General features: G+C 60.7%; 40 protein-coding genes and 4 pseudogenes. 22 read left to right on the top strand and 22 right to left on the bottom strand.

The genetic code is table 11. From position 1 onward, the window contains the following. Positions 1 to 85: 85 nt before the first annotated feature. Positions 86 to 1792, bottom strand: coding sequence for a Na/Pi cotransporter family protein (locus OZ411_RS36490; protein ID WP_282531829.1), 1707 nt, complete (start codon positions 1790 to 1792; stop codon positions 86 to 88). Positions 1793 to 1982: 190 nt separating this feature from the next. Between OZ411_RS36490 and OZ411_RS36485 the strand changes: the two genes are divergently transcribed. Further along, positions 1983 to 2363, top strand: coding sequence for an NUDIX hydrolase (locus OZ411_RS36485; RefSeq protein ID WP_282531828.1), 381 nt, complete (start codon positions 1983 to 1985; stop codon positions 2361 to 2363). 262 nt (positions 2364 to 2625) lie between these two features. Here the strand turns inward: OZ411_RS36485 and OZ411_RS36480 are convergent. Continuing rightward, positions 2626 to 3123 (bottom strand): annotated as a pseudogene (locus OZ411_RS36480) (DNA polymerase IV); the annotation flags it as partial. Between the two features lie 581 nt (positions 3124 to 3704). On the opposite strand from OZ411_RS36480, the gene OZ411_RS36475 reads away from it, so the two are divergent. The 5 genes from OZ411_RS36475 (at position 3705) to OZ411_RS36455 (ending at position 8817) form a co-directional block, all read left to right on the top strand. Next, complete coding sequence (locus OZ411_RS36475; RefSeq protein ID WP_282531827.1) at positions 3705 to 4577, top strand: hypothetical protein; 873 nt, start codon at positions 3705 to 3707, stop codon at positions 4575 to 4577. A 65-nt stretch (positions 4578 to 4642) separates the two neighbouring features. Further along, positions 4643 to 5668, top strand: a complete 1026-nt coding sequence (locus OZ411_RS36470; RefSeq protein WP_282531826.1) for a PhnD/SsuA/transferrin family substrate-binding protein — start codon at positions 4643 to 4645, stop codon at positions 5666 to 5668. Continuing rightward, entirely contained in the window at positions 5668 to 6501 is an 834-nt protein-coding gene (locus OZ411_RS36465; protein ID WP_282531825.1) for an ABC transporter permease subunit, read from the top strand. Before OZ411_RS36470 ends, OZ411_RS36465 begins: the two co-directional genes overlap by 1 nt. Then, a complete protein-coding gene (locus OZ411_RS36460) occupies positions 6498 to 7229 on the top strand; it encodes an ABC transporter ATP-binding protein (protein ID WP_282531824.1) in 732 nt (243 codons plus the stop codon). Before OZ411_RS36465 ends, OZ411_RS36460 begins: the two co-directional genes overlap by 4 nt. 37 nt (positions 7230 to 7266) lie before the next feature. Further along, a complete protein-coding gene (locus OZ411_RS36455; RefSeq protein WP_282531823.1) occupies positions 7267 to 8817 on the top strand; it encodes an AMP-binding protein in 1551 nt (516 codons plus the stop codon). Between the two features lie 60 nt (positions 8818 to 8877). Here the strand turns inward: OZ411_RS36455 and OZ411_RS36450 are convergent, their stop codons facing one another. From OZ411_RS36450 to OZ411_RS36430, 5 genes are read right to left on the bottom strand one after another with little or no spacing between them, the layout of a single operon-like run. After that, positions 8878 to 9591, bottom strand: coding sequence for an ABC transporter ATP-binding protein (locus tag OZ411_RS36450; RefSeq protein ID WP_282531822.1), 714 nt, complete (start codon positions 9589 to 9591; stop codon positions 8878 to 8880). After that, positions 9591 to 10358, bottom strand: coding sequence for an ABC transporter ATP-binding protein (locus OZ411_RS36445; RefSeq protein ID WP_282531821.1), 768 nt, complete (start codon positions 10356 to 10358; stop codon positions 9591 to 9593). The genes OZ411_RS36450 and OZ411_RS36445 overlap by 1 nt, the downstream gene beginning before the upstream one ends. After that, entirely contained in the window at positions 10355 to 11368 is a 1014-nt protein-coding gene (locus OZ411_RS36440; RefSeq protein ID WP_282531820.1) for a branched-chain amino acid ABC transporter permease, read from the bottom strand. The genes OZ411_RS36445 and OZ411_RS36440 overlap by 4 nt, the downstream gene beginning before the upstream one ends. Then, positions 11361 to 12227 (bottom strand): branched-chain amino acid ABC transporter permease, encoded by an 867-nt coding sequence (locus tag OZ411_RS36435; RefSeq protein WP_282531819.1) that lies wholly within the window; start codon positions 12225 to 12227, stop codon positions 11361 to 11363. Before OZ411_RS36435 ends, OZ411_RS36440 begins: the two co-directional genes overlap by 8 nt. A gap of 24 nt (positions 12228 to 12251) precedes the next feature. Next, positions 12252 to 13460, bottom strand: coding sequence for an ABC transporter substrate-binding protein (locus OZ411_RS36430; RefSeq protein WP_282531818.1), 1209 nt, complete (start codon positions 13458 to 13460; stop codon positions 12252 to 12254). Positions 13461 to 13604: 144 nt separating this feature from the next. Between OZ411_RS36430 and OZ411_RS36425 the strand changes: the two genes are divergently transcribed. Then, positions 13605 to 13805 carry a hypothetical protein gene (locus OZ411_RS36425; RefSeq protein WP_282531817.1) on the top strand — a complete coding sequence of 67 codons (201 nt, stop codon included), beginning with the start codon at positions 13605 to 13607 and terminating at the stop codon, positions 13803 to 13805. Here the strand turns inward: OZ411_RS36425 and OZ411_RS36420 are convergent. The 3 genes from OZ411_RS36420 to OZ411_RS36410 all read right to left on the bottom strand — a co-directional run bounded on the left by OZ411_RS36420 (position 13787) and on the right by OZ411_RS36410 (position 16487). Then, positions 13787 to 15103, bottom strand: a complete 1317-nt coding sequence (locus OZ411_RS36420; RefSeq protein WP_282531816.1) for an LLM class flavin-dependent oxidoreductase — start codon at positions 15101 to 15103, stop codon at positions 13787 to 13789. The two genes, OZ411_RS36425 and OZ411_RS36420, sit on opposite strands and share 19 nt — an antisense overlap. Before the next feature lie 37 nt (positions 15104 to 15140). Continuing rightward, the gene (locus OZ411_RS36415; RefSeq protein WP_282531831.1) at positions 15141 to 16076 is read right to left on the bottom strand and encodes an ABC transporter substrate-binding protein; all 936 of its coding nucleotides are present in this window, start codon (positions 16074 to 16076) and stop codon (positions 15141 to 15143) included. A 183-nt stretch (positions 16077 to 16259) separates the two neighbouring features. Further along, entirely contained in the window at positions 16260 to 16487 is a 228-nt protein-coding gene (locus OZ411_RS36410; protein WP_282531815.1) for a hypothetical protein, read from the bottom strand. A gap of 35 nt (positions 16488 to 16522) precedes the next feature. On the opposite strand from OZ411_RS36410, the gene OZ411_RS36405 reads away from it, so the two are divergent. Continuing rightward, positions 16523 to 16711 carry a hypothetical protein gene (locus OZ411_RS36405; protein ID WP_282531814.1) on the top strand — a complete coding sequence of 63 codons (189 nt, stop codon included), beginning with the start codon at positions 16523 to 16525 and terminating at the stop codon, positions 16709 to 16711. Positions 16712 to 17368: 657 nt separating this feature from the next. On the opposite strand, the pseudogene OZ411_RS36400 reads toward OZ411_RS36405, so the two are convergent. Next, positions 17369 to 17932, bottom strand: a pseudogene (locus OZ411_RS36400) (SDR family oxidoreductase); the annotation flags it as partial. A gap of 417 nt (positions 17933 to 18349) precedes the next feature. Between OZ411_RS36400 and OZ411_RS36395 the strand changes: the two are divergent. Next, entirely contained in the window at positions 18350 to 18889 is a 540-nt protein-coding gene (locus OZ411_RS36395; protein ID WP_282531813.1) for an integrase core domain-containing protein, read from the top strand. Between the two features lie 495 nt (positions 18890 to 19384). Here the strand turns inward: OZ411_RS36395 and OZ411_RS36390 are convergent, their stop codons facing one another. Together OZ411_RS36390 and OZ411_RS36385 are read right to left on the bottom strand one after the other, a co-directional pair. Further along, entirely contained in the window at positions 19385 to 20755 is a 1371-nt protein-coding gene (locus OZ411_RS36390) for a HAMP domain-containing sensor histidine kinase (RefSeq protein WP_282531812.1), read from the bottom strand. Then, positions 20752 to 21432 carry a response regulator transcription factor gene (locus OZ411_RS36385; RefSeq protein WP_282531811.1) on the bottom strand — a complete coding sequence of 227 codons (681 nt, stop codon included), beginning with the start codon at positions 21430 to 21432 and terminating at the stop codon, positions 20752 to 20754. Before OZ411_RS36385 ends, OZ411_RS36390 begins: the two co-directional genes overlap by 4 nt. A gap of 636 nt (positions 21433 to 22068) precedes the next feature. Here OZ411_RS36385 and OZ411_RS36380 point away from each other — a divergent pair. The 8 genes from OZ411_RS36380 to OZ411_RS36345 all read left to right on the top strand — a co-directional run bounded on the left by OZ411_RS36380 (position 22069) and on the right by OZ411_RS36345 (position 33384). After that, the gene (locus OZ411_RS36380; protein WP_282531810.1) at positions 22069 to 23184 is read left to right on the top strand and encodes a patatin-like phospholipase family protein; all 1116 of its coding nucleotides are present in this window, start codon (positions 22069 to 22071) and stop codon (positions 23182 to 23184) included. A 214-nt stretch (positions 23185 to 23398) separates the two neighbouring features. Then, positions 23399 to 24286: a MipA/OmpV family protein gene (locus OZ411_RS36375; protein ID WP_282531809.1), complete on the top strand. Its 888-nt coding sequence runs from the start codon at positions 23399 to 23401 to the stop codon at positions 24284 to 24286. 147 nt (positions 24287 to 24433) lie between these two features. Further along, positions 24434 to 25054 carry a hypothetical protein gene (locus OZ411_RS36370; RefSeq protein WP_282531808.1) on the top strand — a complete coding sequence of 207 codons (621 nt, stop codon included), beginning with the start codon at positions 24434 to 24436 and terminating at the stop codon, positions 25052 to 25054. Positions 25055 to 25729: 675 nt separating this feature from the next. Next, on the top strand, positions 25730 to 26350 hold the full coding sequence (locus OZ411_RS36365; protein WP_282531807.1) for a class I SAM-dependent methyltransferase: 621 nt from the start codon (positions 25730 to 25732) through the stop codon (positions 26348 to 26350). A 174-nt stretch (positions 26351 to 26524) separates the two neighbouring features. After that, complete coding sequence (locus OZ411_RS36360) at positions 26525 to 27259, top strand: VacJ family lipoprotein (protein WP_282531806.1); 735 nt, start codon at positions 26525 to 26527, stop codon at positions 27257 to 27259. Between the two features lie 186 nt (positions 27260 to 27445). Then, positions 27446 to 28717, top strand: coding sequence for an efflux RND transporter periplasmic adaptor subunit (locus OZ411_RS36355; protein WP_282531805.1), 1272 nt, complete (start codon positions 27446 to 27448; stop codon positions 28715 to 28717). A gap of 3 nt (positions 28718 to 28720) precedes the next feature. Further along, the gene (locus OZ411_RS36350) at positions 28721 to 31873 is read left to right on the top strand and encodes an efflux RND transporter permease subunit (protein ID WP_282531804.1); all 3153 of its coding nucleotides are present in this window, start codon (positions 28721 to 28723) and stop codon (positions 31871 to 31873) included. A 41-nt stretch (positions 31874 to 31914) separates the two neighbouring features. After that, positions 31915 to 33384: an efflux transporter outer membrane subunit gene (locus OZ411_RS36345; protein ID WP_282531803.1), complete on the top strand. Its 1470-nt coding sequence runs from the start codon at positions 31915 to 31917 to the stop codon at positions 33382 to 33384. Here OZ411_RS36345 and OZ411_RS36340 read toward each other — a convergent pair. Next, on the bottom strand, positions 33381 to 33653 hold the full coding sequence (locus OZ411_RS36340; protein WP_282531802.1) for a hypothetical protein: 273 nt from the start codon (positions 33651 to 33653) through the stop codon (positions 33381 to 33383). The genes OZ411_RS36345 and OZ411_RS36340 overlap by 4 nt on opposite strands. Positions 33654 to 33686: 33 nt before the next feature. Between OZ411_RS36340 and OZ411_RS36335 the strand changes: the two are divergent. Further along, a pseudogene (locus OZ411_RS36335) lies at positions 33687 to 34017 on the top strand (nitronate monooxygenase); the annotation flags it as partial. Between the two features lie 339 nt (positions 34018 to 34356). Here OZ411_RS36335 and OZ411_RS36330 read toward each other — a convergent pair. After that, on the bottom strand, positions 34357 to 34599 hold the full coding sequence (locus OZ411_RS36330) for a hypothetical protein (protein WP_282531801.1): 243 nt from the start codon (positions 34597 to 34599) through the stop codon (positions 34357 to 34359). Positions 34600 to 34931: 332 nt separating this feature from the next. On the opposite strand from OZ411_RS36330, the gene OZ411_RS36325 reads away from it, so the two are divergent. The 3 genes from OZ411_RS36325 to OZ411_RS36315 all read left to right on the top strand — a co-directional run bounded on the left by OZ411_RS36325 (position 34932) and on the right by OZ411_RS36315 (position 36367). Then, positions 34932 to 35255 carry a hypothetical protein gene (locus OZ411_RS36325; protein WP_282531800.1) on the top strand — a complete coding sequence of 108 codons (324 nt, stop codon included), beginning with the start codon at positions 34932 to 34934 and terminating at the stop codon, positions 35253 to 35255. Positions 35256 to 35263: 8 nt separating this feature from the next. Beyond that, positions 35264 to 35947: an integrase core domain-containing protein gene (locus tag OZ411_RS36320; protein ID WP_282531799.1), complete on the top strand. Its 684-nt coding sequence runs from the start codon at positions 35264 to 35266 to the stop codon at positions 35945 to 35947. Positions 35948 to 36085: 138 nt separating this feature from the next. Beyond that, positions 36086 to 36367, top strand: coding sequence for a hypothetical protein (locus OZ411_RS36315; protein ID WP_282531798.1), 282 nt, complete (start codon positions 36086 to 36088; stop codon positions 36365 to 36367). A gap of 310 nt (positions 36368 to 36677) precedes the next feature. Here OZ411_RS36315 and OZ411_RS36310 read toward each other — a convergent pair whose 3' ends face one another. From OZ411_RS36310 to OZ411_RS36290, 5 genes are read right to left on the bottom strand one after another with little or no spacing between them, the layout of a single operon-like run. Then, positions 36678 to 38111: an FAD-dependent oxidoreductase gene (locus OZ411_RS36310; protein WP_282531797.1), complete on the bottom strand. Its 1434-nt coding sequence runs from the start codon at positions 38109 to 38111 to the stop codon at positions 36678 to 36680. A 49-nt stretch (positions 38112 to 38160) separates the two neighbouring features. Beyond that, entirely contained in the window at positions 38161 to 39132 is a 972-nt protein-coding gene (locus OZ411_RS36305) for an ABC transporter substrate-binding protein (RefSeq protein WP_282531796.1), read from the bottom strand. A 37-nt stretch (positions 39133 to 39169) separates the two neighbouring features. After that, on the bottom strand, positions 39170 to 40171 hold the full coding sequence (locus OZ411_RS36300; protein WP_282531795.1) for a twin-arginine translocation pathway signal protein: 1002 nt from the start codon (positions 40169 to 40171) through the stop codon (positions 39170 to 39172). Beyond that, on the bottom strand, positions 40155 to 40949 hold the full coding sequence (locus tag OZ411_RS36295; protein ID WP_282531794.1) for an ABC transporter ATP-binding protein: 795 nt from the start codon (positions 40947 to 40949) through the stop codon (positions 40155 to 40157). Before OZ411_RS36295 ends, OZ411_RS36300 begins: the two co-directional genes overlap by 17 nt. Next, positions 40946 to 41788, bottom strand: a complete 843-nt coding sequence (locus OZ411_RS36290; protein ID WP_282531793.1) for an ABC transporter permease subunit — start codon at positions 41786 to 41788, stop codon at positions 40946 to 40948. Before OZ411_RS36290 ends, OZ411_RS36295 begins: the two co-directional genes overlap by 4 nt. A gap of 211 nt (positions 41789 to 41999) precedes the next feature. Between OZ411_RS36290 and OZ411_RS36285 the strand changes: the two genes are divergently transcribed. Next, the gene (locus OZ411_RS36285; RefSeq protein ID WP_282531792.1) at positions 42000 to 42449 is read left to right on the top strand and encodes a MarR family transcriptional regulator; all 450 of its coding nucleotides are present in this window, start codon (positions 42000 to 42002) and stop codon (positions 42447 to 42449) included. A 48-nt stretch (positions 42450 to 42497) separates the two neighbouring features. Here OZ411_RS36285 and OZ411_RS36280 read toward each other — a convergent pair whose 3' ends face one another. Continuing rightward, positions 42498 to 42974: a zinc-binding dehydrogenase gene (locus OZ411_RS36280; protein WP_282531791.1), complete on the bottom strand. Its 477-nt coding sequence runs from the start codon at positions 42972 to 42974 to the stop codon at positions 42498 to 42500. A 203-nt stretch (positions 42975 to 43177) separates the two neighbouring features. Continuing rightward, positions 43178 to 43385: pseudogene (locus OZ411_RS36275) on the bottom strand (hypothetical protein); the annotation flags it as partial.

Below are 43385 nucleotides of genomic sequence, written 5' to 3'. Positions count from 1 at the left end.
GAACAGGTCGATGTCTGAACTGGCTGGGCAGAGCGGACGCGCTCTGCCCGCCCTTTCCGGGCGGCTGCGGGCCAGAAGCGGCCGTTCAGGAGGGCCCTACATTGGAAACACCCGGGTGAGTGCTCGTACCCAAGCGCTCAATCGGTTCAAGTTCAGCGAACCGTCCTGCTACTGGTTCGCCAGCCGCGTCGAGGATGGGATAGGCAACCGAGCAGATGTGCGAGTGAATCCGCCGGAGGTCACGCAAGACGTCGAGATGAAGCGATGTGGTTTCTATTGTCTCGGGACGGCCCTCGCGCAAGCGGTCAAGGTGTCGTTCAGTGGCAGCGAGTTCTACGTTGCGCAACGCGGCCTTCTCGACCAAAAGCTTGCGCGCCTCGTTTGGGTCTCCGGACATGAAGACGCTGAACGCAATCCGCAAGGAATCCATCGTGCGCTTGTGGAAAGCCAAAAGTTCTTCGGCGCCTTCCGGAGAGAATTGGAACCGGCGCTTGACCTTCTTGGTCGCCAGTTCACTCAAATTCTTGTCGATGATATCACCGATATGCTCGAGATTGATGGTAAAGGAGACTATCTCCATCGCCCGCCGTCCCTCGCGATCGTCGAGACTACCGCGGGTAAGCTTGATGACATACAGCTTGATTGCTTCATCGAGTCTGTCGACACTGTTGTCCATCCGTGAGACCTGATCGACTAGCTCGCGGTCGTTTGTCATTATCGCCGTCATCACTTTGCGCAGCATGATCTCGACGTGGTCGCCCATGTGCAACGCCTCGCGCGCTGCATCAACCAGTGCCAACGACGGGGTCTCCAGCGCGCTCTCGTCGAGATGCCGCGGCCGGGACGGGTCGGTTTCCGGAGCACGTTGAGGCAACAGCGTCTTGAGTAACCGCGCCAGGCTGTCGAGTAAGCCGATGAACAGAGCCGCGGTCGCGACGTTGAATGCAATGTGGAACAGTGCGATCGCCTTGGCGAGGTCAGGCTGCCACGATTGCAGATGGTCCGCGATCGGGTGCAGGAATGGTCCCACCAGCACCACACCGACCAGCCGATTGACGAGATTGCCTAATGGAAGGCGATAGCTGGCGGGATTGTCGCGGCGCGCTCCCTCGAAAATCGGATTGATCGCACTGCCGAGATTGGCACCGAGCACCAGCGCCAACGCCGCATAGGGCGAAACGAAATGCGCGTAGGCAAGCGACATTACCAATAGCACGCTGGCGACGCTCGAATGAACCACCCAGGTGACAAGCGCGCCGAAGACAATGCAGAGCACGGGATCGCCAGTGATAGCGTCCATGAACACACGCACGCCCGGAGCATTCTCGGCCGGCGCCAGCGTGTCCATCAGGATATGCAGCGCAAGCAGCATCAAGCCGAGTCCGATCGAGACGCGGCCGATGTCCTTGATGCGCGAACGCGGACCGCTGCGGAACGCAATCAGGCCGATAATGAAAAGGATGGGAGCGAGGGCGGCGATATTGAACGACAGGATTTGCACGATCAGCGTGGTGCCGACATTGGCGCCGAGCATGATCGCAAGTGCTGGCACCAAGCTGACCAGACCCTCTGATGTAAACGAACTCGTAATCAGGGCGGTGGCGGTGCTGCTCTGAAGCAGAGCGGTCAAACCAAGGCCGGCTGCAAAAGCGGTGAAGCGGTTCAGCGCTTTTGCCAGCAGCAGACGCAGGTCAGGACCGAACGCACGCAGGATTCCGCTGTGCACCATGTGCAAGCCCCACAGCAGCAATGCAACTCCACCCATCAAGTCGAGAAGAACAATGCTGCCCATCGTCGCTCGGTTCTGAATTTCAGTCGAATTGTTAGGCTATCGCTAAACCTTGACAGATCAACCATTTATTGACGGCTTTTAGCAGCGAGAGGCACTAAAATACCGCGGCGTTAACTAATTTCATCTTTAGATTTAAGCTACTATAATCATTGACGAATCTGATTCTAACGAACGGCAATTAGTTGGCAGAATGGCGAAGTCCTCAAAGCTGGTCGCGGTGAAGCGCGGCAAAGTTCTTTTGGTCAGACGCAGGCGCGACCGGCTGTGGATGTTCCCCGGTGGCCGGAAGCTCGCACGCGAAAGCGAAAAGGACTGCCTGCGCAGGGAGATCAAAGAAGAGCTGCCAAAGCTTAGAGTTGGGCGCGTCCAGCTTTGGAAAGAGGTGAAGTCCAAGAATCGTCGTTCAGGCAGAAAAATGAGCGATGCAATTTTTGTCGCCAGAAAGGCCTCCGGCAGCCTGATAATTGGCGATAGGAACGAGATCGACAGAGCGGTCTGGCGCAAGCCACGCGGCGTTCGGCTCACACCCACTTCGCGCTACATAAGGGACAAGTTGTTTCCCGCATCATAAACTTCACCCAGCGAAACAGGCCAACGTCAAAATTAAAATGGGCCGGAGGTGCATTTCCGTTTTGGGTCAAAATGGAAGAACTCCCGTCGAGCAAAGTGAGTCCGCTCTTACCGTGATCGCCGACATGCGAGCGGACATGGCTTTCTGTCGCTAAGGGTGAGGCCGAAGAAGCCCGTTGGGAGAAGGACAGGCCCGGCTGGAAGCCGCATTGCGACGGGCGCGAGGGTAAGGCTCTCGGAAGAAATGCCGGCGAGTGTCTACGTCAGATCGGCAGATCCAATTGAGGTTCAAGCTCCGTCTCGCTCTGCAGTGACGATAGCGAGACGCCCAATAGCCTCACCAACTTCGGAAGCGGCATCTCCTTCTCGAGCAAACCAACGGCCAAGCGCCCCAGGTCTTCGCGGCTCGACATGGTGGCGGGGATGGACCGGCTGCGGGTGATGATCTCGAAATCGGAGAACTTCACCTTCAACGTTACCGTGCGGCCGCGGTTGCCGGTGCTCTCACAATGATGCCAGACCTTGTCGATCAAAGGCTCGAGCTCAGCGACCAATGAGTTCAACTCAGAGAGATCGCCCGAGAACGTGGTTTCGACACAGACCGACTTCCGGATCCGGTTCGCACGGACCGGACGTTCGTCGACGCCGCGCGAGATCCAGTAATAGTGGGCGCCCGCCTTGCCGAAATTGGCGTTCATGAATTCGAGCGTCCGATTGCGCATGTCCAGGCCGGTAAAGATGCCAAGCCTGTTCATCTTCGCGGTCATGGGCGGCTCCCGGATATGCGTCGGACGATGGCGACATTGACCGAACAGTGAACGACAAACGGGGAGCTCCCCGCGAGTTCCGGCTGACGCACAGGCGGGGTCGCGTCCTCGCACGGCCTATCGACGGCGACGAACCACTACTCAAATAGAAATCGCTCTGCTCGGCTGCGCAACCCAGCCCGGCGCGCCGAAACTCGCCCCCTCACTCCCGCGCGCCCCCGGAAGTCATGCCGAGGGGCATCCCATCGGCAGTGCAAGTTCGTTCCGACTCCGGCCTGAAGCAGGCGAGGAGCTGAGCGGTCACCGTCGCCGTGGCGCCACTGAAGGGGCGGGACGTTTGCGAATTCGTGACATGAGCGATGAGGTGCTGTCGGAGATTCACCAGTATGAAAGCGTGCTGGGAACGACATTTCTCGGGAGCGGCGATTTGATGGATTCTGTGCCACCGCGGCACAAATATTCGAAAACACTGACTTGCTGCCATGCCTTACACCTGAGGTCACGCTACCGCGTCGCAGGCGCCTTCGCATCGATACCTGGGCCGGTCCGCTCGTCGCCAACCTGAGGCAGAAGACATGACGTCCATCAGCGCATACCCCACCAAAATCCGCATCTCGCCGAATCCACCAGTATTCGACCTTCCAATCCTGGTCGCCCTTGAGCACGGGCTTTTCGCCAAAGCCGGTCTCGATGTCGATTACTCCGTGAAATACGCGGATCACGACAAACTGGAAAAGAATGTGCTCAAGCGCCAGAAGGAAGCGCTGTTCGAAGCCGGCTCGGCCGATAACTTCAATGTCTGCGAATGGGGCGGCATAGACCGCATCGAACGCGGCACCGGCCGCGGCAAGATCGCTGCCCTGCGGCCCGCGATCGCGGCCCAGGCGATCGTTTCGTTCGACGCACAACTGCAGTCGCCGCGCGACCTCGCAGGCGTGGCCATCGGAATCAACGATTTCACCGGATCGCACTATACCACGATCGGGCTGCTCGAAGGCGCGATTGCCAAGGACCAGATCGTTACGACGCATATCGGCGCGCCCGAGGTGCGGTTGCAGGCGATGAAGGAAGGCCGCGTCCGTGCCGTAACGGTGATGGAGCCATTCATCAGCCTGGCGCTCAAGCAGGGCGCGCACCTGATCGCGCTGACATTCTATCGCGGCGCCGAGGTGGTGTCTCCGGATCTGCAGGCGCTCGACATCGAAAAATATTTTAAGGTGCTCGATGAGGCCGTCGACCTGATCAACGCGAACTTCGGGCGGTATGCGCACTACATCGTGGCGATCGCCAAGGAAGACATCCGTCCCGACGAGCTTGACGGCCGTTTCGTGCGCTACACGCATGCGCAGCGCTACTCGCCGGAGCTGTTCGATCCGGCTTATCACTGGATGAAGGACCGCGGCTTCACCGACGGACGCAACAGCCACGATACGCTCGTCGTTTCCTGACCATCGACACCGCCGGGCGGCAACCGCCCGGCGGCTCCTTCAATCGTTGGGATCGTTACGGAGTCATGAGCTCAAATAGTAGCACCACTGCCGCAGCGGATCTGCCGACGCGGCGAACGATGCTTGCGGGTGTCGCGGGCCTCGCAGTCGCCCCTCTTGTCTTCGGCCCGGCGGTCGCGGCATCCAAACCTGTAGTCAACATCACGCTGCCGACGCCGGGAAGTGCCGGCTCGATCTGGCGCGGCGCGATCACCGCGGTGCCCGCTGCGCTCCGTGCGGACTTCGACGTCAACTGGGTTGCCGGCGATCCCGGACAGATGCAGGTGCAGCTCGCGGCCGGATCGCTCGACATCGGCGTGTTCGGCGCCATCGGCCTTGCCAACCTGGCGCGCAAGGGCAGCGATATCACCCTGTTCGGACCCGCGCTCGACAATCACGGCCGCATCATCGTGAAAGCCGACAGCCCGTTCCGCAAGCCCGCGGATCTCGTTGGCAAGCGGATCGCCACTCAGCCGAAGACCACCGAAACCTATCAGCAGGCGCGCGTCGCGCTGTCGCTGATCGGCATCGACGTGGAGCGCGACGTCGAGGTCATCTTCGGACCGCCGACCGCCAGCCTGGCGCTGTTCGACCGCGGCGATGTTGACGCGGTGATCATCGTCGAACCGACGGCGACCCGCGCGATCGGCGGCGGAGCGCGCGAGCTCGCCAGGATCGGCGATATCTGGAAGGAAGCGTCCGGCGCGGCTGCCGCGCCGTTCCTCGTCGGCCTGGCCGCCAAGAATAGCTGGCTCACCGCGAACCGCAGCCTCGCCACATCGGTTGCCCGGCTGTTCGCGGCGGCCAATGGCGCGCTGCGCGACAATCCGAAGCTGTTCATCGAACATGCCGGGGAGATGGGGTTGAGGCCAAAGGAGACCGCCGCCATCGATCTGCTGCCGGCCAGGCTACCGGACGTCTATCCGACCGAGTGGAATCAGAGCGTGTGGAGCGCGATCGACCGGCAGATCGACGTTGCCGTGAAGCTGCGCTTGCTCGACGCCGCACCGGGTCGCAAGCTTTACGATGGCGTTGCGCTTGAGAAGGCATGATGGCTGATATCCTGCAGGAGCAAGTGACTGCGACACGGGCGGTGCGGCGAGGCGCTGCCGCGCTGCAATTGCGGCGGCTGGCGGCGATCACGCTGCCGTCGATCGTGTTCTACATCTGCCTGATCGCGTTGTGGGAGACCATGGCGCGCGTCATTGCCAGCCCGCTTGTCCCCAATGTCGCTGAGATCGCAGAAGAGGTGCGGCGACTTGTGGTCGGTGGTTTCGCCGCGCGTCAGATCGGCATCACGCTGGGACGCATCCTTGCCGGCTTCGGCGTCGCCTTCGTCATCTCGCTGATCGTCGGCATTGCGGCCTCGAGAAGCGCGGTCTTTCGGCGGTTCTGCGATCCGGCCATCATTCTCGGCCTCACCGTGCCGGGCCTCGTCTGGGCGCTCCTCTGCGTGATCTGGTTCGGCGTCAGCCTGACGACGCCGGTGGTGTCGATCGCGCTCGGCATCACGCCGGTGATGATCCTGCATGTCCGCCAGGGCATGAATGCCGTGGATGCGGAGATCGTCGAGATGGCTCACGTGTTCAAGCTCTCGACCCGCGACAAGCTGCAGCATATCTGGATCCCCAGTCTCACGCCGCACCTGATCGGTGGCGGGCGTGTCGGGCTGTCATTGGCATGGAAGGTCATCGTTCTGGTGGAGCTGTTCGGCCTGTCGAACGGCGTCGGCTATCAGCTCAATTCGGAGTTCAGTTCGCAGAACGTCGCCGGCGTGCTCGCCTGGACGATCGTGTTCTGGGCGGTGATGGTCGCGCTCGAATATGGTGTGCTGCAATCGCTGGAGCGCCGCCTGTCGCGCTGGCGCCGGGTGTCCGAGCTATGAGCGTCGCGGTCCGCTTCTCCGACATCGGCAAGAGTTTCAGCCGCCCCAATTCCGGCAAGGTGGAGGAAGTGCTTCACCGCTTCGATCTCGATATCAGGGCGGGCGAACTCGTCGCCCTTGTCGGCCCCTCCGGCGTCGGCAAGACCACGCTGCTGCATATCGCGGCCGGGCTGGAAACGCCCGATCACGGGCGGATGGATACCGAGCCGCAGCAGGCGGTTAATCGGCTGGGCATGGTGTTCCAGCAGCCGCGCCTGCTGGAATGGCGGACCGTGAGGGCCAATATCGATCTGGTCGCCAAGGCGGCGGGCCGGGGAACGGCGCGAACCGCGTCGCTGCTGGCGCAGGTCGGATTGTTGGACTATGCCGATGCCTATCCCGGCGCGCTGTCCGGCGGGCAGAGGCAACGCGTCGCCATCGCGCGCGCCTTCGCCATCGAGCCCGAGATCCTCTTGCTCGACGAGCCGTTCAGCGCCCTCGACGAACTCACGGCGCGCCGGCTCAGGATCCTGATGCAGGAGATGTGGCTGCAGGCTCCGCCGACGGGGCTGCTGGTAACCCACAACATGCTGGAAGCGGCGTTCCTGGCGGACAAGATCGTCGTGCTGGGTGGCAAGCCGGCGCGAACGATTGCGACCATCGCCGTCGATCTGCCGAGACCGCGCGATCCCGAAGATCCGGAGCTGTTCGCGGCCTACCGCTGCATCATGGGCCTTCTTGCGCAATAGATTCATTGTCGAACCATGGAAGACAGGCGAGCCGCTCATGAGACTCGAGGCATTTCTTAGAACGCACGCGCAGCGCACGCCTGAAAAGACCGTTATCGTTCATGGATCGCGGCGGGTCTCGTATCGCGAACTGTCCACGACGGTGACGGTCCTGGCCGAGGCGCTGAAGAAGCTCGGATTGAAGGCCAATGACCGACTGATTCTCTATCTCGGCAACGAGGTGGAATTTGGCGAGCTGCTCTATGCGGCATTCAGCATCGGCGCGATCGTCGTGCCGCTCACGACCCGCCTGACCGCAGCCGAGCTCGCGCATATCGTCTCCGACAGCAAGCCGTGGGGGCTTGCGTTTCATGTCAATCAAAGCGCCGTCATCGACAGCCTGCCCGGCGATGCCGTGCGCCACCGGATCGCCATCGGCGGGCACGCCGAAGCCGCGCATGCCTACGGCGCCCTGCTTGCCCCGGCACAGAACGAGCCGATAGGCGATGTCGCGCTGGATCAGGACGACGCGCTTATCCTTTACACGTCCGGCACCACGGGGCGGCCGAAAGGCGCACTGACGACGCACCGCAATCTCGTCACACAGAGCTATTTTCTGAATTCGGTGCACTGGGGACTGACGTCCGACGATGTGTTTCTTGCTACCACGCCGCTGGCCCACCGGTTCGGATTCAGCCGGCTGTCGAGTGCGATCTGTTTCGGCGCGACGCTTGTCATCACGCCGAAATTCGAGCCCGAGGCAGCCATTGCTGCTGCCGAAGCGAACCGGGTGACGGTGATCGCGGCGGTGCCGACGGTATGCCGGATGCTGCTTCCCATCATCCAGCGCGAACCGTCGCGGCTGTCCGCGCTCCGGACCATCCTCACCACCGGCGAGGCATTTCCCGTTCCGCTCAAGGAAGCATTGAGAGACAACCTGCCACATGTCGGGTTGATCTCGTTCTTCGGCCAAACCGAGGCCGGCGGCGTGACGACCCTGGCGCCGGACGAACAAATCAGCCATGCGGCTTCGGTGGGGCGGCCGACGCCGGGCGTCGAAGTCAAGCTGGTCAATGAGGCGGGCGCGCGTGTCGGCGTGGACCAGGTCGGCGAGTTGCTGGTGCGATCCGGCACGCCGGGAAGCTGGACGACGATGCGGGGCTATTTCGATCGCCCGGAGGCGACGGCGGAAACGATCGTCGACGGCTGGATCAAGACGGGCGATCTCGCCCGTCAGGATGCCGACGGCTATCTGTATATCGTCGACCGCAAGAAGGACATGATCATCAGCGGCGGCTACAACATCTACAGCAAGGAAGTCGAAGTCGCCCTGCTCACCGATCCCGGTGTCGCCGACGCTGCGGTTATCGGTGTTCCGGATGCCGTCTATGGCGAGGCCGTGCTGGCCTTCATCGAGCCCCGGCCCGGCGCGAAGGTGACGCCGGAGTCCGTCATCGCGCGATGCCGCGATCTTCTGGCGGGATACAAGAAGCCGAGGCACGTCATTCTGCGCAGCGAGCTGCCACGCAACTCGATGGGCAAGATCCTGAAGAACGAATTGCGCCGGCAGGCGCTGGCAGAACTCGAAGCTGCCAAAGCGCCGGCCTGACCCGCCCGTGCGTGTGGGTCGCAGCGCAGCGCGGCCCACGCGCACAAGCAAAACGTCCGGTCAGTGCCCAACGCCGAGAAAACGCTCCAGCCGCGTGCCCTCGGCTTCCAGTTCGGCGGAGGTGCCGCTCGCCACAATGGCGCCCTTGCTCATGATGTAGACGCGGTCAGCGACGGATAGTCCGAAGCCGACATTCTGCTCGATCAACAGGATCGATGCGCCGGACCGGCGCAATTCGCCGAGCAATTGCGCGATCTGCTCGATGATGATGGGGGCCAATCCCTCGGACGGTTCATCCAGCAGCAGCACTTTCGGCCAGGTGACCATCGCGCGCGACAGCGACAACATCTGCTGCTCGCCTCCGCTGAGGGCGGCCGCGACGATGTCGGCCCGCCGCGCCAGCGATGGAAAGCGGTCGAACACCTCGGTCACCGTCCAGCCATGGCCGTCCTTCCGCGGGCTTCTGGCCGCCACTTCGAGATTCTGGCGGACCGACAACTCCTTGAAGAGCCGGCGGCCCTGAGGCACCAGCGCCAGGCCTGCGGTACTTCTGCGATAGGGCGGGACCGAGGTCAGGTCGGAGGCGCCGAGGTGAATCGACCCCGACATCGACGGAAGCAGCCCCATGATGGCATTCACCATCGTGGTCTTGCCGACGCCATTGCGGCCGAGCACGCAGACGATCTCGCCGCGTCGGATGTCGAGGTCGACGGCCTGAACGACAAGGTCCGATCCATAGCCGACGCGCAGGCTGCTGACGCTCAAGACCGCCATCAGGATGCTCTCCCCAGCGCCCTGGAGCCCATATAGGCTTGCCGCACGAGCGGGTCCGCGCGTATCTCGGCCGCGCTCCCCTCGCTGAGGACTTCGCCCGCATTGAGTACGGTGATGGTGTCGGCGAGACCGAACAGAACGTCCATGTCGTGTTCGATGATCAGGATCGTGATCTCCGGGTCGAGCGACCGCAAAAGCTGCAGCATGCTGCTGGACTCCGCCGGGGAAAGGCCGGCCGTCGGCTCGTCCAGCAGCAGAACCGCCGGACGGGTCGCGAGCACCATTGCCACTTCAACCTGCTTCTGAGCGCCATATGACAGCGCCGATACCTGCGTGTCCGCATATTGGCCGAGGCCGACATCCGCCAGAATGCCCTTGGCGGTCTGCACGAGCCCGGCATAGGCGGCAATCGGCCTGAAGAACGAATAGATCAATCGCTGCTGCCCTTGCAGCGCCAGCACGATATTGGCCAGCACGGTCATGGTGGCGCAGAGCTGGGCATATTGAAACGTGCGCGCCAGCCCGCGCCGCACCACCTGCTCGGCCGACAACTGATGGATGGGTTCGCCGTCGAGGAGGATAGTGCCGCTGTCCGCCGCCGTCCATCCGCTGATCAGATTGAACAACGTCGTCTTTCCGGCACCGTTCGGACCGATGACGCCGTGGCGCGCGCCGCGTTTGATCTGCAGGCTGACATCGCTCACTGCGACCGTGCCGCCGAACTGCCTGCGTACATGATTGACCTCGAGAAGCACCGGCGCGGTCATCGGCGGCACTCCGGCGATGTCGACCGGCGCCACAGCCGCTCGACGGTCCCGACGATACCGCCCTTAGTCGCCAGCACGAACACGATGAGCAGGAGGCCCAGGATCAGGCTCCAGTGCCGGGTGATGCTGTAGAGCTCGTCCTGCACGAGAAACAGGACAGCCGCTCCGACCATGCCGCCCATCAGTTTCCTGTCGCCGCCGATCACCATCATGATGAGTCCCGTCACGCAGGCGGACAGGCTGAGGATCGAAGGGGCGACGAAATTATAGAGCATGACGTGAAGCGCGCCGGCGGCGCCCGCGAAGGCGGAGGCAATCGACACCCAGACATTGAGGATGTGACGCGGAACGATGCCGATCGCGCGCACCCGTGTCTCGTTGTCCCGGACCGCGACCACGAGCTGGCCGAACGGCGACGCCAGCAACACCCGCATCGCCACATATGACAGGCCAACCACGATCAGCGTCGTCAGATAGAGTGTAACAGGCGTATCGAGCGTGACGTCCAGACCGGTTCCTGCAATGGCCAGGTGAAACGGCGGAATGCCGGACAGGCCATCGTCGCCCCCGGTGATGCCGGTGAGCTGCTCTGCCAGTGCCTTGATCAGGCCGACGAAGGCGATCGACGTCATCATCAGCTGAAGCTGCCGGGCACGAAGGGCAACCAGCGCAAACAGAAAGCCGGCAAGCGCCGCTCCGAGCACGGCGAGAAACAGGATGACAAACAAGTTAGTGCTCCAGCGGATCGACAGCACCGCGGCGATATAGGCGCCAATTCCGCGGAAGACCGCGTGGCCGATGATGGGCAGGCCGGCAAAGCCGAACAAGAAAGTCATCGACATGGCAAACAGGCCAAGCACCAGGATTGCCGACGCCGTGCTCATGAGGGAGGGGCCGGCAAGCAATGGCGCGGCGCAGGCGGCTGCGACGGCACATCCGATCGCGGCCTTGTGCCAGGGCCGCGCGGCCGGAGCGCCGAGCACCGGCGCGATGGAAACCTGATCAGACACGCTGCAGCACCCGTGTCCCGACGAGACCTTGCGGTCGTGCGATCAGCACGAACATCATCAAGCCGTAGCTGAAGACTTCGGAGTAACTCGGAAAGAACACTTTCGACAACGTATCCCCGACTCCCAGAGCCAATGCGCCGACCAGCACGCCGCCGATCGTGCCCACGCCGCCGATGATCACCACGATCAGGCTGAGGAGAAGATTTTCGTGATCCATGCCGATACTGGCCTGGGTGATCGGGCCGGCCACGACGGCGGCGAGTCCGGTAAACGCGGTGGACGCCACGAAGACGATGGTGAACAGCCGGCTGGTGTCGATGCCGATGGCGTCTGCCATCGCGGCGTCTTCCGTCGAGGCCTGCAGCATATGGCCGAAACGCGTCCGCTCGAACAGCCAGTAGGTAGCCCCCGCGGAACAGACCGCGAAGCCGACCACGAACAGCCGATAGATCGGAACCGGCTGGACGCCGATGAAGAGTACGCCGGACAATGCCTCCGGCTCGGCAATCTGCCTGATGTCGCCGCCCCAGATCGCGAGGACGATGTCTGCGATCACATATCCGATTCCGATCGTCAGAATGACCTGATCGAGATGGCTGGCCGCATAGACGCGCCTGATCAGCGTCTTCTCGACCGCGAGCGCCACGAGGCCCACCGTCACCGGCACCAGCACGATCGCCAGCGTGAAACTGCCCCACCATGCGAGCGCCTGATGCGTCAGAAACGCACCGAGCATGAAGAACGCCGCATGGCCGAAATGCGTGAGTTTCATGACCCCGAACACGATGGAAAATCCCAGCGCCATCGTGAACAGAATGCCGGAATAGACCAGGCCGTTCAGAATTTGAAACCCAAGCATCGAGGTGTCCTCAGCAGCGCAGGATCAGGGCAGAACGTCGTCGCCCGGGTCGACGATCGCTGCCAGATGCTGAATGTTCTTCAGGTCCGGCTTGCCGTTCTTTCCGTCGACCACTCTGTAGACGCTGTAGGTCTGTTCGCGGGTATGGGTGGCCGGATCGATCCTGAAGTTTCCGCCGTCACCGGTCACGAAGGTCGTCGCTTCAAACGCCTTGGCCAGGCGGTCGCCGTCTTCCACATTGCCTTCAACCGCATCGATGGCCTTGAGCAGCGCCTTTGCGCCGAGATAGCCTTGAAAAGACTGGCTGTCGGGTCGCACGCCGAACTTTGCGGTGTAAGCCTCCGAGAAATGTTTCGATTCGGGATTGTCCAGGGTCTCGTCCCAGTTCAACACCGTCAAGACGCCCAGTGCGGATTTGCCCTGCGCATCCACATTGGTGCGATCTGCGAACGAGGTACCGAGAAGCTGGATACCGGCCTTGGCGAGGCCGTACTGGTCGGCCTGCTGGACAAAGCGCACAGCGTCGGGACCATTCAGCCAGACATAGACGCAAGCGGGCCGCGCCTGAAGAATCTTCGTCAGGTAGGGCGAGAAGTCAGTGCTGCCGAGCGCGGGCCAGAGCTGATCGACCACTGTCGCGCCCGACGCCTGGACCGGCTGAAGGAAGTGACGAACGAATTCCTGGCCGACCGAATTGTTCGCCGCCAGCGAAATCACCGTCTTGCAAATCTTCTGCTGGCCGACCCAATCGCCGAGAGAATGCGAGTTGGCATAGGCGGTGCCCGATACGCGGAATATATACGGGCTTTTGCGGCTGCCGGTCAGGCTGCGCAGATGGGTGTTGGTGATGATGGTGACGGTCTTGCTGTTGTGAAGCTGATCGCGGATGGCATTGCCAACCGGCGCCGTGAACACCCCGAGCAGCCCGTCGATGCGATTTGATCCCGTCGTCAGCGACTTGACCTTCTGCACGGCCGCTTGCGTGTCCTGCGGCTCCTCGACATCTGCTGCTTCGATCTTGCGGCCGCCCGCGGTGTAGTTGGCCTCGGAGAGCGCCAGGCGCATGCCGTTGAGCTGACGCTGCGCCTGGCCGGCATAGGTCCCGGTGGTCGGAAGAAACAGCGCGAGCCGGATCGGTGTATCCGGTGCAGCCGTCACAGGCGATGGCGCGAACAGCATGGCGGAGACCGCCAAGGCCAGTGAACTGGCCTTACGGTTGGTGATGCGGATCATGTCGTCCTCGATTGGATGTTTCGTTGGTGCAGATTGAAAGATGCAGACGCGGCACCCGCAACGTCACGAAGCCGGCTGATGAAATGTTCGTCGGCGCCAGAATGAGTGCGCAGGATTTGAAACCAGGCTGATTGAATCACGGTCATGTCGGAGTTGGGATTACATAGAAATGCGCGGCCGAAGCAAGATATGGAAATGCCGTATTTGATACGCAGCAGCGAAGGATTCATCTTCGGCAAAGTGTTTTGTAGAGTGATTGCGTTGATCGCACGCGGGGCGCTCGCTCAAGGAGCAAACAGGCAATCGATGCGCGCCGATGGCGCGGGCTATTTTGCCGCGAATTGATTCAGCGGCCGCGACAGGCCCAGATGCGAACGCAGCGTGTTGCCGCCGTAGGACTGCCGAAACAGTCCGCGGCGTTGCAGCTCGGGCACTACCTGCTGCACGAAATCGTCGAAGGCATCCGGGAAAAATGGCGGCAGGATGTTGAAGCCGTCTGCGGCCTCCTCGACGAACCACTGCTCCAGCGTGTCGGCGACCTCCGTCGCAGTCCCGCACAGCACCCAGTGGCCGCGCGCTGCGGCCGTCAGGTTGTAGAGATCGCGGAGCGTCATGTTCTCCTGGCGAGCCTTTTCCAGCAGGCCTTTCGCGAAACCTTGCGTGCCCGCTGTGAAGGGCAGATCCGGTACCGGACCGTCAAGCGAATATTGCGAGATGTCGTGGCCCAGGCGGATCGATACCAGATGCAACGCATTTGTGGGTGTCAGAAAACTTTGCAGGCGATCGAGAGTGGCCAGCGCCTCGCTCTTGCTGCGCCCGATGATCGGCATCACGCCGGGCAGCACCTTCAGCGATGCCGGATCGCGCCCGAAAGACGCGAGCTGCGATTTCAAGTCGCGGTAGGACAGCTTTGCGGCGTCGAAATCCTGAACCGCAGCAAACACCACATCGGCGGTTCGTGCCGCCAAGGCCCTGCCTGCCGGCGAGCCGCCCGCCTGGATGATAATGGGTTGGCCCTGTGGGCTGCGTGGCATGCTCAGCGGCCCGCGCACGGAAAAATACTGGCCACTGTGGTTCAGCGGGTGAATGCGCGCGGAATCGGCAAACAGACCGCTTTCGCGATCGGCGACGAGCGCGTCATCCTCCCACCCATCCCAGAGGCCGCGCACGACATCGACGAATTCACCCGCAATCTCGTAGCGCGTGGCTGGCTCCGGATGGTCCAATCGCGAGAAATTCGCGGCCACGGCGGGATTTGCCGTGGTGACCACGTTCCAGGCGGCACGGCCACCGGTCAGGTGATCGAGGGAAGAGAAGGCTCGTGCGACGTGATAGGGCTCGCCATAGGTGGTGGAAACGGTGGCGCCCAGTCCGATCTGCGTAGTGTGCGCGCCGAGCGTCGCCAGCAGAGTCAATGGCTCGAAGCGAGCGACGTAAGAGGGATGATCGGTCAGTGACAGCGCCAATCCATCCGCGACAAAAATCATGTCGAACAGGCTGCGCTCGGCGAGTTGCGCGGCACGCAGCAACAGCGGCAGGTCGAGATTGCTGCGGCCGGCCTGCGGCAGCCGCCAGCCGGCCGGATGATTGCCGGTGCCGAGCAGGAAGAGCGCCAGATGCATCTCGCCACGACGGCTGGTCATGCCGACGTCCCCACGGATCGACATGGTCGGCCCAATATCAGCTTCCGTCAATCGAGGATGCAACCAGGAAGGACTTTTCCGGCGCCTGCCGAAGCACACCGCTCTCGACGGCCAGCGCCGTCTGGCATTCGATCAGATCGAACAGTGATTTATTCCATGTGGTCGTATAGGTGCCCGCCATGCGTTGCGGCAGCAGACCGATCGCGTCAGTCTCGCCTGGGGGGATACCCAGGTCGGCGGCATGCTCCGATAACAGCGCGGGCCGATCATGAATGCTGCGATTTGCCAGCGCGAACAGGCGTGCGATCTGGGTTGCCGCGTTGCGGTTCTCTTCGACCCATCGCCTTCGTGCTGCCAGCCCGACCAGAAAAGTAGGAATGTCGGATTTGTTTTCCTTTTGCCAGAGCTCGCCGAGATGGGCTATCTGCCGCGCCCCGCGTGCCACCAGCCGCGTCGCCGTGGGCTCCGGCACGAGCACAGCCTCCACGTCACCGCGCTCGAACAAGGCGAGATTCGACGTGGCCGGGCCAAAGATGACTTCGACGTCGCGTTTCAGGTCCACACCGTTGCGGGCTGCGATCACGCGGGAGAGCTTGTATTGTTCGCTGCCCTCGGCTTGCGTGGCGATGCGCTTCCCGATCAGATCACGCGGCGTGAAGTAGGGGCTGTCGCCGCGAACGACCCAGCGGATGTGAAAATTCGTGCCGGGACCGAACAGCACCAGGTCTGCACCGCGCGCATTGAGATCGACAGTGCCGATCGCGCCCGAGAAGGCGACGTCGAGGGATCCGCTGACGAGCTGAACCTGCATCTGGCCCGGATTTCCGCTCACCCATTCGATATTCAAGCCCTCTTTCAGCGCCGCCGGCATCTTGTCGATCAGCCGCGCTTGAACTGCGCCTGCATTGCCGGTTGCGGTGTCAGCGACACGGACGGTTAGAGTTGTCGCGCGCACCGGACGAATGGCAGGCATCGCCACACTTGTCGCCAAGGTAGCCAGTAGAATTCGTCTTGATACTGGCATCGTTCATACCTGAGAATGAGATGGAGGGCGCGACAGACGCATAAGAGCCATTTTTTTGCGTGCATCTGCCAATATGCGGCACGATCAATTCCGCATTTCACTTGAGTTGCATATGGATTTTTCTTGCTTTGCTTAGCAACGCTTGGCGATCTTTGCGGAGTGGTAAGGCTCGAGGTACTCAAAGCAGACGTAACCGGCTTCCGCGAACACCGTGACTAGATTGATCTCGTTCCAGAGCTTTGCCAAGCGCAAGCGGGCAGGAGGCCGCTCAATGACTTCCATGTGATTTGATACAAAAAATCGCATAAGCGGCATGCCGAGCTCCTTACCTGAACCAATACCTTCATAGCGCCCAACCATTGCAATGTGCTGTCAAAGATCGGCGATTGCGTAAAATGAAGTTCCTCAATGAGGTATGTTTGCAAGGGGATGATGTTTTTGCCGCTGCGCGACCTGACCGGAGCGACAGTCAGCTCGCCGATGTCTTGGCAGCTCTCCAGCTCCATGGCAGCAAGTTTGCAGTCTTGCTCGCCGGATGGTCCGGCATGAGCATCGATGAGGTGCAACTTCTTGGCCGTCCATGACGGTCCGGCTTTCGAGCGCGGATTTCTCTCTTGTGAATGCCGAAAACCCAGCGGCTACCGAAGTAGCTTACCGCGCTATCAGCGGCAGAGGCGTCAATAGCAAAGATCAATTCGTGATTGCCAGAGATAACGTAGATGCCGTCGGTGGCCTTCAGGTCTCGCAGCGGCTCGAAGATTTCTGGCGTGTCGGATGTTTCGCCGGCCTCTTTGTTGGGCGCGAAGCCCCGAAACGGCTGGTGCCGCTGAGGAGGGCACGGTCATCTTCGGGAAGCCGCCGAGGCAAGGCCGCCTTCGGCCACTTTGCTGCGGCAAAAGCTGAGATGCGCATGATTAGTAAAGCGCGGCGCGCGAGTTCGGACCTTGAGGCATCCCTGCCGGGGACAACGCGCGTTTTCAACAGGCGGCTTAATTCGCTATCGCAATGCACACACAAATACTCGAAATTCCGTCGCGTATGATAAATATTGACGACCGTGTCGTCGACAAAGTCGCGTAGTTATAACCATCCTTTATTGTAGCGGCCTGATCGTAGTCTTTCTGCGTTGTGAGTCAGCACAGAAGATATTTTCGAGCTTCCCAATACGCACCTCCGCGCAATGCGGGTACAGGAAAAGAGGACAACACTATCGCGAAAAGCGTTTGAAGGAAGTCGTGCGGCTAGATTCCACCTGCCGTCTTGCCACCGTCGATTGGAATGACCGCTCCCGTTATATAGCTGGATGCACTTGATGCTAGGAGTAGGGCAAGGCCTTTAATCTCCTTGGGATCAGCCAGCCGGTTCAGCGGAACTGAAGACGCTTCGAGGGCCGCATTAGAGGGATCGTGGAAACGGCCGTCATTAATGTTGGTTATAAACGGCCCCGGCGCGAGTCCATTGACCTGAATATTAGCGCCGGCCAGTTCGAGCGCCAGCGTCTTGATCAGGCTCACTACGGCGGTCTTCGATGCTGTATAGGTATAGCCAATCGATGTATTGGCTCGCAACCCGGCGATCGATGCTGTGACGATGATCTTGCCCGCCTGACTTTGCCTTAAAGCAGGAAGGGCGGCGCGTACCGTATGCAGAACGCCGGTCAGATTAACCCCGAGCGTCTGCTGCCAGATCGCCAGATCCAAATTCTCGATGCGCCCCGCATCTGTATAAGTCGATGCAGGTCCGTAGCCGCCACTGATGCCGGCATTGGCGAATAGGATGTCGAGCCCGCCCAGCCGCTCGATTGCTGCCGCTGTGTACCGAAAACCTTATCCGAGTTGATGACGTGATGGAATCGCCTATGCTGGCGGAATGATCGGGCTGTTCTGTTTCGCTCTGGCCATCCTCGGCTCGCCGTTCAAGTCGAAGTTGCGGCTCGAAGCGGAGAACGCGGTGCTTCGGCATCAGCTGATTGTCTTGCGGCGTAGGCTGGATGGTCGCGCCCGGTTCACGAACCAAGATCGCTGGTTCTTGATCCAGCTGTATCGCTGGTTCCCGTCTATCCTTCAGGTTCTTACCATCATCCGGCCCGAGACGGTCCTCTGCTGGCACCGGTCTGGTTTTCGCTATTATTGGCGTTGGAAGTCACGATCTTTAGGAGGCCGGCCGCAGATCGCGGTGGGGCTGCGCGCGTTGATCCGGCAGATGAGCGTCGAGAACCCACTTTGGGCGCGCCGCGCATCCATGGCGAACTGCTCAAGCTCGGGTTTGAGGTCGCTCAATCAAGCGTCGCCAAGTACATGGTCAAGCGGCGAGGGCCGCCCAATCAGGGATGGCGGATCTTCTTGCGTCATCACGTGCCGGAAATTGCCGCCATGGATTTGTTCGTTGTTCCGACCATAGGCTTCGATCTGCTCTATGCCTTCGTCATTGTCCGACTGGACCGCAGAGACCTGGTCTGGATCAACGTCACAGCCAACCCGACGGCCGAATGGGTTGCCCGTCAAATCACGGAGGCATTTCCTTGGGATGAGGCGCCGCGCTACCTCATCCGCGATCGGGATCGGATCTATGGTCGCGTCGTCACACGCCGATTGCGCGCCATGGGCATCCGGGACAAGCCCACCGCACCAGCCTCGCCTTGGCAGAATGGCTTTGCCGAACGACTGATCCGATCGATCCGGCGTGAGTGTGGATCACATCATTATTTTGGGCGAGATGCATTTGCGTCGGGTCCTGAAATCCTACGCCGACTATTACAATAGCATCAGAACGCATCGATCCTTGAACAGGGATGCGCCGGTTTCTCGCCCGGTTCAGCGAACCGGGGTGATCAGTTCACGCGCCATCCTGGGCGGACTTCACCACCACTACGGCCGGGTTTGAGTTTTCGGTATACACAGGGCCGGGAATATCGTCTGCCGCCCGATCCTGGGCGGGCTTCACCATCAATATGGCCGGATGTGATTTACGGTAGGCACACCGCCCGGGATGGTGCGTGAGCCGATTACACCGATTCGCTGAACCGGGCGAGAAGCCGGCGCATCCTTGTTCAAGGGATCGACACGTGTTCTGATCTAAACGTGACGAGGGTATCATAGATGCGATCCCGGTCTCGGGATAATGTAGCGCGGAGCCTCGTTCCACGGAAAAGCTTCGGTTAGTTGACACGCAATCCACTCGGTCGTCGGCCTTGCCGTGAGGTTGACCCAGATGAGGTCTCTGCGATCGAGCCGGACGCTGGAAGCAACCGAGTCAAACTAAGTTGCCTTAACGTTGCCCGGCTGATATCCCGACGGTACGGAAGAAGAGGCTTCCGAAAACCGCAAACAAGCCTTTGTTCCCGTTTCGGGCGCCGAAGTCACGATTAGCATACCACCATGAGCCGCCATGATCTCATGGACGATCGAGAGGCCGAGCCCGGCGCTTTCCATCGCGGGACTACCCGTCTGAAATGGCTCGGCAAATTTGCGAGCGGCACTTTCTGAAATGCCCAGCCCGTCGTCGCTGATCGACACGCTTCCTTGACCGAGGTCAGCGACGATGCGTTTGGCCCCGTGAGCGTGGATCAACGCATTGCCAATGAGATTCGCCAGAGCGCTCCGGATCGCCGCCTCCACGCCACGAACCACAATGGCGCCATGCTCCTGCTGTTCCAGAGACAGCTCGATGCCGGCATCGAGCGCGGAGGGGCCGAAATCCGCGAGAACATCCTCGGTGAGTGCGACGAGATCAATCGGTCGTTTCTCGATCGGCTGTCCCTGCAGCCTTGCCAGATCGAGCATCGCGGAGACCAGCGCCGCCAACCGCCGGATGTCGCGCACGAGAGCGGCCCTTGCCGGTTCGGGAAGATCTTCGATCTTTGCCCGCATCAGCGTGAGTGGGGTTCGAAGCTGATGGGCAGCATTCCCGAGGAAGCGGCGCTGCTTCTGGATGTAGCCATCGATTTCAAGGAACGCGCGATTGAGCGCGTTGAGCAGCGGCTTAAGTTCAACCGGGGCATTGTCTAACGAGATTGCCGCCTGCGGCGCAGTCGGATCAATCGTTAATGCGAGCTTGGTAACGCGGTCAATGCTGCGGGCCACGATGAGCGCGGAGAAGAGCGCGCCGGCGGCCACGGTCGCGGCGAACGCAAAAGCCAGTGTCAGTATGACTGGAATATTTCGCAGCAGGAACGCCTTCGCCATTTCCCTAACGGTGACCTGCGCGCCGCCGACTATCAACGTCAGCTCAACGCCCCCTCTTCTGACAATATCCAGGCAAAACGAACTTTTCTTGTCCGCTGTATCGAGAACCGAAAGCCCGACCGGCCCCGTATAAGGTACTGCGATCGGCAGAGGTGGTCTGTGCTGCCGTCCATGTTCCAAAATCAAGCTACCGGAAGATATGACGTACCATAGCTCGGGACTGCCAGACTGTAGTTGTCGCAGGCTGCCTGTCGGCCGCATACTCAGCTCGCGACCCGGATCGAGGACCGTCGCGCGACTGAGAACGGTCGCCGCCACCTCGCAAGGGACCTTCGGGCCGTCGTACGCTATGTCGAGCCAGACTACGAGTAACAGTGCCAGTAGGAAGATGGCGGTCGCGGCGGCGCCAAGCGAAAGCGTCAGCGTCCGGGTGATTGATTTCATCGAAGCTGTGCCATCCTCAGGATGTAACCGATTCCCCGCATACTACGAATTTCGACATTGCCGCCCAGCTCGTTCAGCTTTTTGCGTAGTCGTGAAACTTGTGCATCGAGAGTGTTAGACTCGATTTCGTCATCGAATCCGTAGATCGCCTCGATCAGGTCATGGCGCGTAACGACGCGATCCCGCCTGATGAGGAGTGCCTGGAGAATCAAGGCCTCGCGGCGCCGGAGCAGAACCATGCCGTCGGCCACGGAGGCAACGTTAGTGCCCATATTTAGCTCGACATTTCCGAATGACAACGTAGCGGGAGCAAGGAGCCTGGGCCGCCGCAACATAGCCCGGACACGCGCGATGAACTCCTGCGGCTCGAATGGCTTGCTCAGGTAATCGTCTGCCCCGCTATTAAGCCCGTCGATGATGTCCTCCTTGCCGTCCTTAGCAGTCAGCATGATTATGGCAGGCCGCTTTTCCAGCCGGGTGAGAGCCTTCACGAGGTCGAGCGCATCGCCATCGGGTAGCATCCGGTCGACAATCGCGAGATCGTACTGAAAGTTGGCGAGCGCCTGCTCGGCATCCGCGAGCGTCGCGACGGTGTCGACGATTCCATTGAGTTGCCCGAGAAGGCGACCGACATACGCCCCAATCTGCAGTTCATCTTCAATCACGAGTGAGCGCATCAATCGGCCTTGAGCGAGTTGTCGTCATTCCATCCCAGAATACCGCATCACTCCGCCAAATGACGCATGACGGCTGTACACACTGACGCTTCCCTCTGGCGATCCTCGCCACAAGCGCAGGCCAGGCAATAACGCGCGCAGAATTGCAGCAGAAGGAAGGCCGCAAGCAATGTTCAGGCAATGCTGGCGACCAATGGTTGTTGCGATTTGCGCAGATCTATAGCCTCGGTTTCAAATTCTTGAACGACGAGCCCCACTCGGAAAAGTTCGGAAAGGCGCGATCGTCGCTAGTATTGCGGCGATCGCGTCGCCGTGTCGGCGTCGTGGTCTTGCGCAGCGCAATCTTGGGGCAACAATGATGGACACAGCTTGCCGCATCGAATGGGCAAGCTCGCTGTCAGCAGAATAGGCCGAAAGCATCGAGCCACGCCGCATTCGGGAGGATTTTCTGGGGCGCAATCGTGTCCATTCGATCTGCGCATCTCCCTTGCTCGCGGATCGTGGTTAGACGATTTATAAATGCCTGACATCCTGCTTCTAATCCGGCCTCTTTGGAGGCATAGATTTTCGTGCTTTATCGCTGGCTCTGCGGCGGCCTTGCTCGCCGGCTGCGCGACACTGCCCCCACGCCACGTCATGCCCGAAGCTGCTGCCGATCAGATCGAGCTGAACGGATTCAACGGCATTCGCTTTTGGGGCGATGCCTCGCCGCGGACAATACTACCGATCGTGAGGGTCTCTGCGCGAAAAGCCGGATTCGGATTAATGCCGCCTGCGGTCAGCAGCCGAGCTTCATTTAACTTTCTGGCCATCTCCGGCGGCTCCGAGGACGGCGCTTTCGGCGCAGGACTTCTAACCGGATGGAGCGCCGCCGGCACCAGGCCATCCTTTGACGTGGTGACGGGCGTGAGCTCCGGCGCACTCATGGCTCCATTCGCGTTTCTGGGCGCTGGATACGACCGCCAATTGCGCGAGATTTTCACCAGATACGGTCGAAAGGACATCTTCAACTACAATGTAAGAGGCGCGCTCGGCGGATATGCGTTAGCCGACAACCGGCCACTCGAAAGCCTCATCGCGAGTTACGTCGACGACGCGTTCCTTGAAGAGATCGCACGAGAGCGCCTGAAGGGGCGAGTTCTTCTGATCGGTACCACGAACCTCGATGCGCAACGGCCGGTGATGTGGGACATGGGCAAAATTGCGGCGACCGGCGGCGCGGAGGCGAAATTGCTATTTCGGAAGATATTGCTCGCATCGGCGACGCTCCCTGGGGTGTTTCCGCCTGTCCGGATCCAAGTCCGCGTTAGCGGCAAGGATTTTGACGAACTGCATGTCGATGGCGGCGTGACGCGGCAGGTCTTCGTGGCGCCGGCGATCATGTCCTCCTTCCAGGCGGACCAAATGCACGGCGCCGCGGTACAGCGGCGACTGTATGTCATTCGAAACGGCAAGATTGATCCGGAATGGCAGTCCGTCGACGAGGAAATTCTGTCTGTCACAGTGCGATCGGTATCGACGCTGATCAAGAATCAAGGGATCGGTGATCTTTATCGAATCCATGCCATCGCCAGACATGAAGGCATCGATTTTAACCTGGCCGGTATTCCTGCGGACTTTCGATACAAGGCCGACGGACCGTTTGACCGAAGCTACATGATCGCACTTTTCGATTATGGCTACAGCCTTGCCGCCCGTGGCTATTCCTGGATAAAAGCTCCGCCGGGATTGGAGTTGCGACCCAAGCTCTGAAATAGCGCCCAGCGAACGAGCGTCGGAGGTATTTTCTGTAAGACTTCGTCGCGTCCGGAGCTCGGATGACACTAGCCGCGCCGAGGACTTGCGTTCGAGAAACAAGCCGCTGCGTCGACGGAGCAATCTTGGGGCAACGTTGGCGGTTCACACATGGATTTCCACATCACATGTGCCAACCATCGGACCGCGTCTGAGGGTGGCGGGGGTTTCCATGAATAACGGCATTCAAGGCGCCAACCGTACATCGGTGTGCGGGTCCTTCCCGGCGTCGCTATTTGTGGCGCTCGGCTCGATTGGGATCTACGCCGATCCCGCACCGGCGCAGACTGCGTTTAGCTTGCCCGCACCGCCTTTCCAACTTCCGCTGCTGCCGTCTCCGTCCGGTGCCTGGACTGTCACAGTCGGCGTCGGCGGCGAGTACAAGCCTGACTACGAGGGATCCAAGCACAGCATGCTCAGTCCCGTCCCCATCTTTTCAATTCGTCGCGCCGGCTCCACGCAGCAATTTTGCGGTGCGAATGACGCGTCGAGCATCGCGCTGTTTCAATTTGGTAACCTCCGCGCCGGTCCGGCACTCAAGTTCAAGTCTGCGCGTAAGGCTGACCGTCACTCTGAACTAAATGGACTTGGCGACGTCAAGGCTACGGCCGAAGTGGGCGGCTTTGTCGAATACTATCCGGTGGACTGGCTGCGCTCGCGTGTCGAGGTCCGTCAGGGGATAGGTGGTCACACCGGAGTCGTTGCGGATTTCTCGGCGGACGCTGTTGTCCCAATCGATCAGCGCCTGACCATTTCGGCGGGCCCGCGCTTTACGGTAGAGAGCGCGCGGGCGGCGATCCCGTATTTCGGGGTCAGCACAGCGCAGGCGATAGCAAGCGGGTTACCGACGTTCAACCCCGGAGGCGGGATGCACTCTATCGGTATAGGCGCTCAGGCGACCTATAAGATCGACCCGCGTTGGGAGGTTCGCTCCTACATCGAATACAAGAAACTGCTCGGCGACGTCGCAGGGAGCCCGCTAGTAACTCTTCGCGGTTCGACCGATCAGACAACGTTCGGCATTGGCGTGTCCTATTCGTTCGATATAAAAATTCGGTAGGACGTTATGCGCCGCGGTCGTAGAAGCGTGTCGTTCGCGATATTTGTGCTCGCCGGATGTGCTGGTGCTTGCGCGACACTCCAAACCGGTCAGACAAAGCTGCAGGGAATCAGGACCGTCGGGCTCATTTCCGGTATTGGAGATCGGATGACTTTTTCAAGAAGGGGCCTCACGGGTCGTGCGGATGGCGACCAAAGTTTTCCAATTGATTCCTGGGGCCTCGATGACATGATAGTCCAGCAAGCAACCGCTGCATTAGGCAAGCGTTTTCAGGTTCAACCAGTTACTTACAATCGCTCCGCTTTTGCGAAGCTCGAGACGGAGTCCATTGTCACGCACGTTAATCTCGTTCGGAGCGACCCGATCAAGAAGCTCGTTCGGGCCGAAGTATCTCCACAGGGGCTCGACGCCTATGTCGTTATTACGAAAGCCAAGGCCAGTTCTAGCGGAAGTGGCCGAAAGATCGAAGGTGTGGGCTTTATCACTTATGGCACGGTCATGGCGCCTTACAGTCGAATTCATGCCCTGTACGAAGTCCGCGTGATTGATGGCAAGACGTTCGACATCATCGAGAAACGAACCGCGGATCCATTGGGTAATCTTGAGGAGCTGCGCCTCCAGGGACCCAGCCGACCGATCGACGACAGCTATTCACCATCCAAAGGCGATCCGGTCGGCAATGAAAATCTTCGTCAGGCGATTTCCAGCCTAATTTCTGAAAGCCTTTCATCGACGCTCGGCGACATGCATCTCGCAGACGCACCCTGACAGCTCTATAGAGGGGATGTACAGACCCGCCAGCCACTTCGCCGCTCAGCGCCCACCAAGCGCGTAGGCAACAAGCTCGCCCGCATCACCTCGTGATCAGCAGCCCAGCTCTATCGCAAGGCGCAAGTGCCGTTGAATCCACCCGGCTTTTTTTGCACCGGCTTACTGGCCGGGCAGTGGCCATAGGAAGCGGCATGCAAGACCTTCGGCGTAGGTTCTAGTTTCGCATCACATTCATTTTCAACCTCTGCGTAACACGGCACGTGATGCGCCTTAGGCATGAGGTGCTCCGAACGCTGCCTCAACGTTGCGAAGCCAAACCGCTGCGCTGCGGGCAGCGGTGCCATTCGCGATCCGCCGCAGATGGCGGCGGCGAGCGCTCTATCTCAAGCAGATCCCGGGCAATGTTGGTGCAACGTGTGTACCAACTATCGGCCTCCGCGCTTTAAGACCCAGCACGCTTGCCGGAGACCTACTTGATCCATCCACATTTCAAGGGGCAACGCTCCCCTCAAACGCGCACCGCGCTAACACGGCAGGCACTACCAACAAGCACCGCCGAGCAGTTTTCTTGTTAGGATATGGCGGTTGAGATATTCCCACGTCTCATGGCCGCTTACTGGATTCAGTAGCAGGGGCCGTCGTTACCCAACACGTGAATTGCGCTACTGGTTCATGGCTTCGCTTCTCAGGCGAGAGGCGGAATTGCTCGGACGCCCGCTACGCGTATTGGAGGTCGGGATTGCGAGCGGCGAGCTATCTCGCTTCATCGGTAATCCCGCGTGGAAAGGCGCTTGGCACGGCATCGACATCAAAGCAACCAACGAAACCCGCGCGCTATATGACCACTATATTGAGGCGGACCTAGACGCTCCTCTGTCACTCACAGAATCCTACGACGCCGTAGTCGTTCTGCATGTACTTGAGCACCTGATCAATCCGGAGTACGCCCTTGAGGGCCTCCTTCGGCACCTTTCGCCACAAGGCGTGCTAATCGGCGGCTCGCCCACTATGCCCGCGATGCTCGCCCGTCTGTATGAGGCGAGGCTTCGTCGGAAATATCAACACGTACCCGTGACCGAGCACCGGCATCTTTCCGTGCTAACGCCCTCGCGCGTGAGGACTTTTGCGGCGGAGCATCAGCTTTCCATCGACCTCCTTACGGGGGCATTCCTCTGTCGCGCATCTCGAAGCCCGCTCGAGGACTACTCGTTCAACATGCGGCTTAATCTCCTGTGGGGAGCTCTAGTGCCCTCCCTCGGGGGAGAGGTGTATTTCGCGTTGCGGAAGACATGAGGTGTCTGCCGGCGATGCAATGTTGAGGCAATGTTGGGGGCAGATTTGAAACTGGCAGAGCGCCTAACGCTCTCGGTTGCCGAAGTCGTCCGATCGCTGCGGTTTGCAATGCTGCCGACTTCGCCCCCGCTTGTGAGGGCGTGTGTCAGCTCAGTCTCTGAAAGGGTATCTAGTATGAGCATGAAACGCTTCGCTCCGCTCTACATTCTCTCCCTGGTTCTTTCGGGGACAGCGGGACTTAGCAGCGAACCAGTCCATGCAGATGAACGGGTCGATGATCCAGCGGAGTCGGTAAACCGCGCTATATTCGCAGCAAATCAATTTGTCGACCGAAATTTACTGCGTCCCATTGCTGAGGGTTACCACAAGGCGGTGCCAACGCAGGCTCAATCGATGGTCGGTAATTTCGTATCAAACTTGAGCCAACCAACCGTATTGGTTAATGACGTTTTGCAGGGTAATGCCCGAAGAGCATGGAATACCACGCAGCGCTTCACCGTAAATTCGACAGTCGGCGTAGCAGGTCTTTTTGATCCTGCCACGGAGTTCAATCTGCCGCATCACTCTGCCGATTTCGGGCAGACTTTTGGGGTTTGGGGTGTCAAACCAGGGCCCGCAGTTCAACTGCCTTTGCTGGGACCGTCAAACGTTCGCGATACCGTTGGTAGCGTGGTCAATTCATTCGCGAATCCTGTGAGTTTTATTCCGGGCAATGCGATGGCAAACGTAAGGTTTACCCGCAGTGCGCTCAGTGCGGTGGACGGACGAGCGCGCCAGCTCGAAAAGACCAAAGCGCTTGAGGGGTCTTCGGGTGACTATTATGTAGCATCGCGGGACGCGCAAGCGCGCAAACAGGCAGCTCTCGTCGCCGAAGCCAAACAAGGCCACGTGCATTTGCCCCGTCGCTAATTGCGAGGGATCTAGATGCTGCATTCAATACCAAAAACGAATCCTCTTTCCGCTTGTTGAACGCGGGCCCGCCATTGGCAACGGTAGCCAACCGGTCGCCGTCGGCGTGCCACCAACGATCGATCTGCGCTCTACAACGGCCGAGAAGTCGCCGATGCTGAAGGCTGTCTTGGCCAGGATTGTCGAATGTTAATCGTTAGTGCCCGAAAAGCGCTTCGCGAAGCGAGGGGGACAGGCAGCGCGGCGTGCGTCCTGTTCTTGCTCGTTTCCGGATGCGGTAACCAGTCAGACATTGCGTCGAAAAAGGCCGGTTCGCGGCCGAAAGCCGAAGTCAGCGTGGTCACGCTGCATCCGCAATCGATCGCGATCACTGCGGAACTGCCCGGCCGGACGACGGCATCGCTTACCTCTGAAGTGCGTCCGCAGGTCAACGGCATCATTAAGATTCGGATGTTCAAGGAAGGTGGCGAAGTCGCCGCCGGCGACACGCTGTATCAGATCGATGCCGCCGGCTATCAAGCTGCTTTTGACAGCGCCGTCGCCGCGAGGCAGAAGGCGGAGGCCGCTATCCCAAACGCCGAAGCGAAGGTAGAGCGTTACAGGACGCTGATCAAGCAAAACGCCGTCAGCAAGCAGGACCTCGATGACGCCGTCGCAACCCTGGCACAGGCAATCGCGGACGTAGCCTCGAGTAAGGCCGCCGTCGACACCGCCCGCCTCAATCTCGCTTACACAAGCATCACGGCCCCGATCGGCGGGCGCATCGACAAGTCTTTGCTGACACCCGGTGCGCTGGTGACTGGGAGCCAGACCACCGCGTTGACGACCATCCGCAAGCTCGATCCCATCTACGTGGACGTGACGGAGTCCAGCACCAACCTTCTGAACTGGCGTCAAGCCGTTCGTGAGGGACGCATCAAGTTCGCCGGCGCCGACGTCAGCGTGAAGCTGAAGCTGGAAAACGGCACGATCTACAATCACGACGGCAAACTGGAATTCGTCGAGTCCAATGTCAGCGAGACCACCGGCACGTTTGCCCTTAGAGCGGTGTTTCCGAATCCAGATCGGCTGCTGCTGCCGGGCACCTATGTCCGCGCGATCATTGAGCAAGGCATTGCCGAGAACAGCTTTGCGGTTCCGCAGCGAGGCGTGACGCGAAACAGCAAGGGCGAGGCGACCGGCATGTTCGTCACCGACGAAGGCAAGGTCGAACAGCGTGTGCTGACCGTGAGCAAGAACGTCGGCAACAACTGGCTGGCAACCGGAATCAAGGATGGCGACCGTATCATCGTCGAGGGCATCCAGCTTGTGAAACCCGGCGCGGACGTCAAAGCGGTCGAGGTGACGATCGACAATAATACCGGCGAAGTGAAAGGCATCAAGCAGAGCGAGATGTCGCTTTCTGCTGCAACACGTGTTGGACAGGGTGATCCGTCGCCTGCAGTGGCGAAGGATTGATCTATGTCGCGCTATTTCATCGATCGCCCGATCTTCGCCTGGGTGATCGCGATCACAATGATGCTCGGTGGGCTACTGGCGCTGCAAGGACTCTCGATCGCTCAATATCCGCAGATTGCCCCGACGACGATCAAGATCAGCGCGAACTACGCGGGAGCCAATGCCCAGACCGTCGAGAACTCGGTGACCAAGGTCATTGAGCAGGGTATGACGGGCATCGACAACCTCGATTACATGACATCGACGTCGACCTCGACTGGCTCCGCCACAATTGTCATCACCTTCAAAAGCGGCGCCAATGCCGACACCGCGCAGGTTCAGGTGCAGAACAAGCTGCAGCTTGTCACGGCGCTGCTGCCGCAGATCGTCCAGAGTACAGGCCTTTCGGTCACCAAATCTGCCACCGGCTTTTTAATGGTGATCGGCTTCGTCTCATCGGACCGCAAGCTTTCGACGATTGACCTGGCCGACTACGTCAGCAGCACATTGAACGACACGTTGAAACGCATCGATGGCGTTGGCGAGACGCAACTGTTCGGCGCTGGCTATGCAATGCGTATCTGGATGGATCCCGACAAGCTCGCGAAGTACGCCTTGATGCCGAGCGACATCGCCGCCGCCATCGAGGCGCAGAACACGCAAGTGTCCGCGGGTCAACTCGGCAGCCTTCCAGCGCGTCCGGGCCAGCAGCTCAATGCCAGCATCACCGCGCGCAGCCGGCTTCAATCGCCCGAACAGTTCCGCAACATTATCCTTAAAAGCGAAACCAGCGGCTCGCTGGTTCGGCTCAACGACGTCGCCACCGTCGAGTTAGGCGCGGAGAACTACACCATCAGCGCCACCTATAACGGCATGAACGCCGCCGGCCTTGGGATCACGCTCGCCGCCGGTGCCAACGCAATCAGCACCGCGCAGGCGGTGCAGGCCACCATTGCCCGTCTCTCGAGCACGTTCCCGCAGGGCGTCGAGGTGGTCTATCCTTACGACACCACGCCGTTCGTGAAGCTGTCGATCGAGGACGTGGTCAAGACGCTGATCGAGGCGATCGTGCTGGTCTTCATCGTGATGTTCGTGTTCCTGCAGAACATCCGGGCTACCATCATTCCGATGCTGGCGGTGCCGGTTGTGCTGCTCGGCACGTTCGGCGTGCTCGCGCTCTTCGGTTATTCGATCAACACGCTGACCATGTTCGCCATGGTGCTGGCGATCGGACTGCTGGTCGATGACGCTATCGTCGTCGTCGAAAACGTCGAACGCGTGATGGGGGAGCAGAAGCTTTCGCCCAAAGACGCCACCCGCAAGTCGATGGACGAGATCACCGGCGCCCTAATCGGCATCGGCATCGTGCTGTCCGCCGTATTCGTGCCGATGGCCTTCATCGGCGGCGCGGTCGGCGTCATCTACCGCCAGTTTTCAGTGACCATCGTCTCCGCGATGATTCTGTCAGTTATCGTGGCCATCATCTTTACGCCGGCGCTATGCGCGACGCTGCTGAAGTCACCGGAGGATCACACCGCGCGAACGGGCTTCTTCAACTGGTTCAATCGCACCTTCAATCGCGGCTCGCATGCTTACCGGAACAGTGCGCAAGGCGTGATCGGGAGGTCGCCCCGTTTTCTCCTTGTCTTCCTGACGATAACGATCGTCAGCGGCGTGATGTTCGCGCGCCTGCCGAGCTCATTCCTGCCGCGGGAAGACCAGGGTATCCTGATCACCACTGTGCAGCTTCCCGTGGGCGCGACGCAAGATCGTACCCTGCGGGTGCTGAAGCAGGTGACGGACTTTTACCTCACCGAGGAAAAGGATGCCGTGCAGGGCGTGTTCGCCGCTGCCGGCTTCGGCTTCGGCGGCGCTGGGCAGAATGTCGGCATCGCCTTCATCCGGCTGAGGCCATTCGGCGAGCGCAAGGCCGCGACATTGAACGCGCGAGCGGTGGCGGCCCGCGCCATAGCGTACTTCTCCAAGATCAAGGACGGTCGCGTCTTCGCGCTTGCTCCCCCGGCTATCCAGGGCATGGGCAATTCGAACGGCTTCAATTTCTACTTGCAGGACATCAACGGCGCCGGCCACGACGCCCTGATCGCGACGCGCAACCAGCTCCTCGTAGCGGCCGCCCAAAGCAGGTTCGTCGCCAACACCCGTCCGAACGGCCAGGAAGACGAGCCGCAATATTCCGTGGACATCGATCAGGAGAAGGCCAGCGCGCTGGGCCTCACGCTGTCGGATATCAACACCGCATTGTCGACGGCCTGGGGCAGCGACTACGTCAATGACTTTATTGACCGCGGCCGCGTCAAAAAGGTCTACCTGCAATCGGACACGAATTTCCGGATGCAGCCGGACGATGTCGCTCGCTGGTTCGTACGCAATTCGGCGGGCGGGATGGTGCCGTTCTCCGCATTCGCCAGCGGTCACTGGACCTTCGGCTCGCCACGGCTGGAACGCTACAACGGCTCGTCCGCCGTGGAGATCCAGGGCGATTCCGCAGCCGGCGTCAGCTCGGGCGCCGGCATGGACGAGATCGACAATCTGGTAGCGAAGCTGCCGGCTGGCTACAGGCACGAATGGACAGGATTGTCCGCGCAGGAGCGGCTCTCCAGCAACCAGGCGGCGTCGCTTTATTCGATATCGATGGTGGTCGTGTTTCTCTGCCTTGCGGCGCTATATGAAAGCTGGTCGATCCCGCTGGTAGTACTGCTCGCGGTGCCGATCGGAATCTTCGGCGCGTTGCTGGCGGCGTATCTGTTCGGCCAGACCAACGATGTTTACTTCAAGGTGGGTCTGCTGACGACGATCGGCCTAACCGCGAAGAACGCCATTCTGATCGTCGAATTCGCAATCGAACGGGAAGCTTCCGGCACCGGCCTTATCGAAGCCACTCTGGAAGCCGCCCGCCAGCGGCTGCGGCCGATCGTGATGACGTCGTTCGCCTTCATCCTCGGCGTTACGCCGCTGGCGATCGCCTCGGGCGCCGGCTCCGGCGCGCAGAACTCGATCGGCATCGGTGTGATGGGCGGCACGATCGCGGCAACCCTGCTCGGAATTTTCTTCGTACCGCTGCTGTTCGTTGCGGTCAGCCGCCTGTTCAGGAGAAAACAATCTGCAGATAAACCAACTGGCGAGGTCAAGCCGGCATCACCTCCTGTCTCGCCATGATCAAACGCTTCTCATCGCGCCCCTCCGTTCGCCGCTCGGCGATGTCGCGGTTTGGTGCGCTGCTGTTGGTCGGCTCGACGCTGTCCGCCTGCGCCGTCGGCCCGGACTACGACCGTACACTCCTCTCGCTTCCAGCGAAGTGGGGCAACGCCAAGGCCGCATCGCCGAAGCGGGTCACGTTGTCGCGCTGGTGGAATCGACTGGGCGACCCGATCCTCGATGCGCTAATCGAAGAGGCAGTGCAGAACAATCTCGACGTCGCAAGCGCCAAGGCGCGCATTCGCGAGGCGCGGGCAACGCGGCGGCAGGCGATCGGCGGGCTGCTGCCGCTGGTCGATGGCTTCGGGTTGGCCACCTCCAATCGCTCGGCGGCGAGCTCGAGCGGTAGTGCCAATGCTCCATTTACCTACAATCAATTTCAGGCCGGCTTCGATGCCAGCTGGGAGCTGGATCTGTTTGGCGCCAACCGCCGCGCCGTCGAGGCCGCCACCTATGGCGTGGACGCGGCCGAAGACGATATGCGCTCGACTCTGGTGACCTTGGTCGGTGATGTGACGGCATATTACGTCGAGATGCGCGGCTACCAGGCTCGCATCGCGCTGGCGCGCCGTGCCGCTCTATCGCAACGACAGACCGCCCTGCTGACCCAGCAGAAATTCGAAGCTGGTTCGGCTTCCGCCGTTGATGCCGCCAAAGCGGCGGGTTTGGCTGCGAGTACGGAATCTTTCATACCGACCTACGAGGTCAGCTACGCGGAAGCGGTGCATCGCATCGGCGTGTTGCTGGGACGCGAGCCGACGGCGCTGGCGCAGACGCTTCGGTCCGTCGTGCGGATTCCGGCGCCGCGGCTGCCACTACCGACGGGCATCCCGGCGGATGTGCTGGTGCAGCGACCGGATGTGCGCTCGGCGGAACGCCGGTACGCGCAATCCACCGCAAAAATCGGCCAAGCCGAAGCCGCGCTGTATCCCAGGGTCAGCCTCACGGGCTCGGTTTCGACCACCGGACTGAATGTCGGAGATATCGGCAAGGGCTCTTCGATCGGCTGGTCGGTCGGCCCGAGCGTCAGCGTGCCGATCTTCAACGGCGGCAGACTGCGCGCGGCAGTGGACCTCGCGGAGGCCCAGCGCGATCAGTATTATCTCGCCTGGCGCGCTTCGGTGCTGACCGCGCTGGAAGACGTCGAGAACGCGCTGGTGGCACTGGCGCAGGAGCGCATCAAGATCCGGCGCCTGAGCGAAGCGTCACGCCGCTACGGCGAGGCCGCACGGCTGTCCCGCGCGCTTTATGCGTCCGGCTCAACGAGCTTTCTGGAATCGCTTGATGCGGAGCGCTCGTTCTACACGGCCGAAGACGGTCTTATTGTTAGCCGGGTCGCGATAGCGACGTCTTACATTGCGCTGGCGAAAGCCCTTGGTGGCGGCTGGGATGGTGCGATCGACAGCTCGGTGCCCACTGTGATTGACGTCAACACCGGCCCACACATGGTGACCAGAGAACCCCGATTTTAAGAGAGGCTTCGGGCGATCGTCGTCACGCCGTGGTTGCGGCAATAAAACAGTTTCTCGTTCGCATCGTTGCGCACTCCGAGCGAAGTAGCGTCGCGGTACGTTCTTACGCTGCAGTCTGCGATGACCCTTCGCGTCGGCGCCTCATTCAGTCGTGAATAGGGCATGATCAAATTTGCCTTGAGTGTCTTATCCAAGGATTGAGTAGCAATTCTGGACGGCCCGGCGCGGCGTCCCTCGAACGGCGAGCGCAGGGACTTGATGTTCTGCATTGTAGTCGTCAGCCCATTGTGGATGATATGTACGGCATCAACATGGGTACACGATTCATCGCCACCAAGGAGGCGCCCGTGCACGCCCGCGTGAAGTAAGCGATCCTGGCTGCGACGGAACTGGATACTCGCCTGATCATGCGTTCGTTGCGAAATACCGAACGCGTGCTCAAGAACGCGGGCGTGGAGCGATTGCTGCTGAAGGAGCGCGATCTGGGAGCCGCCATCACCTTCTCCGACATCGCCCCGGAAGTCGCGAGCGTCTATCCGAAGGTCATGAAGGATAGGCGACATGGATGCTGGCGGCTGGAGTTGCGGCATGGCGGTCGGTCTGATCAAGGACATTCCAACCGTCAAGGAACTGCCAACACGGGCAAGTTGGCCGAGGATGTCAAAATGCGCGGATCACCGACCTTGATTTCTGTGCCGCCTTGCAGAGCTCTTCCTAGTCGCCCCGAGGTCCGAAAGCCGCGTTCGCGGACATGACGAGCATCGCATCGCTAACATAGTTTGGATATTGGTCCTGCATCTCGGAAACGACGTCTCCGGGGCCGGTCGAAGCGGCGACGGCACGAGCGAAGTCTCTTATGTAGGCTTGCGTTCCATCGAGGACGGCTTTCGCATCGTCACTCCGGCTCCATTTTTTACGGCCAGCGATCACCGTCTTTGGGTCAAGGGCTCTGATAATATCCACACTATCGATTCATCGGTTCCATTCTTCAGGACCACCCAACGCCAGCATAAGATGATTTGAATTGTAGACGACGTCGCCAGCTACGACTGTTGCGAGGGTCGGGATCCAGACTACGGTGCTGGGTGCAATATCACCTTGACCGACATGGACAATTCGAAGTTCCTCGCCTTCGAGGTCGATTGCATCCGAAGCGAGCGGCTCGGGAAAGGATCTTGGTATGGCGATTTCAACATCCATCATAGATTCGAACATGCAAAGCTCGGATGCGTAGTTCGTGCGGATGTAATCCACTACCCCGGAGCTGCAACGGCTTGCGCTCCTGGGAAACGGGCGAGAAGGCGATCGATGCCGAAGTAGTGGTCGGGATGTCCGTGCGTGATGACGATGTGCGTCAACGCCCGGCCATTTCGCTCGATGCCATCGATTAGTGCGTCAACATCGCGAGCAGCGATCAGCGTGTCGACAAGAACAGCGTTTCTTGCACCGCTCACCAGTGTAGCAGTTGTGGGGGAGAACGTCGCTCCTGTGTGTACCGAAAACCTTATCCGAGTTGATGAGGTGACGGAATCGCCTAAGCTGGAAGAATGATCGGGCTACTCTGTTTTGTTCTGGCGGTCTTGGCTTCGCCATTCAAGTCGAAGTTGCGGCTTGAAGCGGAGAACGCGGCGCTCCGACATCAATTGATTGTCTTAAGGCGTAAGCTGCATGGTCGCGTCCGGCTCACGAACGATGATCGCTGGTTCTTCATTCAGCTGTATCGCTGGTTTCCATCGATCTTGCAGGTCCTCACCATCATCCGGCCCGAGACGCTCGTGCGTTGGCATCGGGCCGGCTTTCGCCGCTACTGGCGTTGGAAGTCGTACCCACGGGAGGGCGGCCGCAGATCGACGCCGAACTGCGCGCGCTGATCCGGCACATGAGCATGGAGAATCCGCTTTGGGGCGCGCCACGCATCCATGGCGAACTGCTCAAGCTCGGGTTTGAGCCGGCGCAGTCGAGTGTCGCCAAGTACATGGTTAGGCGGCGAGGCCCACCAAGCCAGGGATGGCGGACCTTCCTGCGTAACCACACGCCGGACATTGCCTCCATGGATTTGTTAGTTGTTCCCACCATCGGTTTCGACCTGCTCTATGCATGCGTCATCATCCGACTGGACCGCAGAGACTTGGTCTTGATCAACATCACAAGAAATCCGACGGCGGAATGGGTTGCACGTCAGATCACGGAGGCCTTTCCCTGGGATGAGGCCCCAAAATACCTCATTCGCGATCGCGATCGCATCTATGGCAGCCTCGTTACGCGCCGATTGCGCGCCATGGGCATCCGCGACAAGCCTGTTGCACCGGCTTCGCCGTGGCAGAATGGCCTTGCCGAACGGTTGATCGGATCGATCCGCCGCGAGTGTTTGGGCCACATCATTGTCCTGGGCGAGGTGCATTTGCGTCGGGTCCTGAAATCATACGCGCGCTACTATAATGCGATGCGGACGCACTTGGCCTTGGATAAGGATGCGCCCGTTTCTCGCCCGGTTGAGCGAAACGGAGTGGTCAGGTCACGCGCCATCCTGGGCGGACTTCATCACCACTACCTCAGGGTTTAGGTTTTCGGTACAAACACGGGCTTCGTCGTCCGCTATGATTACCTTTGGACCCATGAAGCGGCAGCGGGACGTGATCAGGGAAAGGACCGTCCGGCCTGCCTCGTCGCCGCGAGCGACAGCCAGACAAGGCCACGTTTTGTGGTCCTGTTGCCAATCACCCATACGCCGCCCGATGGCAATACGATCGGGATTGAGATTCCAGCGAAGGTCAAACAGGCAATTGGTCTCGACGATGCGCGGAGCTGGGTCATCGTATCCGAGCACAACATCGATGAATGGCCGAACGCCGGTCTTTCACCGGTTCCTGGAAAGCCGGGTGTGTTCGGTTATGGCTTTATTCCGTCCGGCTTGTTCGCGCAGATCAAAGCCAGGTTCCTCGAGCTCGCTCGACAGAACAAGAGCGGCGCAGTGCGCCGCTGATTGCGTAGGGATATAAGGGAAGCTGTATGCTCGCTATTCCTCCGACAATCAGCGCGATGGCGACGAAAGCATCGATACTCGACCTCCCGATGTCGAGGTTCAGGCTAGGTGAACGGATTACGGGCAAAGGAACCGCAGCGATCTGACTTGCCTATTTCCATCACATACCATTCCGAAGAATGCAGGACCGATTTCCTTAGGAAATCGCAGGGGAGCTTGTTGATTGAGCGATTTTTACAGCTGACAAAGTCACGCGAAAATCATCGACCCGATCGCTCGGACAGCACCACAGCCAGATGAGAGCGAATGTCTAAAAATAAGGAGCCGTCCACTCCAGTTCTTTCGGTTTAATTCTCTTTTCTATGCAGCGCGCTGCGGCGAAGCCGGCGATCTCGCCGGTCTGCGTGCACCAGGGGAAGTTTCGCATCACCATGAAGAGCGTCTTGTAATCGAACGACAGCGACGCGCCGGTCAGGATGATATTATCGATCTTCTTCGGCAGGAAGCAGCGGAACGGCACCTCGAAGGTGTGCTTTACGAAGCCTTCCCAGAAGAATGTCTTGGTCATCGGCTTGGTGACCGCGTCGCGGAACGTGCGGCCGGCGCGCACGTCATCGATGTTGACTACATATTCGCCGATCGGATGGCGGCCGTCGCGAACGCCGACGAAGCGCCCGACGTTGGCGAGGCTGGCGCTCTCGAAGCCCGGCACGTATCTGCGCAGGAACTTCGCCTCCGCATTAATGAAGCCGCGCAGCGCGCGCTTGGCCGCCGCATGGTCGGCGACATTGTCGTCCATGTGCAGCGCCCACTCATAGGGCACGTTCTGCCACAGCACATAGGTGCCGTCGGCTGAGATCGGGCTCATGTCCAGCGTGGGGTGGCCGATATAGTGCTCGCCGTAGACATTCTCACCGGCCATCCGGGGGCGGTAGACGCCCTCGGGCAGATCGCCCGCCGCGGTCGCCTCTGCCATCGCCTTGGCCAGCAGCGGATCCTTGGCGGATTGTTGATAAGCCACCAGCTTGCCCAAATCGATGCCGCCCATGGTCCATAGCAGCCCCCCGGGGATCGGGCGATTAACGCCGTCCCAAACGGCCGTCTCCGGCTGGCCGCCGCCGCCGCGAACGAACGGCGCGCCGGCCCGCGCCACCAATTCGCTGGTTCCCGATGCTTCGATGAAAATCTTACCGGCGATCGCCTGCAATCCGCTGGCATTCTCGACCACGATGGCGGTGATCGTGTCGTTGCCGGAGCGCCGCTCGACGATCGCGTCGATGAAGCTGGTGCCGTAGAGCGCGATGACGCCGGCCTCCTGCAGCATATCGGCCATCACGCAGCCGGCGCCTTCGGGATTGAACGACATCCGCGTGAATTCGCTGCCCGGCTCCTTCTTCCTCTCGTAATGCGACAGCGGATTGCCGGCCCAGCCCGGATGCGTGCTCCCGGTCGCCGTGTAGATGTAACCCTCCTCCGCGAAGCGCTGCATCAGTTCGGTGTGGATGCCGCCGACGCCGATATCTGCGGATCCCTGCAGGCCCGAGGTGTGGACGCCACCCGGCATGTCGAAGCGCTCGATCATGATGGTGCGTGCACCCATCCGCGCCGCCTGCAGTGCCGCTGCAAAACCGCCCGGCCCGCCGCCGACCACTACGACATCAGCCTCATAGGCCACCGGGATCTCGCGTGCCTGCAAGATGACGGGCGCTGCGACGCTGTCGGGAGAATCGGTTGGCTGTGTCATGCGATACCTGTTGATCGATGCTTCCTGAGAGTTTTTTAAGCTGCTGTGTTCAGACGAAGAACGTGTCCGTCACCGGCTTCGGCAAATCCTTTTCGGCCGCGAGAATTTCGCTGCTGCGGATCACCGCCTGGCGTGACTTCGGATCGTCCATCGACGCGAACACATATTTCAGCCGGCCGGATTGCGTGGCAGTGACCAGTGTCGATGTCGGCAGGCCCGTGGTCTTTTCCGAAGCGCTATAGGCCGCCTGCGGCTCCGCATTCATCGCTTCGCATCCTGCCGCGAAGGTCTTGTAGAGACGGTCGGCAATGCCCGGATATTTGTCGAGCGCCTGCTGACGGATGGCGAGGCCGAGGAACGGCATCTCGGCCTTCTCGTGTGTCTGGTAGACCCCGCCCATGTTGAGCAGCACGCGGAGCTTCGTGTTCTTCAGCGCGCCGATGGTGACGCTCGGCTCCCAGGTCAGCGCCGCCTCGGCGCGATCGGCCAGCACCAGCGTGACGCCGCCGAGCGGATGATCGACGGTCTGGATGGTGCACTCTTTCTCGATATCGAAGCCCTGGAAACTGTGCAGCAGCGACTTCATCAGGCGGAACGTGCCCGACGAGGTCGGAGCCGCCAGCGTCTTGCCGCGCAGGTCGGTCAGCGACTTGATCTGGTCCGACATAGTGACGATGTTCAACAGGCTGCCGGGATTGATGCCGCACAGATAGCGCATCGGCACGCCCGCAAAGGCGCGCACCGCAAACGTATCCCAGCTCCCGAAGCACATGTCGAAGGCGCCGGCGACGAAGTCACCGTAATAGCTCGTCAGCGACGAGTACGGCTTCGGCGGGTCGAGCACCACGCCACTGGCGCGGTCGAACCCCTTGGCCAGCGTATAGTCCATGAAGGCCGGCACGAAGCCCGGCGTGAACGTCGCCCAGCTCAGGCGCGGCATGTCCTCGGCCCAGGCCGGAGATGCCGCCATTGCGACGCTTCCGATCAGGCCCTGCGCAAATGTCCGTCGCGATATCGACACCTGTCCGTCTCCCTCGACTCAACGCAACTTGTCCTGCTCAGGCGGCGAAAAAGCCCGGATCGGCCTTGCGCGGTAGCACCCCCTGACGCGCCAGCATCTCCGACGCCGTCGTGAGCGTAGCCTGTACCTTCGGATCGTTTGCTGCGCCATATTGCAGCTTGAACCGGCCGGACTCCCGCGCGATTTTCAGCGTGTCGACATCGATCTTGGTGCGCGCGGCATATTTCACAGCGATCGCATCGAATTCCGTATCGGCGATCTTCACGCATTCGGCAAACGCCGCATTGAGCTTTGGCGCCATGCCGGCCGCGACCATCTCCTTGCGCACGTTGACGCAGAAATACGGCAAATCAGCTCCGATTTTCTCGCGGAACGATTTGCCAGCGCTAAAGATGACGTCGATGTCCTTGCGCTTCTGCATGCCCGAGGAAATCATCGGCTCCCATGCCACGGCGGCATCGGCGCGATCGGCGATCACCAGCGTGACGCCCTGCGCCGGATTGTCCGCGTTCTGCACCTGCGCCACCGTCTCGATATCCTCGCCGGTCAGTTCCTTGATGATCGCGCGCGTCATGCGGTAGACGCCGGACTGCTGCGGCGCCGCGATGATTTTGCCTTTGAGCGCGGCGATCGACTGTGGCCCCGCCTTGGTCGCGACGATACCGATCATGTCGGCGGTCATCAGCGTGCAAAGCAACTGGCACGGCACGCCGGCCTGATAACGCGTCAAAACCGGATCCCAACTTGCGACGATGACGTCGGACGAGCCGGCGACGAAATCGTTGAACAGCGTGCCGATCGACGCGTTCAGCACCGGATCGTCGAGCTTGAAGCCGTTCTTTTCGTCGAGCTTGCGGTCGCGGATCACGTCGTAGAACACCGTCGTAAATCCCGGGGTCGCGGTGGCGCAGCGGATCGTCGGCAGGTCCTGCGCGCGCAGCACGCTCGGGCTCAGCGCGGCCCAGGCCCCAGCCGACAACGCGGCGCCCATGAGCGCGCGGCGGCTCGGCAACGAATTCCGATCAGTGGTCTTTGCCATCTTGATGTCCTCCCAGGGCCGTCTCGATCTGCGATCTGTAGTCGTCGCGTATTCTTTCATCCTTGCGCGCCAATGCCATCGGCAGTTCAAGCATGATGCGCGCGCCCGGCCCCAGCACGATGACGCGGTCGGCCATTTCCAGCGCGTCGTCGATACGATGCGTGACCACCAAGCAGGTCTTGCCGAAATCGCGCGCCACGTTGCAGAAATCCTTGCGCAGGCTCTGCGAGGTGATGTGATCGAGCTGGCTGAAGGATTCATCAAGCAGGATTAGTTTCGGATCGACCGCCAGTGCTCGCGCCAGCGAGACGCGCTGCCGCATGCCGCCGGAGAGCTCGTGCGGGTACTTGTCTTCGGCGCCTCCAAGATTGACACGTGCCAGCCATTGTGCGGCTTTCGCCCGCGCGCTCTTGCGATCCTCGCCCAGGATCAGCAGGCCGAGCTCGACGTTCTGCGCGGCCGTGCGCCACGGCAGCAGGCGATCGGTCTGAAAGCTCACTGCAAGCCTGCCCTTCAGCGCCTTGAACTGCCTGAATGGATCGAAGCCCGCCACCGAGACGCTGCCGCCGTCGGGCTGCGTGGTGCCCATGATCAGGTTGAGCACGGTGGTCTTGCCGGCGCCGGTGCGGCCGAGCAGCGTAACGACCTCGCCATCGCGGACATCGAAGCTGAGATTTTCGATGACGCGATAGCCGCCGAACTGCTTGCGCACACCGCACAACGAGATCACCTGCCCCGCATCGATCTGCGGCGCTTCGTTGAGGGCAGGCATGCTCATCGGACCTCCGCTTTTGGACGCCAGGACAGCGCCAGCTTCTCGACACCGGTGACCAGAAGCTGCAGCGCGATGTTGAGAATGATCAGGAAGAAGGTCCAGGCCAGCACTTCATCGATATGAAAGGTCGATTGCGCGAGTCCCATGCGCGAGCCGACGCCGACCGCAGACGCCACCAGCTCGGCGAAAATCACCATGCGCGTGGCGTAGCCGATCACCGATTTCGTGGTCATCAGGATATACGGAACGATATGCGGCACGATCAGAAAACGCAGCGTCTGAGCCTGGGACGGCCGGAAGCTCTCGATCATATCGATCCAGTCCTTCGGCAGAGCGCGAATGCCGTCATAGATGCTGAGCGTGTAGAACGGCACCAGAATCATGATGAGGATGAAGAAGATCCGGGTCTCCGGATTCTTGAACCAGAATACCGCGAGCAGAATCCACGACAGCGCGGGAATGCCGGTGTCGATGATGACGAACGCGCGAATGAACGGCCGCAGCAGCGGCGAGATCCCCATCACCAGGCCGAGCAGCACGCCTACGATCAGCGAGAATGCAAGCGCCGCGCCGAGCCGCGCCAGTGTGATGAAGACGTGGCTGAAGTCGGTGTCGGCCAAGCGCAGGATCGCCTGCAGCACCGCCATCGGCGACGGCATGATGTAGTCGGGCACGTACCAGCTCGCCACATCCATCGCGACGATGAGCAGCACGACGACCGCGATCGTCGCCGCGGTCTCGCGGACAGGCGGGTTGGCGAAAAATGCTTTCCACGGCGCCGGCTTCGACGCATCGCCTTCGCGATGGCCGTCTGCAATCTCTGCGCGTTGCTCCAGTGACAAGAAGCCGGCTCCTCCCGTGCTCATACATCGACGAGCCAGCCAATTCAGGCCGCTATTGTGATTTCAACTTAACATATTAAGTTGAGCCGTCAAGCTCACCTTGGCATAAGGAGCTTGGAGCGATTTGAATTGAGGGGCACACGTGACGACCTCTGCGCGACGACAGACCAGAACAGACACAACCGAACGCCACGTCGGGTGTGACGGCGACATGGCATCGATCCCGTTCGAGCGCGGCCTCCCCGTCGGTCTGCTGCGCGCACGCGAAGCGGTGATGTTTCACATGCGGCCGGTGCTGCGCAGCCATGGCACCACCGAGCAGCAATGGCGAGTGCTGCGATCGCTGAACGAAGCAGAGCCGATGGACAAAACGACACTCGCTGACCGTTCGGCATTGTTGATGCCGAGCTTGCTGCGCATTCTGAAGGACCTCAAGCAGGAAGGTCTGATACGCCTCGTGCGCTCGACGAGCAACCGTCGCCTGAGTGGCGTCGCGCTGACGGCGAAGGGCGCGGCCTATGTCACCATCGTCACCGCATCAATCAATCGCAAAAGCCAAATTCTCAAGGCCGCGATTGGCGAATCCACTGTTGAACAATTGCTGGCGCTACTACGCGATGTCGAAGTTTCTCTCCACGCGCTTCGCACTCCAGAGGATTAGCTACTGCGCAGCGATACCGCTGGTCCTGTCTCGCCGGCGGTCGGCCGCCTAGCAGTTCGCGATGTCGATGACAACCTTGCCAACGTGATTTCCGCTCTCGATCCGCCGATAGGCCTCCCGATAGTCCGCAAAGGGATAGACCCGATCGATCACCGGCAGCATTTCCTGCATCGCCATCGCCTTGAGCATGGCTTCGAAATTGGTCCGGGGGACGATGGCCGAGGTGGCGAGGATGAGCGATCGGTAAAGCAGGTCGGCCGGCGAAAGGCCACCGCCGATGCCGCCGACGGCACCAACCGGGGCGATCTCGCCACGGATTTTGGTCGAGGCCGCGGATTTGGCAATGGTCTTGCCGCCGGCGACATCGATGACCTTATCGACGCCCTTGCCATCCGTGAGGGCGAGGATCTCGCGGTCCCAGTCCGGGAACGTGTTGTAGTTCACGACCGATTCCGCGCCCAATGCCCTGAGCTTCCCCGCCTTTTCGTCCGACGACGTGATCGCCAGCACGCGAGCGCCGAACATCCGCGCAAAACTGAAGCGCGAACAGCGCGACGTCTCCGGTGCGCTGGGCCAGCACCGTCTGATCCGGCTGGAGGGGCATGATCAAGTTGAGCGACGACCAAGCCGCACCGGCCGCGCAAGGCAGCGCGGCGGCCGCGATATAGGACAGGTAATCGGGCAGGTGGACGAAGGCATTTTCGTGCGGCACCTGTGCCTACCGTAAATCACAGCCGGCCATATTGATGGTGCAGTCCGCCCAGGATCGGGCGGCAGACGATATTGCCGGCCCACTCAACGCCGCGAGGAACCGGGGCATCTTTGTTCAATGACAAATGAGTGCGCGTGGCGTTGTAGTAATCCTTGTACGACAGCAGGACATGGCGCAGATGGCGTTCGCCAAAGACTACGACATGATCCATGCATTCCCTCCGG

Source organism: Bradyrhizobium sp. Arg237L (assembly GCF_029990105.1).
Taxonomy (GTDB): Bacteria; Pseudomonadota; Alphaproteobacteria; order Rhizobiales; family Xanthobacteraceae; genus Bradyrhizobium.
The sequence above is the reverse complement of the archived record's forward strand: the minus strand, read 5'-3'. Positions and strand labels throughout refer to the sequence as shown.

Coding starts and splice junctions, on each gene's coding strand:
- OZ411_RS36490 (WP_282531829.1), bottom strand. CDS start 1,792: ATGGGCAGCATTGTTCTTCTCGACTTGATGGGTGGAGTTGCATTGCTG.
- OZ411_RS36485 (WP_282531828.1), top strand. CDS start 1,983: ATGGCGAAGTCCTCAAAGCTGGTCGCGGTGAAGCGCGGCAAAGTTCTT.
- OZ411_RS36475 (WP_282531827.1), top strand. CDS start 3,705: ATGACGTCCATCAGCGCATACCCCACCAAAATCCGCATCTCGCCGAAT.
- OZ411_RS36470 (WP_282531826.1), top strand. CDS start 4,643: ATGAGCTCAAATAGTAGCACCACTGCCGCAGCGGATCTGCCGACGCGG.
- OZ411_RS36465 (WP_282531825.1), top strand. CDS start 5,668: ATGGCTGATATCCTGCAGGAGCAAGTGACTGCGACACGGGCGGTGCGG.
- OZ411_RS36460 (WP_282531824.1), top strand. CDS start 6,498: ATGAGCGTCGCGGTCCGCTTCTCCGACATCGGCAAGAGTTTCAGCCGC.
- OZ411_RS36455 (WP_282531823.1), top strand. CDS start 7,267: ATGAGACTCGAGGCATTTCTTAGAACGCACGCGCAGCGCACGCCTGAA.
- OZ411_RS36450 (WP_282531822.1), bottom strand. CDS start 9,591: ATGGCGGTCTTGAGCGTCAGCAGCCTGCGCGTCGGCTATGGATCGGAC.
- OZ411_RS36445 (WP_282531821.1), bottom strand. CDS start 10,358: ATGACCGCGCCGGTGCTTCTCGAGGTCAATCATGTACGCAGGCAGTTC.
- OZ411_RS36435 (WP_282531819.1), bottom strand. CDS start 12,227: ATGCTTGGGTTTCAAATTCTGAACGGCCTGGTCTATTCCGGCATTCTG.
- OZ411_RS36430 (WP_282531818.1), bottom strand. CDS start 13,460: ATGATCCGCATCACCAACCGTAAGGCCAGTTCACTGGCCTTGGCGGTC.
- OZ411_RS36425 (WP_282531817.1), top strand. CDS start 13,605: ATGTCGGAGTTGGGATTACATAGAAATGCGCGGCCGAAGCAAGATATG.
- OZ411_RS36420 (WP_282531816.1), bottom strand. CDS start 15,103: ATGACCAGCCGTCGTGGCGAGATGCATCTGGCGCTCTTCCTGCTCGGC.
- OZ411_RS36415 (WP_282531831.1), bottom strand. CDS start 16,076: ATGCCTGCCATTCGTCCGGTGCGCGCGACAACTCTAACCGTCCGTGTC.
- OZ411_RS36410 (WP_282531815.1), bottom strand. CDS start 16,487: ATGGTTGGGCGCTATGAAGGTATTGGTTCAGGTAAGGAGCTCGGCATG.
- OZ411_RS36405 (WP_282531814.1), top strand. CDS start 16,523: ATGAAGTTCCTCAATGAGGTATGTTTGCAAGGGGATGATGTTTTTGCC.
- OZ411_RS36390 (WP_282531812.1), bottom strand. CDS start 20,755: ATGAAATCAATCACCCGGACGCTGACGCTTTCGCTTGGCGCCGCCGCG.
- OZ411_RS36385 (WP_282531811.1), bottom strand. CDS start 21,432: ATGCGCTCACTCGTGATTGAAGATGAACTGCAGATTGGGGCGTATGTC.
- OZ411_RS36380 (WP_282531810.1), top strand. CDS start 22,069: ATGCCCGAAGCTGCTGCCGATCAGATCGAGCTGAACGGATTCAACGGC.
- OZ411_RS36375 (WP_282531809.1), top strand. CDS start 23,399: ATGAATAACGGCATTCAAGGCGCCAACCGTACATCGGTGTGCGGGTCC.
- OZ411_RS36370 (WP_282531808.1), top strand. CDS start 24,434: ATGACTTTTTCAAGAAGGGGCCTCACGGGTCGTGCGGATGGCGACCAA.
- OZ411_RS36365 (WP_282531807.1), top strand. CDS start 25,730: ATGGCTTCGCTTCTCAGGCGAGAGGCGGAATTGCTCGGACGCCCGCTA.
- OZ411_RS36360 (WP_282531806.1), top strand. CDS start 26,525: ATGAGCATGAAACGCTTCGCTCCGCTCTACATTCTCTCCCTGGTTCTT.
- OZ411_RS36355 (WP_282531805.1), top strand. CDS start 27,446: ATGTTAATCGTTAGTGCCCGAAAAGCGCTTCGCGAAGCGAGGGGGACA.
- OZ411_RS36350 (WP_282531804.1), top strand. CDS start 28,721: ATGTCGCGCTATTTCATCGATCGCCCGATCTTCGCCTGGGTGATCGCG.
- OZ411_RS36345 (WP_282531803.1), top strand. CDS start 31,915: ATGTCGCGGTTTGGTGCGCTGCTGTTGGTCGGCTCGACGCTGTCCGCC.
- OZ411_RS36340 (WP_282531802.1), bottom strand. CDS start 33,653: ATGCAGAACATCAAGTCCCTGCGCTCGCCGTTCGAGGGACGCCGCGCC.
- OZ411_RS36330 (WP_282531801.1), bottom strand. CDS start 34,599: ATGTTCGAATCTATGATGGATGTTGAAATCGCCATACCAAGATCCTTT.
- OZ411_RS36325 (WP_282531800.1), top strand. CDS start 34,932: ATGATCGGGCTACTCTGTTTTGTTCTGGCGGTCTTGGCTTCGCCATTC.
- OZ411_RS36320 (WP_282531799.1), top strand. CDS start 35,264: ATGAGCATGGAGAATCCGCTTTGGGGCGCGCCACGCATCCATGGCGAA.
- OZ411_RS36310 (WP_282531797.1), bottom strand. CDS start 38,111: ATGACACAGCCAACCGATTCTCCCGACAGCGTCGCAGCGCCCGTCATC.
- OZ411_RS36300 (WP_282531795.1), bottom strand. CDS start 40,171: ATGGCAAAGACCACTGATCGGAATTCGTTGCCGAGCCGCCGCGCGCTC.
- OZ411_RS36295 (WP_282531794.1), bottom strand. CDS start 40,949: ATGAGCATGCCTGCCCTCAACGAAGCGCCGCAGATCGATGCGGGGCAG.
- OZ411_RS36285 (WP_282531792.1), top strand. CDS start 42,000: ATGGCATCGATCCCGTTCGAGCGCGGCCTCCCCGTCGGTCTGCTGCGC.
- OZ411_RS36280 (WP_282531791.1), bottom strand. CDS start 42,974: ATGTTCGGCGCTCGCGTGCTGGCGATCACGTCGTCGGACGAAAAGGCG.